This window comes from Sediminibacterium ginsengisoli, assembly GCF_900167075.1.
Classification (GTDB): Bacteria; Bacteroidota; Bacteroidia; order Chitinophagales; family Chitinophagaceae; genus Sediminibacterium; species Sediminibacterium ginsengisoli.
In genome coordinates this window covers 286,867-344,537 of the sequence record NZ_FUWH01000004.1, presented here as the reverse complement: position 1 = coordinate 344,537, position 57,671 = coordinate 286,867, and the positions used below count along the sequence as shown (strand labels likewise).

The window sequence follows — 57,671 nt, the reverse complement described above, 5'->3', positions numbered from 1 at the left end:
TCCGGTATTTTCCTTTACGCTGGAACAGCATTTCCGCAATGGCGATCATCAGCAGGCTGATACCGGTTGTGGCAGAAACCTTTCCGATAAAATACATGAAGTTGCCAAACTGCAGCCATTCGATCAGCACCAGGTAAAAATGGTGGATGAAAGTGAGCAGGCCTACATATAAACTGTAAGGTGCAGCACCCATGCTTTTGATACCCGGCTCGGAATAACTCTGCTCTGTTGTTTCCTGCGGGATGAGCAGATTGAGCAGGAATGGCCTGATAAATGCGATCAGCACACATGGCGCAGCATGAAGGCCCGGCGTACCGGTAAACAGATCGAGTGAAAGCCCGAACAGGAAACTTACAAAAAGCAGGAAGATCCTGTTGATATTAAAGGGCAGCCAGAGAATGAACAGGAAATAAATATAAGGAACCACGAACTGGTGCAATGGGGGCACTTCGTTCAGGATCACCACCTGGAACAGGATGAAAAGAATGAAACGGACAATATTTTTCAACAGGTCGCTCATGGTGTTTTGGCAGGAGTGTTTTCCAGTGCAACCTGTTCTGCAAAACGCACATTCTCTACCAGGTTCACGTAACGGATATTGAAAAAATTGGTGGCTGTTTTTACTTTAAGGGTATAATAGTTGCTGGACGGATCCGCTGCAATTTCGGTTACGGTACCGATCATCAGGCTGGGCGGGAAGTTGGCGGAGTAGTTGCTGGTAAGCACCGTATCTCCTTTTGCCACTTTTGCACTTTTGCTTACGTTCTTCAGCACCAGATAAGCGGGATCCGATCCATCCCATTCTATACTGCCGGCTGTATTGTCTTTCTTCAGCATAGCGCTCACTTTGCTGTTGCGGTGCAAGAGGCTCATAGCCCTGCTGATGTTTTCAGTAGTTTCTACCACCACACCTGCAATACCCTGCGGACTCACCACTGCCATTCCTTTCTTAACACCCTGCAGGCTGCCGCGTTCGATCGTAATGAAATTCGTTTGCAGTGTGAAAGTGTTACCGATCACTTCAGCAGGCAGGTAAGTGAACTTGCGGAAGCGGCCGAGTGAATCTCTGACCAGTGTATCGATAAAACTGAGCCTGTTGCTGTCCGGTGCTTTGAAATCAGTGATGAGCAGGTTGCGGAGCCTTGCATTTTCTGCAGCCAGCTGGCGGTTGGTTTCCTGCAGGCTGAAATAACTGCGCAGATGACTGTAACGTTTATCGATCCGGCCCGTGATCTCATTGGATACGGAAGAAAAGAAAACCTCGTGGGTCTTGCTCGATCTGCTCAATAATACGATCGCAGCTATCTGTAATACCAAAAAGCTGAAAAAGGTAAAGTAGCGCCGTATGAACAGGAAAATGTTTTTCAAAGGAAAAGCTTGAAGGCTGCTGTTTCTGTAAAACCGGCTGTTATCTCATAATGAACGGAAAACGCTGATAGTTCTTCAGTGCCAGACCTGTTCCGCGTACCACACTTTTCAGCGGATCATCGGCCACATGCACGGGAAGCTTGATCTTGGCGCTCAGGCGCTTGTCCAGTCCTCTTAACAATGCACCACCACCAGTGAGGTAAAGACCTCTGCGGTAGATATCTGCTGCAAGTTCGGGAGGCGTTGTTTCCAATGCTTTCAGGATCGCTTCTTCTATTTTGAAAATGCTTTTATCGAGTGCTTCCGCAATTTCCTGGTAGCTTACCATGATCTGTTTTGGGATACCTGTTACCAGGTCACGTCCGTTTACCGGCAGATCATCCGGCGGATTGTCGAGGTCTTTCATTGCCGCACCTACATGGATCTTGATCTGCTCTGCAGTACGCTCACCAATCAGCAGGCTGTGATAACGACGCAGTGCTTCCATGATATCTGCAGTAAATTCATCACCTGCAATACGGATACTCTGGTCGCAGACGATACCTGCCAGTGCGATCACCGTTATACCGGTGGTACCACCCCCGATATCGATGATCATATTACCTACAGGTTCTTCCACATCTATACCGATACCCAGGGCAGCTGCCATAGGCTCGTGGATCATGTATACTTCTTTCGCACCCGCCTGCTCGGCACTGTCGCGCACCGCACGTTTCTCTACTTCCGTAATGGAAGAAGGAATACAGATCACCATACGCCAGCTCGGCGGGAACAATGGTTTTTTCGGATAGATCATTTTGATCAGCTCCCGGATCATCAGCTCGGCAGCGTTGAAGTCGGCAATTACACCATCCTTCAGCGGACGTACCGTACGGATGCTTTCATGGGTCTTTTCGTGCATCATCAATGCCTTTTTACCCACGGCCAGCACTTCCTTCATATTATTGCGGTTTAACGCAACAATTGAGGGTTCATTCACTACCACTTCATCGTTATGTATGATCAGGGTATTGGCGGTACCGAGATCCATCGCAATTTCCTGCGTAAAAAAGTTAAACAATCCCATTGTATATAAAAAGTTCTTATCTGTTATCTAATGCTTGCAAAGGTGGTTGAAATTACCCGAATTAACAAAGTTGAAGATACGGATTTGTCTGTTCCTGCACGTTTTTAACCGTTTCCGGCCCGGATCGCCCTTTCCGGGGTCAGAAAATGGCTTTTTTGACCATTTTTCAGGCAAATTCATACCCGATATCCTTCCTGAAGTACATGCCTTCAAAACTGATACGATCAAGTATGCCCCGCGATATGCCCACAGCTTCCGGTATGGTGTTACCAAAAGAGGTCACAGCCAGTACCCGGCCGCCGTTTGTTACAACGCCAGACCCAGACTCAGTAGTTCCTGCATGGAACACAAAACTGTTCTTATTGTCTGCCGCATTTTCCAGTCCGCTGATAGGAATGTTTTTCCTGTACGCACCCGGGTAGCCGCCACTGACAGCCATTACCGTACAACAACTTCTTTCATCGAATGCGATATTGGCATCAATTAGTGTGCCATTATCCATGGCTGCGAATAATGCAACAAGATCTGTCTGCAGTCTCGGCATTACCACTTCCGTTTCCGGATCGCCCATGCGGCAGTTGTATTCGATCACATAAGGCGTTCCTTTTACATTCATCAGTCCGAAGAAAATAAAACCGTGATACACGAGTCCTTCTTTTTTCAAACCCGCTACTGTTGGTTTGATGATGCTTTCTTCCACCGTGTGCATAAATGCATCGTCCATGAACGGAACGGGGCTTACACAGCCCATCCCGCCTGTATTCAGGCCTGTATCTCCTTCGCCGATGCGTTTGTAATCCTTGGCATGCCCGATCACCTGGTAGCTGTCGCCATCGGTTAAAACAAATACACTTACTTCTATGCCTTCCAGGAATTCTTCTATCACTACTTTGCTGCTTGCATCACCGAACTGCCTGTTGATGATCATCTCTTCAAATACCTGCTGCGCCTCTTCATGCGTAGTTGCGATCACAACGCCTTTGCCGGCTGCAAGTCCATCGGCTTTCAGCACTACCGGAAGTGTATGCTGCGCGATATACTGTTTTCCTTCCTCAAAATTTTCCTGTGTAAATTCTGCATAAGCTGCAGTAGGAACATTATGCCGCTGCATGAATTTTTTACTGAATGCTTTACTGCCCTCAAGCTGCGCGCCAGCAGCTGATGGCGCTACTACGGTAATATGACGGAGCGATTCGTCTGCAGTAAAATAATCATAAATGCCCTTTACCAGCGGCTCTTCCGGACCTACTACCAGCATATCGATCCTGTGCTGCAGGCAGGCTTCCTTAACGGCGTCAAAATCTGTGATAGACAGCGGGAGATTGGTGCCCAGCGTGGCTGTTCCGGCATTCCCGGGTGCAATGAATAACTGGTCGCAATGATGGCTTTGTGTCATTTTCCAGGCCAACGCATGCTCGCGGCCGCCTGATCCGAGGAGTAAGATGTTCATGCTGCAAAGTAATTTCAAATTTGTGACTTAGGGACTATTGTTTTAAACAACAAACATTTATCCCTAAGTCACAACGCAGCATTATTCGCCTACATATTTCTTTTCCGGCAGTCTGCGGGAGATCAGCAGGAACAATAGGATGGTAACGGCGAGTATGCCGATGAAAAGCCAGTAATATTTTGCACCCGTAAACTGGCTGAAAAAACCTTTGTTTACAATATCTGTGTTGATCAGTCCTGTAATGAGGTTGCCCGCCGAAATGCCCAGCAGGTATAATGCACTCATGGTACTTTTCATCGATTTGGGAGAATGGGTATAAGCATATTCGAGGCAGGTAACAGAAACAAGTATTTCAGATGCGGCCAGTAAGATATAAGCCAGGATCTGCCACCATACTGATGGTTTTCCACCTGCGTCGATGCTCTGCTGCAGGAAAGCAATAATGACGAATGCCAGCCCGATGATCACAAAGCCCGCACCGATCTTGCGCAGTGGCGTTACGGCAATACCGCTTTTTTCCAGCTTCGGGAAAATAAAAGAGGTAAATACCGGGATCAAAAGCACGAGGAACAATGGATTGATGAAATTCACCTGTTCCGGTAATATGGAAAAGTTGCCGGCAATGGTCAGGTCCATTCTTGTAGCCTGCAATACCCATTCAGACAGGTTCTGGTCCCACAAGGCCCAGAATATGGGAGTAAATGCAAATACAGCCAGTACGCGATATACAGCACGGATGCCATCGATCGATTCCGCAGAATATTTTTCGCCAACGGCATCCCATACTTTTTGTCCGGGCTTACGGTTGAACAACTTAGCCAGTGCATATAATGTGATGCTGAAGAAATTCTCTTTCTTGATACCCGCAGGAGGTACCCGCTTGTATTTTTTCCGGCCCAGCCAGAACATGATCGTTGCCAGCGCCATCAGGATACCGGGAACACCGAAAGCGATATCCGGACCATAATATTTTTTCAGTAAAGGAATGAACAATGGTGCCAGCGTTCCGCCCAGGTTGATGCTCATATAAAACCAGCCATATACTTTGGAAAGCAGGTGTTCATTGGATTTGTCGAACTGATCGCCCACATTCGCCGATACACAGGATTTAATACCACCGGCACAACACGCAATTATAATTAAGCCCGCACTGAAGATCGTATAACTTTCTCCTGCCACCGACAACATAAAATGCCCGAACGTATATAATATCGAAACGAAAAGAATAACACGGTATTTACCGAAGAACCAGTCGGCCATGATCGCACCAACCAATGGCATAAAATAGGCAAGTGTAACAAACATGTGCGACATCTGGTTAGCTTTCGCATCCGCTTCTGCGGTAAGTGCGGGATTCAGCGTGGGATTGAAAAAAGCCACTGCCATATAAGTAACCATGATAGACCGTAAACCATAGAAGCTGAACCTTTCCGCAATCTCGTTACCGATGATGTAGGGGATCGATTTGGGCATGCCGGTTTTTGGGATATCGCTTTGTATTTGGGCCATAAGTTGTATTTTGGATTTTTAAAGATAAGGTGAGGGATGATTAAATTGGCAAAATAGTTAACGCTGACCGTGTGATCTGTAATGTACAGCGCCGGGTTTTACGGTACTCCCAACCTCATGTCTAACGATTAAAAAGTCTCTATGTCACAAGACAAAAAAAGCTTCAAGCCATTTGTTGCTCCTGAAACCAATATGAAGGAGCTCACCGTAAAATCGATCCTTGTAGGAAGCCTGTTCGGTGTCATTTTCGGTGCTGCAACAGTCTATCTTGCATTAAAAGCCGGGTTAACCGTATCTGCTTCCATTCCCATTGCCGTGATCGCGATCACACTCGGAAGAAAGTTTTTGAAGACAACGATACTCGAGAACAACATCATCCAGACAACAGGTTCTGCCGGTGAAAGTATTGCTGCCGGTGTTGCATTCACATTACCGGGATTCCTGTTTCTTTCATCACCCAGCAGTGCTGAATATTTCAATTACCTCACCATACTTATTCTCGCTATCGTAGGAGGTTTGCTGGGAACATTGCTGATGGTTCCGTTGCGTAAGGCACTCATCGTAAATGAACACGATAACCTGCCTTATCCCGAAGGAACTGCCTGCGGCGATGTACTGAAAGCAGGAGAGCGCGGAGGAGACTTTGCAAAAACGGCTTTCTGGGGTCTTGGTGTTGCATTTGTATATGCTATTTTCCAGAAGATCCTGCATGTGATTGCAGAAACACCTTATTATGCTACCAAACAGGTCAATAAATTTTTCCCTTCTGCCAAAGTAAGCGGAGAGATCACACCGGAGTACCTGGGTGTGGGTTATATCATCGGGCCGCGTATTGCGGGTGTACTCGTGGCTGGGGGTGTACTGAGCTGGCTGGTATTTATTCCTTTATTATCATCACTCGTGCCGCCCGATGCCATTGCAAGCCAGCTGGTGAAGCTGGGTTACCTGGCAGATATTACCAAAGCCGGCGGCAAAGGCGGCTGGGATCCGGTAGCACACAGCTTTGCAGATTATTCTTCAGCGGTTTATTATGCTTATATCCGCCAGATCGGCGCAGGTACGGTAGCTGCAGGTGGTATTATCACGCTGATCAAGACCATACCAACCATTATCAAATCCGTAAAAGGCAGTCTCGCATCACTGAAAGGCGGTGGCGAGGAAGGCGCAGCGAAAGTAGTGCGCACCGAAAAAGACCTGAGCCTTAAAATAGTAGGCCTGGGAAGTCTTGCACTGATCGTTCTCATTACCGTACTCCCGCAGGTGCCGGGCGACAGTATCCTGCAGAAGCTGCTCATCGGCGTGCTGGTGGTATTATTCGGTGCATTGTTTGTAACGGTATCATCACGTATTGTAGGTCTGATCGGCTCATCCAATAACCCGATCAGCGGTATGACCATCGCAACTGTAATGGGAACCAGCCTGATCTTTTTAAGCGTGGGCTGGACAGGTCAGGCATTTGAGCCGCTGGTACTGGTAGTGGGTGGAATGATCTGTATCGCTGCGGCTAATGCCGGAGCCACTTCGCAGGATCTGAAGAGTGGTTATATCGTGGGTGCTACACCGCGGAACCAGCAGATCGCATTGTTTGTAGGAGCAATTGTTTCATCCATTGTAATCGGTATCACGGTGAAATTCCTGGATAAGCCAACAACTGAAATGATGCAGCAGGGTGTGCAGCACGCGATCGGCAGTGAAAAATATCCTGCACCGCAGGCAACACTGATGGCAACACTGATCAAAGGGATCTTATCACAGAACCTCGACTGGCAGTATGTATTCGCAGGCGTGTTCCTTGCCATCACCATGGAACTTTGCGGAATCAAATCACTGAGCTTTGCAGTAGGAGCATACCTGCCACTGGCAACAACGCTGCCTATTTTTATCGGCGGAGCCATCAGGGGTATTGTAGAGAATAAACAGAAGAAAGCCAACGTGGCGCCGAATGCAGAAGAAGAAGAGCTGAGTAAGGGAAGTCTTTTTGCAACGGGGCTTGTGGCCGGAGGAGCTGTGGCCGGGGTGATCATTGCATTTATTGCGGGTTCAGACGGCGGGGAACGTTTCCTCAATGCAGTTAATTGTGAAGAATCTATTGTACATAATTTATCGCAGGATGGTTACTTCCTCCTGGGTACAGTCTTCTTCGCTATCATGGGCCTCATCCTTTACCGGACGGCTATGAAGAAAACAGCATAACATAATTATTATAAAGCCAGGCCTCCGTAACAACGGAGGCTTTTTTATGCAATCCGGTATAGCTGCTGTAATTTTAAAGGAATGAACTTCCGTCACATTTCAATCAGGCAAACATTGCAGCCAGGCGATATCGGCCGCGTTATTCAACTGCATGGCCGGATCTATGCCGCAGAATACGGTTATGGTATAGGATTTGAATCATATGTGGCAGCGGGTCTCCATGAATTCTGGCAGCAATATGACCCTTCGAAAGACAGGATCTGGCTATGTGAAAACGACGGGGAACTGGCAGGTTGCCTTTTCCTTATGCACAGAAGCGATGAAACAGCGCAGCTGCGGTTTTTCCTGCTTGATAAAGCACAACGCGGGATGGGTTTGGGGAGTTTACTTATACAGCAGTTCATGGAAAATTTACAGGAAATCGGCTACCAGGAAGCTTATTTATGGACGACCAGTGAGTTAAAAGAAGCGGCATCCCTGTACCTGAAAGCAGGTTTCAGACGCGGAGAAACCCATAAAAGCCACATTTTTGGCAAAACTGTAACAGAGCAATATTACGGGTGGCGCAAATAGTTAAGAAAAAGCGAAAGGCCCGGTTAAACTTTTACAGTCATTAGCTATCATACATAAAAAATATGCTATGAAAATAAGCCTGTTATATAAAAGTCTGGCGGTGGGATTGATCATCACACTGTTCTCGGCCTTTTCTGTTATGCAGGAGGATAATGGCGCGGCCAAAGATCCTAAGATCTCACTACCCTATAAAAAGATGGGACTCACAAAGAAACAGGCAGCAGCTCACCTGCTCAGCCGTTTCACTTTTGGTGCAAGGCCCGGCGAGATCGATAAGGTAGCGGATATGGGGCTTGAAAAATGGCTGGAGCAGCAGTTCGATGGCACACTCGATGATGCAGTACTGGCAGAAAAACTCAAAGGGTATGATGCCCTGCAGATCGATAACGACAGCATAGTAAATACTTATCTCAACAACGGGCAGGTAATACGGGTGGGTATAAGGAAAGGACTGATCAATAAAGATTCCGTTCAGGCTGCAGGAAGAAAAGAATACCAGGACAAACTCCTCGCTGTAATGAAGCAGGAAGGGTATAAGCCAATTGCAGAATTACAAAGGCAGCTCATCAACCAGAAAGTGATCAGGGCTGCATACAGCGAAAACCAGTTAAAGGAAATACTCACAGATTTCTGGTTCAACCACTTCAATGTTTCTCTCACCAAGAACCAGAGCGAGCAATTCATCATGACCTATGAGCGTGATGCGATCCGTCCTTATGTAACGGGTAATTTCCAGGATATGCTGGTAGCAACAGCCAAGCATCCGGCCATGCTCGAATACCTCGACAATGCAACAAGCATAAGTAATAATAACGATGCCGGCAAAAAGCAGGAAGCCAATGCCAAAGCGCAGCTGGAACGCAAACGCAGGCAGGCAGAAAAAGATACTTCTTCCAGAATTGCCAATGAGATGATGGCAATGGAACAGGCCATGAATAACCAGAAAAGACAAGGTCTTAACGAGAACTATGCACGTGAGATCATGGAGTTGCATACACTCGGTGTGGACGGCGGTTATACACAAAACGATGTAACCGAAGTTGCGCGTGCATTGACAGGCTGGGCACCAAGGCCAATGTTCAATGACGGTGTTGCCAAAAAACAACTCGATCGTTTGGGTGATGATAAAATGGCAAAACAGGGCATCATTACAGAAGGCGATTTTCTGTTCCGTGGTAATAAACATGATGAAGGTGAGAAGATGATCCTTGGTCATCGTTTTCCTGCCAACGGCGGTTATAAAGAAGGAATGCAGGTGTTGGAATTGCTTGCGAATTATCCCGCAACGGCAAAATTCATTTCTACCAAACTGGCTACCCGTTTTGTAAGTGATACACCATCTACCGCGCTTGTAAAAGAAATGGCAGAAACATTCCTGGCAACAAAAGGAAACCTGAAAGCGGTGATGATCACCATGGTCAACAGCAAAGAGTTCTGGGCTAAAAGCGCCTTACGCGAAAAAGTAAAATCACCTTTTGAATTTGCCATCAGTGCCGTACGTGCTACCAATGCAGATGTACAGCAACCTTTCCAGATCTATACCTGGTGCATGAAGATGGGACAGCGTTTCTACTATTACCAGGCGCCTACCGGTTTTCCGGACAGGGCAGCTTACTGGATCAATACGGGCTCACTCCTGAACAGAATGAACTTCGGGCTTGCTTTCGCAACGGAAAAGATCCCTGGTGTAAAGCTTAATCTGATTGCGCTGAACAACGGCCATGAACCGGAAAGTCCTGATGAAGCACTTGCCATCTATAGCCGAATCTTATTGCCTGAACGTAACCAGGAGGAAAACATAAAACGTCTTACCGCACTCGTGCGCGATGCCAATGTTGAAAAGAAGATCAATGATGCTGCGGCGAAAAATACAGCACCTGTTCCTGCGGGTGATATGCAAGGAAATGATATGATGGCGATGAATAATGATACCGGTACTGGGAAAGGTAAGAAGCAAAAGGCAAAAACAGCCTTGAATAAAAAAGCTACCGATCCGCGTATGACCTATGCGGCAGGCAATAATACTGCACTTTCGCAGGTTGCGGGTATCATCATCGGTTCACCGGAATTCCAGAGAAAATAAATTCAATCATTATACCCCACTTGTAAACGGGTATCCAAATACAATTGTTATGGTCAACAGAAGAGGATTTGTAAAATCAGGAGCGCTGGCATTGTTCGCAGCCGGCTTCGGAGGAGTACCTTCTTTTATTGCACGGGCTGCCGACAGTAAAAAGATCATCCCGCCGTACAAAAAAAATAAAGTACTGGTCTGCATATTCCAGCGCGGCGCGATGGATGGTCTGATGGCTGTGAGCCCTTATGCAGACCCCAACCTGAAAGCATTAAGACCGACGTTATACATGAGTCCTTCAGCAACGGAAGGCGGCCTGACAGATCTCGATGGAAAATTTGGGTTACACCCGGGATTGAAAAATCTCTACCCGTTTTTCACGGAAGGCAGAATGGCTATTGTGCATGGCGTGGGCAGTCCTAATAATACCCGGAGCCACTTCGATGCGCAGGACTTTATGGAAAGCGGAACTCCATTTAACAAAGGAACCGCCAGCGGCTGGCTGAACAGAGCTGTAGGCCTCACAGGTCATGATGGTTCTCCGTTCAGGGCCGTAAGTCTCACAAGCGCTTTGCCCAGGAGTTTTTATGGCGATAACGAGGCGCTCGCCATCAGTAACCTGCAGGATTTCGCGATCCAGATGCGCGGTAATCCGATGGCAACCAATATGGCAGCGAAATCATTCGAACAGTTATATGATGAAACCTCCAGCCAGATCCTGAACCGTACGGGTAAAGAAAGTTTTGATGCAATGAAAATGCTGAGTGCGGCAAATATCAAAAATTATCAGCCTGCAAATGGTGCAGTATATCCCAACTCTGCGCTGGGAAATTCACTGAAACAGATTGCAACACTGATCAAGATGGATGTAGGTATGGAAATCGGATTTGCAGAAAGCGGAGGCTGGGATACGCATTATAACCAGGGAACCGCTAACGGTATCCTGAGCCGTAACCTGCAGGACTTCGGCGATAGTATCGCTGCTTTCTGGAAAGATATGGCAGCATACCAGGATGATGTTACTGTAATGACCATGACGGAATTCGGCCGTACGGCACACCAGAACGGAACCGGCGGTACTGACCACGGACGTGCAAGCTGTCTCTTTGTACTTGGCAACGATGTGCAGGGGGGTAAAGTGTACAATAACATCAAATCACTCGCTAAAGCAGACCTGGAAGATGGTAGAGATCTGCCGGTTACCACTGATTTCAGATCTGTATTCAGTGCGGTTGCGAACGGGCACCTCAATATCAATAACAACAGCAAGCTTTTCCCGCAATGGGATGGCTCGAGTCTCAGTATGATGAAAAGCTAAGCGGAACAAAGCATAACAAAAAGGAGAAGCGATCAGCTTCTCCTTTTTTATTGAATAAGGTTCCTGTTATGCCACGCCAATCATAACCGGTGTTTTTCCTTGTCGGGGAAAAACGAACATCATGCTGCTGCGTTTATTTTTCAACCGCTTTTCGCGGAATTCCTGGTAATAAGCATTGGTCATGAGATTGAGCTGAACAGTATATGCATTGTTCTTCTGTGCAGTACCCGAAAGTTTGCTTCCTGCATAATGGGAAAAATCTGAAGGCGTATAATCAGAAAGTGTTTCATTACTCACTTTCTTTCCATCTATCCAGACTCCATACACAGCAGCGTCTTTCCATTTGTCGAGTTGATCAGCTGTAGGAATTATTTTCCCGGGCGGAACGAATGAAGCCAAAAACCGGACAGGAGCAGTGGCCTGTTCTGCGGGTGACAGCTGAAGAAAAATGGTTTCCAGTCTTTGCCTGTCGGCCGCAGTTACAGTATATAAACTTCTTACCGCGGGCGGTGCTGCCATGTAGCGGTTACGTATCAACAGCATTTCACCGATGAGGGATTGAGGTGTATTCCTTTCTGTAGCTACTGATATGCCAGTAAGCGAAGCAATATCTGCCGGGAATAATTTTGCCGGAGCTTCAGCAGTAATGCCTGTTATAACAATTGTAAGCGCAGGTAATAAAACTGCAAGTTTCAACACAAATTTTCGCAGTGAGGAACTGCGATTCATCATGATCAGTCTTTTCTTTGTAGCAGTATAATGGAAACTGCTGGTCATGTTTACGCTAGCATGGGCACCGGCTTTGGCAAGTACAAGGTACTGGTAGGAAAATGAATCGCTGCCATTGCCTTTTACAGCATCATCCGCAAGGAATTCATGGTTGAGCTGAATCCTTTTTTTATAGAGGATGAGTAATGGATTGAACCAGCAGCAAACCAGTAACAATTCGGTAAAAAGAATATCCCAGCTATGTTTCTGCTCCGCATGAATGATTTCGTGATCGATGATGCGCGATTCCTGTTCGCGGTTTTCATAATCGGAACGACTGATAAAAATATGATGCAGGAATGTATAATTGCCAGAACCATCAGGCAGCAGTAATACAGACCTGTTCCTGTAAGTTGCCTTTTCTAATCTGGCTACCTGTTTTAATAAACGTACCAGGTTATGGACGAAACGAATCAATAAAAGCGCAGAGATCAACAGGTAAAACATCTTCCATAACGGAAGAGAATACGAAGGAATATCTCCGGTTGCCAGTGCAACTGCCGCCTGCTCAGGAACTGATACATATTGCAGGGCAGGTAATACGGGAGCAGGAAGACTTTCACTCATATCGATCCTGATCATCGGTATAACCAGCATTGCGACCATACTGAACAGGAGGTAAAAGCGGTTGAACCGGTAACATTTTTCGCCCTGTAAAAGTCCTTTGTGCAAAAGCAGCAAAGCGAGCCCGCACAAAAAAGACCGGATGATATAAGCGATCATTTCTTCTTTTTTTTGATTTCCGAATCTATCAGTTTACGGAGTTCTTTCAGGTCATTTTCGCTCAGATGGGCAGAACGTGTAAAGAAGGATGCAAACTGCACGGCCGAATCATTAAAACTATTGCGGATCATACCATTTACCTGGCGTGCATAATAATCGTTCTTGTCAACCAACGGATAGTACCTGCGCGAGTTGCCGAAAAGCTGGTAACCGACAAAGCCCTTATCGCTCATTCTTTTGATCAGTGTGGCAACTGTGGTATTTGCGGGTTTAGGATCGGGGAATGCTTCTATCAGTTCTTTCAAAAATGCTTTGCCCTGTTGCCAGAGATATTCCATCAGTTGTTCTTCTGCTTTGGTCAGCTCCATATTCTACATGATGATTATGTGTTCTATAAATGTAGAATATTCTTTTTACAACCACAATATGTTTTGTGGAAGGAAATAAAAAAGGAGAAACAATTACGTTTCTCCTTTTCTTATCAGTTCTAACTCTCAGAGTTTACCGTTTTTAATTTCATCTACCACTGCAGGATCAAGCAGGGTTGAGGTATCGCCGAGATTTGAAAGTTCTCCTTCTGCAATCTTGCGCAGTATCCGGCGCATGATCTTACCGCTGCGGGTTTTGGGCAAACCGCTTACAAACTGGATTTTATCAGGTTTTGCAATCGGACCGATGATCCTTGTAACCGTTTGCAGGATATCTTTCCTGGTGAGTTCAGTGTCGCCGCCATGCATGCCCTGGTAGATCACGTATGCGTAAATGCCCTGTCCCTTGATGTCGTGCGGGTAACCTACAACTGCACTTTCAACCACACCTGCGTGCATGTTGATCGCATTCTCAACTTCGGCAGTGCCGATACGGTGTCCGCTTACATTCAGCACATCATCCACACGACCAGTGATCCTGTAAAAACCATCTGCGTCTTTCAGCGCACCGTCGCCGGTGAAATACAGACCCGGATAAGTGGCAAAATAATTGGTACGGCAGCGTTCATGATCGCCATAAGTAGTTCTCAGTATACCCGGCCATGGCGCTTTGATACAAAGATTGCCGCTGATGACGCCGTCTGTGGCTTCCGTTACTTCATCTCCTTTTTCATCTACCAGAACCGGTTGAACACCTGGCAGCGGGAGTGTTGCCCAGCTTGGTTTTGCAGGTGTTATGCCTGCGAGGTTGGAGATCAGCACACCGCCGGTCTCTGTCTGCCACCAGGTATCTACAATAGGACATTTTTTCTTGCCCACATGTTCATCATACCAATGCCATGCTTCTTCATTGATGGGTTCGCCAACGGTTCCCAGTACATTTAAGGAGGACAGGTCTTTACCCTGTAACGGATCCAGGCCAAAGCCCATCAGGCTGCGGATCGCAGTTGGTGCGGTATAGAGAATGTTTACTTTGTATTTGTCAACGATATCCCAGAACCGGCCTGCATCCGGCCAGGTAGGAACGCCTTCGAATAAAACGGTTGTGGCGCCGGCGCTGAGCGGGCCGTATACGATATAGCTGTGCCCCGTGATCCAGCCGATGTCCGCGGTACAGAAATGTATTTGCCCGGGCTTGTACTGGAACACATTGATGAATGAATAATTGGCATAGATCATATAGCCTGCGCAGGTATGCACCACGCCTTTAGGCTTTCCGGTTGAACCGGAAGTGTACAGGATGAACAGCGGATCTTCCGCATCCATTTCCTCGGCTTCAATAAAAGTGAGCCCTTTTTCTTCCACCTGCTTCATTTCCTCTTCCCACCATACATCTCTTCCTTTCAGCATCGATACCGGTGTGCGGGTACGTGTGCATACGATCACTTTTTTTACGGTCCTGTTACCGATCAGGGCATCGTCTATCACACTTTTCAGTGGTATATCCTTTGCGCCCCGGTAGGCACCGTCGCAGGTAACAATAAATTCAGCCTGCGCATCATATAACCTGTCTGCAATGCTTTGTGCCGAGAAACCACCAAACACAACCGAATGAATTGCACCGATCCTTGCACAGGCCAGCACAGAGATAGCCAGTTCGGGGATCATGCCCATATAGATACAGACACGGTCGCCTTTTTTCACGCCATTGTTCTTCAGCACATGTGCAAACTGGCAGACTTTTTCATGGAGCTTTTTGTAAGTAAGAACACGGTGATGTTCTTCAGGATCGTTCGGTTCCCAGATGATGGCGGGTTTGTTGCCATTGTATTCCAGGTGCCGGTCGAGGCAGTTCTCTGTAATATTCAGTTTGCCGCCTTTAAACCATTTAATATCGGGTTCGGTGAAATTCCATTCGGAAACCTCAGCCCATTTTTTGCGCCAGCTGAAATGCTCGGCAATTCCGCTCCAGAAACCGGCCGGGTCTGCAACACTCTTCTGGTATTCGCTCTTATACTCATCGAAACTTTTGATCTGGTAGGGGTAAGACATGTCACTCAGTTTTTTATTGGAGCCGTAAATATAAACATCCTCTTTTAATCACTTTTGAAATGATGGATAAGCAGCTGAATGCTAACGCCCGTTTGTATTTCATCGTTTGCCGCCGGTTGCATTTACTTGGTAAAATGAATGCTTTGGTGTAAGTTGAAGCAGATTGTAAAACATATGAAACAAAGCAAAGGTATCTGGAAGATCATCGGCGCATCATCGCTCGGCACATTAATTGAATGGTATGATTTCTACATTTTCGGCAGCCTTGCCACCGTGCTTGCGAACCAGTTTTTCCCGAAAGCCAATCCAACGGCGGCATTGCTGTCTACACTCGCCACATTTGCGGCTGGCTTTATCGTAAGGCCATTCGGAGCACTGGTATTCGGACGCCTCGGCGATCTGATCGGAAGAAAATATACATTCCTGCTCACCCTGGTACTGATGGGCGGCTCTACATTCGCTATCGGTCTTATTCCCGGTTACGATACCATCGGCTTTGCCGCGCCAGTGCTTGTGCTGTTGCTGCGGCTGGTACAGGGGCTCGCACTCGGCGGAGAATATGGCGGGGCAGCTACCTATGTGGCAGAACATGCACCCGAACACAGGCGCGGGTTCTTCACATCCTGGATCCAGACAACCGCTACACTCGGATTATTTGTATCGCTCGGTGTGATACTGATCACCAGACATGCGCTCGATGCAGACCAGGCAAAATCCATTGCCAAATTCAACGACTGGGGCTGGCGTATTCCATTCCTGGTTTCGATACTGCTGGTAGTTGTATCCATTTACATACGGTTAAAGATGAGTGAGTCGCCGCTGTTTTCAAAACTGAAGGCAGAGGGCAAGACTTCGGCAAATCCGCTGAAAGAAAGCTTTGGCAAAAAAGACAACCTGAAAATGGTATTGCTGGCTTTGTTCGCGGCAACCATGGGGCAGGGCGTTGTATGGTATACCGGTCAGTTCTATGCACAATCATTTATTGAGAATGTATGTAAGGTAGATTTCGATCAGTCGCGTACGATCCTGATCTGGGCTATTCTCTTTGCCACGCCCTTTTTTGTTGTATTCGGCAGCTGGAGTGATAAGATCGGCCGTAAATGGATCATGCTGGCAGGTATGCTGCTGGCTGTTGTTACCTATAAGCCTTTATTCAATAAACTGATCACACTTTCATCGGTAACGGAGAGAACACTGGAAAAGAAGAGTACAGATGTAGGGATGTATGCATCGGCAGGGATAACAGACACCTTCCGCGTATCAACTGTTAAACATATTTATACCGATGCCACCGTAATGACAACCATTACCAAGGACACTGTATATGCTTCCGGGAAAGCGACTGTTAAACCTGTAACTACGGTTGTTAAACAATTAAATACGCGTGATTACTGGACGATGGTGGGTATTGTCTTTATCATGATCCTGTATGTTACGATGGTCTACGGTCCTATTGCGGCATTCCTTGTAGAGCTGTTCCCGACGCGGATCAGGTACACGTCTATGTCGCTGCCTTATCATATCGGCAACGGCGTTTTCGGCGGACTGACGCCATTTATCGCCACACTCTTAACTACGATCCATACCACAGACCCGCTTGCAGGGCTGATCTACCCGATCGTGATTGCAGGCATCTGTTTCGTGATCGGGGTCTTGTACCTGAAAACAAAACCGGAACAATTATCAGAAGCAGTTTAATGAACCCGGTTGTTTCACCACAAATCAAACATGAACCATGAATCAGTTAAAACGAATAGCAGGAATTATCTGGATGGTACTCGGGCCGCTGGCCATTTATTTTATCGTGCAGGCGGCCGCAGGAGAGATCGCCAAAAAACCGGAAACCGATACGAAGATCCAGTGGGGTGTATTTGTTGCGGTCTTCATCCCCATTGCCATCGGAATGGTGATCTTCGGGTATTATGCCGTAAAAGGAGAATACGATGAACGCTGAAAGACTGATTTTCTCATAATCTTACAAAATCATTCAGTGAGGGATCGCTAATTTTGATGCCATGTCAATTGAAGTAAAAGGCCTTGCCAAGCAATACGGGGATCAGAAAGCGGTGGATCATATTTCCTTTACTGCCGCCAAAGGTGAGATCGTAGGATTTCTCGGACCCAATGGCGCCGGCAAAAGCACTACCATGAAAATGATCACCGGTTACCTGAAGCCGGATGCCGGAACGGCCGTGGTGAACGGTGTAGACGTAACTGCAGACCCTATCTCCGTTAAAAGAAAGATCGGCTACCTGCCCGAAGCAAACCCGCTTTATATGGATATGTATGTGCGGGAATACCTTGATTTCATTGCAGGTGTACACCAGATCGGTAACCGCATGGAACAGAGAGAAAAGATCATACAGCTGACAGGTCTGGATAAGGAAAGCCATAAAAAAATAGGACAACTCTCCAAAGGATATAAACAGCGTGTAGGCCTTGCTGCGGCGCTGATACATGACCCGGAAGTGCTGATCCTGGATGAGCCTACCAGCGGGCTGGATCCCAACCAGATCATCGAGATCAGGAACGTGATCAAAGAGCAGGGCAGAACAAGGACGATCCTTTTTTCGTCGCATATTTTACAGGAAGTGGAAGCCATCTGCGACCGGGTAATCATCATCAGCAAGGGACGAATTGTAGCAGATGACACAGTGGCCAACCTTCGCAGCAAACGCCGTGAACAACATATCGTACTGGTGAGTTTTAAGGAAGCAATACAGCCAGAATGGCTCACTGCGCTGGCAGATGCGGGGAAAGTGGAATACAGGGAACCTGTTTACCGGATCCTGGCTAAGAATCCCGATCAGCTCCGTAAACAGCTGCTGGAACTGGCAGTAACACAAAACCTGAATATATTGTCGCTCCAGGCAGAGACAGAAAGCCTGGAAGATGTATTCCGGAGCTTCACGAAGTAAGAGGAAGGAATGGTTAAAATTGCCACAGAACCGCCAATTCCGTAAATTGCGTGCGCAAGACAAGATTCTATACCAAACAATAAATACGCAACCGACCATGAGTTACATTATTGAAGTCCATGCAAGACAGATATTAGACAGTCGCGGTAATCCAACCGTAGAAGTAGATGTTTTAACCGATGACGGGGCCATGGGAAGGGCCGCTGTTCCGAGCGGAGCCAGCACTGGTATGCATGAAGCAGTGGAATTGCGTGATAACGATAAAAAGAAATATGCCGGAAAGGGAGTATTGAAAGCCGTGAAAAACGTGAATGACGTGATCGCTGATTCAATCATCGGTTTCGATGTAACGCAGCAGGCGGCGATAGACCAGGCGATGATCGAACTGGACGGTACACCGAATAAAGCAAAACTCGGCGCCAATGCGATCCTCGCTGTGAGCATGGCGGTAGCCAAAGCAGCTGCAGAAGAAGCAGCATTGCCTTTATACCGTTATATCGGCGGAACCAATGCGAAAACGCTGCCCATCCCGATGATGAATATCCTGAATGGCGGTGCACATGCGGATAACAAGATCGATTTCCAGGAGTTCATGGTAATGCCGGTAGGCGCAACTTCTTTCAGCGAAGGATTGCGCTGGGGGGTGGAAATATTCCATACCCTGAAAAACGTACTGAAGAAAAAAGGCTTCAGCACAAATGTGGGCGATGAAGGTGGCTTTGCACCGAATATCCAGAGCAATGAGGAAGCCATAGAAACCGTACTGGAAGCGATCAGCGCTGCAGGTTTCAAAACCGGATCGCAGATCGTGGTTGCGATGGATGCAGCCAACAGCGAACTGTGGGATGCCAAGAAGAAAAAATATGTATTCCATAAGAGCAGCGGCAAAGTAGTGAGCAGCGATGAGCTTGTTAAATTCTGGGAGAAATGGGTAAAACAATACCCGATCGTTTCTATTGAAGACGGTATGGCAGAAGACGACTGGAACGGCTGGAACGCGCTTACACAGGCGATCGGCAGCAAATGCCAGCTGGTAGGAGACGATCTGTTCGTAACGAATGTAGACCGTCTGCAGACCGGTATCGATAAAAGCATTGCCAATGGCCTGCTTGTGAAAGTGAACCAGATCGGAACCATCACAGAAACCATCAATGCAGTTACACTGGCACAGCATAATGGTTACAACACCATTATGAGCCACAGGAGCGGTGAAACAGAAGATACAACCATTGCCGACCTGGCAGTTGCATTGAACTGCGGCCAGATCAAAACCGGTTCGGCATCCCGTACAGACCGTATGGCGAAATACAACCAGCTGATCAGGATCGAGGAAGCACTGGGCGAAACAGCGATCTATCCTAAAGGGAAGATCCGTTTCGGTAAGAAATAAATCATAAAAAGCATGCATCCCTCCGGGTGCATGCTTTTTAACACCTGTTGATTAATAAAAAGCCCCGCAATACAGCTCTGTATTAATTTCACATCTCAGAATGAAAAAAACAGCCTCCATACTCACCAACAAATACCTCCTGGCTTCGGGATTCTTTGTGGTATGGATGTTATTTTTTGACCAGCGCGACTTTTTTGAACAAAGAGGGAAGAAGGCCGAGCTGCGAAAACTGGAACAACAGAAACAGTTCTACCTCCGCGAAATTGAAAAAGCCAACAAAGAACTCGTTGATCTTCAAAGCAATCCGGCCGCCCTGGAGAAATTCGCCCGGGAACGTTACCTTATGAAAAAAGACGGCGAAGACATATTCGTTATAGAAGATTCTGCAGCTGTTACAAAATAATCCCGTTCGTTTTGCGTTCACGCTCCTGTCTTACATTCTTTAAAGAACCTTTTGCCTGATTACAATATTTGCTGCATCGATGCCGTTTAAAGAAGGTGCTGTATCCTCTGATCAACCTTATCCCTGTGCGAACATTATGAAAAAATTCAAGGAAGAGGATTTGATATTGTACCTGTATAAAGAATGCTCACCATCGCTGGCCACAGCAATTGACCAGGCTTTAGAAGCGCATGATATTGAATTGGAACAACAACTTAAAATGCTGCAACGCAGTATCAGGCAGCTGAATAAATTAAAGCTGGCCTCGCCGGCTAAACAGTCGGTAGCCAGCGTATTGAAATACGCCGCAGAAGCCGCCCGGAAAAAACACTGAGCCTTCTTCTCACAGTATGCTGCGATCTGTTATTTTTGACTGATACTATGACAAAGAAAGACCGTTACGCAGCAGTGATCAGTTATTTCCAGCAACATATGCCTGTTGCGGAAACGGAGCTTACCTATGATAATCCTTTCGAATTGCTGGTTGCTGTGATCCTTTCAGCGCAATGCACCGATAAGCGTGTGAACATGACCACGCCTGATATTTTCCGCCGCTATCCCACTGCGCAGAAGATGGCTAAAGCAACTTTCGACGACCTCTTCCCGCTGATACGCAGTATTTCCTATCCGAACAATAAGACCAAACACCTGATAGGCATGGCCAACATGCTCATGGATGAATTTCATGGTGAAGTACCGATGACTGTAGATGAACTGGTAAAGCTGCCCGGTGTCGGAAGAAAAACCGCAAATGTGATCACCAGCGTGATCGATGCTCAGCCGAATATGGCTGTGGATACACATGTATTCCGTGTAAGCAAAAGACTGGCGCTGGTAAGCGAAAAAGCATCAACCCCGCTCGCAGTAGAAAAGGAACTGATCAAATATATCCCGCGCGAACTGGTACACAAAGCCCATCACTGGCTGATACTGCACGGTCGTTACATATGCCTGGCCAGAAATCCGAAATGTGAAGAATGTGGTTTACGTGATATCTGCCGCTATTATGCCAAAAAACTGAAAGGAACAGAACATACATCTCCCCGCTTATTTTAATTTGCTGACACGCTTTTCCTTTCCCTTCACTAGTGTATAAGAATCATCGATGAATTCTTTCAGCATTTTGTTGCTGAGCTGTCCGTTCACCACAATGGTATTCCAGTGCTTTTTGTTCATATGATAACCGGGCAGAACAGCATCGGGGTAATTTTCACGTAATTCAATGGCTTTATCAGGATCGCATTTCACATTGAACTGCAGGGGCGAATTATCCAGCCCCGCCAGCAGGAATACTTTTCCGTTGATCTTGAAAACAAGTGTGTCTGGCCCGAATGGTAGATCCTCCACTGCATCCGGTTTGCTTAATGCATAATTTCTTAACTGTTCAATGTCCACGATCTGAAATTTATGGGTGGGGTGATTCTTATTGCCATTTGTCTGTTACTGCCTGCTCGTAATCATGCCGGTAGCGTTCCGGTATATTGCCGTTGAGAAAACAGCCTGGTGTTACGGAAGGGAATATATCTTCAAACGTGCGTACTTCATTCAGGAAAACACGCCTGTAAATATGCGAACGCGTCAGCTCCGTATGATCAGCGATTCCGGCTGCACCCAGCAACTCAACGAAGGTTTTTACCGTGTTGGCGTGATAGTTGGCTACGCGGTGTTTTTTATCATCAACCACCAAACCTACTGCGAGTGACGGATCCTGTGTTGCTACACCTGTAGGACATTTATTGGTATTGCACAACAATGCCTGGATACAGCCGATGGCCATCATCATAGCCCTTGCGCTGTTACATACGTCCGCTCCCAATGCAAACGCACGCACAAGATGAAAGCCGGACAGGATCTTGCCTGATGCGATGAGTTTGATATGTTTCCTGATGCCGAAACCGTTCAGCATATTGTGTGCGAATGCAAGCCCGTCGAGCATCGGCGCGCCCACATAATTGGAAAATTCCTGCGGTGCCGCACCGGTACCGCCTTCCGCACCATCGATGGTAATGAAATCCGGATATACATCCATTTCTATCATGGCTTTGCAGATGCCGATGAACTCACTTTTTTTACCGATACATAATTTAAAACCCACAGGCTTGCCGTCGCTCAATTCGCGCAGCTGTTTAATAAAAGAGACCAGTCCGCGCGGGTTATCAAATGCACTGTGATAAGTTGGCGAGTAAATGGTGGTATAAGGCTCCACATGCCTGATAGCAGCGATCTCGGGCGTATTCTTCTTGCCGGGCAGGATCCCGCCATGACCTGGTTTGGCGCCCTGGGAGATCTTGATCTCGATCATTTTTACTTCGGGCTTCAATGCGTTTGACCGGAAGCCTTCTGCAGAGAAGCGACCTTCCTTATCGCGGCAGCCGAAATATCCTGTTCCGATCTGCCAGATAATATCCCCACCCTGTTTCAGGTGATAAGGACTGATGCCTCCTTCGCCCGTGTTGTGCGCAAACCCGCCGATCTTTGCGCCACCGTTGAGTGCCTCAATAGCCTGCGGGCTCAGTGAACCGAAGCTCATTGCTGAAACATTGAAGATGCTGCAGGAATAAGGCTGTTTACAATCCTTATTGCCGATCAGCACACGCGGACTCAGATCGAGCTTATGAAAATCTTTTGGGGCGATGGAGTGTGTCATCCATTCATATCCTTCCGCATATACATCCAGCTGGGTACCAAAAGGCATGGTATCGGTTTCGAGTTTTGCGCGCTGGTAAATGGTAGACCTGTCGATCCGGTTGATCGGCCTGCCGTCGATATCGGATTCGATGAAATACTGATAAAGTTTAGGCCGCAGTTCTTCCATCCAGTAACGCATCCGCCCGACAATAGGATAAGTCCGCATGATGGAGTGCCTGACCTGGATCATATCACAGATACCCATGATCACCAGAGGCAATACCACGATCAGTGCAAAAAGCCATGCGATATTCACCAGCCACGATAACAGGCCGATCGCCAGCAGGGCAATCACGGACCCATAAATAAAAATCTTCCGCATATCCTAAATTTAATGAACAAAATTAATAATACCTGCGCAGCTTTTGTGCTGTACGGCCTGATCTTTGCCGTATCGCTGTTATCCGGTCAGAATTACAGTTCATGCTTTTTTTAAGCGCGCTTTAAAAGGTACCTTTATCAAGAATGGATTATCTCAAAGAATACCGCAGTTTTATCAGCAGTCATTACCTGAGCGAAGGTGTCAGAATTACAGCAGGTGTGCTGTTGCCTGCACTCATAATGGGCTATTATGGGATGTTGCCGGTAGGGCTTACCATTGCGCTGGGTTCTTTGTGCGTAAGCATCACGGATAATCCCGGCCCCATCCAGCACCGGCGTAACGGTTTTATCGTCTGCAGCCTGCTGATCTTCCTGGTGGCATTGTTGTCCGGACTGGCTCAATTGTATCCCTGGGCTTTCTTCATCCTGTTACCGGTAAGCTGTTTTTTCTTTTCCATGATCGGTGTATATGGTGCAAGGGCTACTTCCATCGGCATGGCGGCATTGTTTGTAATGGTACTGCAGACCGAAGATCATTTCAAGGGCTGGGACATCCTCTACAATGCACTGTACCTGCTGGGCGGAGGATTATGGTATTTCCTGTTAAGCCAGGTGTTATACAGCCTCCGGCCATATAAACTGATACAACAGGCACTTGGCGAGTATGTGATGTGGACGGCTTCTTATCTCAAAGCCAAAGCCGCTTTTTACAATAAGGAACGAAGATCGGACAAGGATTACGAGAACCTGCTGCGTGTACAGATCACCGTGCAGGAAAAACAGAATCTTGTGGCGGAGCTCCTGTTCAAAACAAGAAGCGTGGTAAAGGAATCGACGCATACCAGCCGTGTGCTGATGATGGTTTTCCTGGACGTAGCGGATCTTTTCGAACGGGCGATGACATCACACCAGGATTACGATAAGCTGCACCGTTATTTTGATGAGACAGGTATCCTCGAAGAATACCGTATGCTGATCCTGCGCCTGTCGGATGAACTGGACGAGATCGGGATTGCACTGAAGAGCGGCATCTCATCCAGTTACAACAAACAGATCGATGATGAACTGCTGGAAGAGCGTGACCGGTTACAGAAGCTCAGGCTCTCGAGACTCGATCAGTCTAACCTCGATGGATTTATCAGCCTGCGTCACATTCTCGACAGTATCGATGATATTGCCGGACGGATCAGAACGTTACATCAGTATACCTCTTACGACAGGAAATTCCGCCGCAAAAAATTACAGACACCAGATCCGGAAGACTTTATCACGCACCAGGGTGTTGATCCGAAATTGTTGTGGGATAATCTTTCCTTCAGGTCTAATATCTTCAGGCATTCCATACGCATTACTGCAGCAGCGGTGTTTGCATTTTTCATCGGGCAGCTGCTGCCGATAGGGCATGCTTACTGGGTATTGCTTACAGTGATCGTGATCCTGAAGCCAGCATACAGCCTTACCCGTAAACGTAACTATCAGCGTATTGCAGGAACCATTGCAGGTGTGGTGCTGGCTGTTGCTTTTCTTTTTCTGGTACATGATAAAACTGCGATCCTGATCACATTGATTGTAAGTATGATCGGTGCATACAGTTTCATGCGCAAGCATTATCTCGTAAGTGTGATGCTGATGACCTTGTATCTGCTGCTCATGTTCCGCCTGCTCGATCCGAAAGATGTGAATACCATTCTGAGAGACAGGATCATTGATACGGCGATCGGCTCCGTGATCGCATTCCTGTTCAGTTACCTGCTGAAGCCGATCTGGGAACATGAACAGATCAATAATTTCATGTCGCAGGTGCTGCGCGACGCAATCCAGTACTACAAACTCATTGCAGGGGCATTTACAGGCGAGCCACTCGATAAAACCGTAAGCAATGTTGCACGTAAGAACAGCTGGGTTTCACTCGCCAATCTTTCGGATGCTTTCAACCGCATGCTTTCCGAACCTAAGAGCAGGCAGCGGAATATCCTCCATGTGCACCAGTTTGTGGTGGCTAATCACATGCTGGTATCCCATGTAGCTACTTTGTCTTATTATACGGATTCACTGGAGCAGGAATATATCATGCATGAATATCGCCCGCTGATAGAAGCGAGCGTGCTTTCACTGCAGCAGGCTTTGCGCGCTATAGATGAAACTGCGATGCCTGAAGCCATTACCGCGCGCGATCCGGCAGAGATCCGGCATCTCGAACATAAGATCAATGAAATGATGCAGAAACGGAAAGACGAGATCGGGCAGGGGCAGATCGAAACAAGCACCCGCAATGTATTTTCGGTTTTCAAATCCATTACCGATCAGTTCTATTTTATCTACAAAGTATCTGCAGACATACAAAAGATCAGTCAGGCACTGAAGCGGGATGATGCTTAAAACAAAAATGGTCCTATCTTAAAGACAGAACCATTTTCAGTATACTTGATTATTAAGCTATCAACGCTCTTCCAGCATCTGTTTAACAGCACTAACGAGTTCGCCTTTGGTAATAGGCACACCCATGATCTTGTTATAGCCTTTGGCATCTACAAAGAATTCATCCCGTATAATTTTGATCAGCTGACCATTGTTGATCTCGGGGATCAGTACCTTATCGAAGTTCCTGAGGATCTCCCCGAGGTTACGCGGGAACGGACGGAGATAGCGGATATGCGCATGACTTACTTCAAGTCCTTCTGCCTGGAGTTCCAGCGCAGCGCTTTTGATAGAACCATAAGTAGAACCCCAGCCCAGCAAAAGCACTTTTCCTTTTTCGGGTCCGCTGTCAAGCGTTTGTAAAGGAATGTAATCGGCTATCTTATCCACTTTCGCCTGCCTGGTCTTTACCATGTGCTGGTGGTTATCCTGGTCGTAGCTTACGTTTCCTGTCACGTCCTGCTTTTCCAGGCCGCCGATCCGGTGTTCCAGCCCGGGTGTGCCGGGTACTGCCCAGGGACGAACCAGTTTTTCGTCGCGTTTATACGGCATGAATTTCGGTTCATCTTCAGACAGTCCTTCCTTGAAAGTTACTTCAATAGGTTTGAGGTCTTCTGCTTTCGGGAACTTCCATGGTTCTGCGCCGTTGGCGATATAGCCATCGCTCAGCAGGATCACCGGTGTCATGTGCTGAACGGCGATACGTGCAGCTTCATAAGCCGCATCGAAACAATCGCTTGGTGTGGATGCGGAGATCACCGGCATGGGACATTCCCCGTTACGGCCATAGTATGCCTGCAGCAGGTCGCTTTGTTCTGTTTTTGTAGGAAGACCGGTAGATGGTCCGCCACGCTGTATGTTCACGATCAGCAGCGGGATCTCCAGCATTACAGCCAGTCCCATTGCTTCTGTTTTAAGTGCCATACCCGGTCCTGAAGTTGTGGTAACACCCAGGTGCCCGCCATAACTCGCACCTATTGCCGAGGAAATACCTGCGATCTCATCTTCCGCCTGGAAAGTGCGGATACCGAAAGATTTATGCCGGCTCAGTTCGTGCAGGATATCAGATGCCGGTGTGATGGGATAGGTACCCAGGAAAATTGGCAGTCCGCTTCTTTCCCCCGCCGCCACCAGACCCATTGCCAGCGCCTGGTTACCCATGATGCTGCGGTAAGTACCCGGCGCCATGCGTGCTTTTTCCACTTTATAGCGGGTGGTAAAAGCTTCGGTAGTATCTCCGTAGTTATAACCCGCCTGCAGTACTTTGATATTGCTGCGGAGGATGGTGTCTTTTTTGCCGAATTTCTCGGTAAGGAAATCGATGGTATTGTCGAGTTTACGATTATACATCCAGTAGATCAGGCCAAGTACGAACATGTTTTTGGCGCGGTCCCTTTCCTTGGTGCCGAGATCGGTGAATTCTTTGAGGGCTTCACGGGTGAGCTTGGTAACGTCTACTTTCGTTACTTCAAAGCCGTCCAGGCTGCCATCTTCCAGCGGATTCACACCGTCGGGGTAATTGGCAAGACGCAGGTTCTTATTATCGAAACCATCAATATTGGCGATGATCTTACCGCCGGGTTTAATGCTTTTCAGGTTTACCTTGAGGGCTGCAGCGTTCATTGCCACCAGGATATCGCAAAGGTCGCCGGGAGTAAAGACTCGGTCGCTGGAAAACCGGAGCTGGAAACCACTCACGCCCGGTACGGTACCGATAGGGGCGCGGATTTCGGCCGGGAAGTCGGGAAAAGTGGCCAGATCAATGCCCAGGAGAGCCGTATTATTCGTGAATTGCTGACCTGTCAGCTGCATTCCGTCGCCGCTGTCGCCCGCAAATTTGATCACCACATCCTGTAAAAGTTCCTCTTTTCTGCTCATTCAAAAAAATTGTGACCGCAAAGTTACTATACTCCGGCCGCCGGGAACCCTATTTTTTCGTATTTCGGAAGCTCTTTTTTAAGATTAACAAAGCTGATAGCAGCCGGTTGGAGCCAAATTGTATCTTTGTTTCACTAATAAAAGTGGAAATGTTATCTAAACCCGCCCGGGCCTGCCTGCGATTGCTGGCATTGGCGCCGGTATTTCTGACTGCTGCATGTAATTTTAGCTCTAACGCTTCACCCGGCCTGCCCGAAGATACGGCAGAAACGGCCGGCAAGCCCGATGTTGTAAAGCCGTCTCCGCTTGCCGACTGGCAGCCCATCACTTACGACAGCTCAAAAAAGTACATTTATCTCACATTCGACGACGGGCCGCAGCACGGTACCATGGATTGTTATAACGTCTGCAAAAAACTGGATGTGAAAGCCAGTTTCTTTATGGTAGGTCTGCACAGCGAGGCCAAGAGCGACGGGCGCCAGATCGTACATACGATCCGCGAAAGCTATCCTCAATTCCTGCTGGCGAACCACAGCTATACACATGCCTCTGGTAACTACAAAGCTTTTTACAAGAACAGTGAATCTACGATACTGGATTTCGATAAGGCCCAGCAGCAGATGAAAGTACCATACCTGATAGCAAGGTTGCCTGGTAACAGTGCCTGGGTAAGGAATGGTGAGCTCCGCTCATCGCCCATGGTGCGTAAAGTGACTGAGTTGCTGGACAGCGCCGGGTATAATGTATTCGGCTGGGAAGTAGAATGGAATTTCAATCATAAAAGTGCAAGACCCGTGCAAACGCCGCAGCAGCTGGCCAACCAGGTAGACAGTGCATTTGCCCGCAACCGTACGCATACACCGAACCATGTGGTGATACTTACACACGACCGGATGTTCCGCAGGCCGGAGGATACTGATTCGCTGGCGAAATTCATCAGCATACTCAAACAGAACCCGGCATATGTATTTGAAACGGTAGATCATTATCCCGGCATTAAAAGGCCTGTGTACAAGCCCTGATCGCTGCTGTGAATCGGAATGCGGCAGCACAGGATGAGAAAGACGTTAAAATTTGAGGCTGTATTTAGTGCAAAAGGCAGAATGATTACATTTGGATCAGTAAACAATTGATATTATGGCAATCTTCAGATCAGGGAACCCGACCCTAACGGAAAAAATGTTCAATAAAAGTCTTCATCTCGAAGCAAATGCCCAGGGCGTAATGAGCGTCAGGGGAGCGATCAATAAATTTGCATTCCTGATGCTGATGGTGATAGCCGGGGCAGCTTACAGCTGGCACCTGTTCGAGGAATTCAAGCAGGATACCATGAACACCCTCATGATCGCAGGAGCGATCGGTGGTCTGATCCTGGTACTGATCATTTCCTTCAAACCAACAACAGCCCCGTACCTGGCGCCGGCATATGGTATCCTGGAAGGGTTATTTATAGGCGGCATTTCAGCAATTCTGAATGCGGCATTCTCTGAGAAATACCCGGGCCTCATCATGCAGGCGATCGGGCTTACATTCGGTGTGGCCATTGCTATGTTCCTGCTGTATAATTTCCGTATCATCAACGCCACACAACGATTTAAATCAGTAGTATTTACCGCAACGCTGGGTATTGCGATCTTTTACCTGCTCACGCTGGTACTGCGTTTCTTCGGTTTGAATGTGAGCTTTATGTACGACAGCTCGCTGCTGAGTATCGGAATCAGCCTGTTCGTGGTAGCAATTGCAGCCCTTAACCTTATACTGGATTTTGATATGATCGAGAAGGGTGCAGAAATGGGCGCCCCAAAATATATGGAATGGTACGGTGCTTTCGGGCTGCTGGTTACCATCATATGGCTGTATGTTGAAATCCTGCGCCTGCTGGGCAAATTATCGAACAGGAACTGATCAATAAAAAAATTATGTATCGAACCATCGCAGATGCGGTGGTTTTTTTTGTGCTTTGTTTTATTAATACGAGTAACTTAGCCACGCTGAAAACTATTGAAAAAACAGGCAATTATAATAAACAGACTGCTATGGAATTTGTAAGAAGCGGGCAAACGAATGATGAACTTGTATTCATGTACAGGAGCTTACTGCTGCCAAGGATGATCGAAGAGAAGATGCTGGTGCTGCTTCGCCAGGGAAAGATCAGTAAATGGTTCAGCGGAATTGGCCAGGAAGCTATCTCTGTAGGCAGTACACTTGCACTGGAAAAAGATGAGTGGGTGATGCCATTACACCGTAACCTCGGTGTATTCACTACCCGGCAGATGGGTCTGCAGAAATTGTTCATGCAATGGCAGGGCAACAAGGATGGTTACAGTAAAGGAAGAGAGCGAAGCTTCCATTTCGGCAGCCGTGCACATCATATCTGCGGTATGATCTCACACCTTGGTCCGCAGCTGGCACTGGCAGATGGTGTTGCACTTGCATATAAACTAAGAAAAGACAATAAAGTATCACTCGCTTATTCGGGCGATGGCGGTACCAGCGAAGGCGATTTTCATGAAGCGCTGAATGTGGCTGCCGTATGGGGGCTGCCGGTAATATTCGTGATCGAGAATAACGGTTACGGACTCAGTACACCGGTGAACGAACAATACAAGTGCGAAAGCCTGGTAGATAAAGCCAAAGGCTATGGCATGGACGGCATACGCATCAATGGGAATAATATCCTCGAAGTATACGATACCATCAGGGGTGTACGTGATTACTGTATCAGAAACCAGAAACCCTATCTCGTGGAATGTATGACATTCAGGATGCGGGGACATGAAGAGGCCAGCGGTACCAAATACGTACCTGCGGAATTGTTCGACGAATGGGGTGCAAAAGACCCGGTTAAGAATTATGAAGCATTCCTGCTCGCAGAAGGTGTTCTCACCGCAGCTGCTGCAGAAGAGATCCGGAGCGAGCTTAAAACATATATTGAAGAAGAACTGAAACTGGCTTATGAAGCGGAAGAACTGATCCCTGATGCAAACGAGGAACTGCATGATGTATATGCGAAAAAATCGGTGAACGCCCGGCTCTGGTCGGATGCAAATACAATGGATGCGCCAAAAGCAGGTGCACCCGAAAAACGTTTCGTAGATGCTATACAGGAAGGATTGTCACAAAGCATGCAGCTGCATGATAACCTGGTACTGATGGGGCAGGATATTGCCGAATACGGCGGCGCTTTTAAAATAACGGAAGGTTTTGTAAAACAATTCGGAAAAGAAAGGGTGCGCAACACACCACTGTGCGAAAGCGCAATTGTAGGAACCGCACTCGGATTGAGTCTGGAAGGGTACAAGAGCATGATGGAAATGCAGTTCGCGGATTTTGTGACTGTGGGCTTCAACCAGATTGTCAATAACCTGGCTAAAATACATTACCGCTGGGGCCAGCAGGCTGATGTGGTGATCCGGATGCCGACGGGCGGTGGCGTAGGCGCAGGGCCGTTCCACTCACAAAGCAATGAAGCCTGGTTCACGCATGTGCCAGGGCTGAAAGTGGTTTATCCTTCCACACCACATGATGCAAAAGGACTTCTCATCGCAGCGATCAATGATCCTAACCCCGTACTGTTTTTTGAACATAAGGGTTTATACAGAAGCGTAAGCGGCCCGGTTCCGGAAGCAGCATATGAAGTAGAGATCGGGAAGGCAAGACTTGCAGCTGAAGGAACAGATATTACCGTGATCACATACGGCTCGGGCGTGCATTGGGCGCTTGAATACCAGCACCAGCATCCTGAAGTGTCGCTTCATATACTCGACCTGCGTACCTTACTGCCGCTCGATTACGAAGCTGTCAGAACAGCTGTGGCTAAAACAGGAAAAGTATTGCTGCTGCATGAAGACACATTGACCGGAGGCATCGGCGGAGAGATCAGTGCCTGGATCAGCGAACATTGTTTCGAACTGCTCGATGCACCTGTAATGCGTTGCGCATCGCTCGATACACCTGTTCCGTTTAATATCGACCTGGAAAAAACATTCATGGCTAAGAACAGGCTGCATGGTTATGTAGAAAAACTGCAGCGTTACTGATATTAACGTTCAATCCTAAAATCCAACCGAATGAAATACAGGAACCTTTTTCTGGCGTTGTTGCTATGCCAGTCTGTAATGATTATTCCTGCTGCTTACAGCCAGGACAGTTCGCCATACACACAGGGTTATGAGGCGCCTGCCTTTACAGACGCTATGCGTTACCAGCGATTACAGGCATTATTCCCGGCAGTTGAATCGATGTACAGATCCTTTGCAGACAAGAATCATTTTCCAGGTTATACATTCGGTATCATGCTCGATGGCAAACTTGTTTTCAGCGGAGCGGGCGGTTATACAGATATAGATAAAAAGATACCGGCAACTACAAAATCGATGTTCAGGATCGCATCCATGTCGAAAAGCTTTACCGCCATGGCCATTCTTCACCTGCGCGATGCGGGCAAGCTCGATCTTGATGATCCCGTATGGAAATATATTCCCGAAGTAAAAGGTTTGAAGCTGACCGCTGATGCACCTGAGATCACCATCAGGCATCTGCTCACACATTCGGCCGGTTTCCCGGAAGACAATCCCTGGGGCGACCGCCAGCTTGCTGCCACTGAAAAAGACCTGACAGACCTGATCCGCCGCGGCGTTAACCTTTCAAACGCTGCCGGCCTTACTTATGAATACAGTAATCTCGGATTTACCATGCTGGGTGTGATCATCAGGAAAGCATCAGGTATTGGTTACGGCGAATACATCAGGAAAAATATCTGGGAGCCATTGGGAATGAACCAGGCCGAATGGGAATTCGATCGCGTTCCGGCCGCGCAGCTGGCACACGGCTACCGCTGGATCGATAATGCCTGGAAAGAAGAACCTCTGTTGCATGATGGCATTTATGGTGCCATGGGCGGAATGATCACATCGCTTGAATCTTTCAGCAAATATGTGGCGTTGCACCAGGATGCCTGGCCGCCCAGGAGCGTTAATGATAACGGACCTGTCAGGAGAAGTTCGGTTCGTGAAATGCACCAGCCCTGGCGTTTTAATACCATCAGCCCCAATTATAAATATCCCGACGGACGCCTTTGTCCGCTTGCATCTGCTTATGGTTACGGGTTACGCTGGACAAGAGACTGCGAACAAAGAACCGTGGTAGGGCATTCCGGTGGTTTACCAGGCTTTGGCAGTAACTGGCAGATCGCAACGGATTATGGGATCGGTGTGATCTTTTTTGCGAATGTTACCTACGCATCAACAACAGGCATCAACCTCAGGGTACTCGATACACTGATCAGGACTGCAGGCTTGAGACCGGCGGCTCTGGAACCATCTGTTATACTCAAAGACAGGCAGGCGGCATTACTGAAGCTATTGCCCGACTGGAACAATGCAACGGCAAGCGGCCTGTTTGCAGAAAATTTCTTTAAGGACTACCAGCTTGAAAGCCTGAAAAAAGAATCGGCAGCGATATTCAAAAAAGCGGGGAGAACGGGTAAAGTGATTTCGTTCGTTGCAGAGAACCAGCTCCGGGGCAGTTTTGTTGTGGCCGGAGAATTTATGGATATCCGTATCAGCTTTACACTTACGCCCGAAAACCCTGCGCTGATACAGGAATACCATATTTACGAAGTTGCCAGATAAAATAAAGATCAGCTGCATCTGAAGTCATACGATACATTTGCAGACTTATACAAGAAGTGAGATGTCGTCTGAGAAAGTTGTATTGTTACTTACACCCGGAACCATACCGGATTTTAAACAGGTATTTGAGTCGCTGCATATAGAACGCACAACCAAGGGGATCAATTATGTAACGGAGAACCTGTCGGGTGCGGAGATCCGGAAATCATTTCCGCAACTTCCGAAAGAAGCACAGGAAGCATTGGAGCAATTCAGCAGGGCAAAAATGCTGGCTGCCAAGTCCGTCATAAAAGGAAACGGACAGGTTACCGGTGCCGTGCTTACGGAAACTTATGTATTTACTGCATTGATGCGTGTATTGCATAAGCAGTTCGACAAACTTAAACCGTTTACTTCATTACTGAAGCTATATCATAAGATCAGGAAAGAGGGCGAGGCTAATTTTAAAACGATGCCCGCAGCTTTCAGCCAGTTCAAACCGCAATTGTCTTTTGAAGTAACGGAAGAGAAGGGAAGTCCGGTATTGCTTTCGTACATACAGCTGAACGGCACATTATATCCCGCTGAAACATTTACACGAACAGCTTTCCTGCTGGAGAATAATAGTGAATATTTCCTGCTGGGCTTCAGGGATTACCAGACACTGGACTGGTTGTCGCATACAGACATGACTGCCTACCAGAACAATGTAGCAGGATTCTCACATGATATTTTATCAAGGCTCGACCAGGATTATACCGTCAAAAGAAAAACAGCGGTTTTGCAGCAGGTACTTGAAGTGTTACCACAAAACCGTGTATTGTTTACGGAATTGAATAATTCCTTCCTGATGCTGACCCCGCAGTGGGTCTATGAAGGATTTGTTGTTGATGGCGCCTGGACGGATACACATGAAGTGATGGCCAGCGGGGAAGCATGGCAGATCAAAAGAAATAAAACCGCGGAGACAGAATTCATTAAGCACCTGGAATCATTGCATGCTTCTTTCGCCAGGCAAAAGAACGGGTTCTTCTATCTTTCGTTTGCAGAAGCGCAGAAAAAGCAATGGTTCATGAAAGCCTATCACCAGTTGCTGGGATCGGATATAGAACTGGTTGGAATGGATCTGCTGCAGCATTTCAGGTATTCATCACACGCGGCAGAAACTGTTATCAATGTTGTGGAAACGGTGAACGGCAGAGCGAAACTGCAACTGAAAGTAAGTTTCGGAAAGGAGAAAGTGCCATTACATGAACTGCAGAAGATACTGATGGCCGGCCAGAGAGCTGTGATGCTGAAAGATGGTTCGCTGGGCATTTTGCCCGATGAATGGCTGGCACAATATGCCACGCTTATTAAGCATGGTAAGATCAGCAGCAGGCAGATAGAAGTGCCTGGATTTATGGCCATCAGCGAAAGACAGCATGCAGGTAATACCGTGCTTGAGCCGCTGATCAGGGAAGACTGGTGGACAAAATGGAAGCAATGGATGACCAGCGATACACCTGTTTATGCGCTTCCCGGTATTGTTCAGGCAGCACTGCGGCCATACCAGCAGAAGGGTTTCGAATGGCTGGCACTTTTATGTGAAGCAGGTGCAGGCGCTTGCCTAGCAGATGATATGGGACTTGGAAAAACCCTGCAGACGATCTGCTTTCTCGCCTGGTATTTGGAAAAGAATCCGGGTACAACCTGCCTGATCGTATGCCCGGCATCGCTCGTATATAACTGGCAGAGTGAATTACAGAAATTCACGCCGGTGCTTTCTGTTGCGGTATATCATGGGCAAACACGAGATATCAGCCAGATCCGCGAACAGCAGAATGATGTGATCATCACTACCTACGGTACATTGCGCTCAGACGAAAACCTGTTGCAGCAACAGTATGGTGTTTGTGTGGTGGATGAAAGTCATAATATCAAGAACCCCTCCGCACAGATCACACGTGCTGTAAATGCGGTAACGGCTGTGCACAGGGTTGCATTAAGTGGTACACCGGTGGTGAACAATACATTCGACCTCTATGCACAGTTGAATTTTGCATTGCCTGGCATGTTCGGCAGCAGGGAATTCTTCAAGAAGGAATATGCTGATCCGATCGATCATCGCCGCGATGAAGAAAAGATCAAAGCATTACAGAAGCTGACCAATCCATTTATTCTCCGGAGAACCAAAGAACAGGTAGCTGAAGATCTGCCGGAAAAAACGGAGACCATTCTCTGGTGCCGGATGGAGCAGCGGCAGCAGGATCTCTACAACGAATTCAGCAGCCAGGTCCGCAATGATCTCTTCCAGAACGTAAAAGAACAGGGACTGAATAAATCGAGGCTGGCTGTGTTACAGGCGATCACACGTTTGAGGCAGGTATGTAATTCACCATTATTGCTGAAAGAAGAAGACCGGATGGGTTGCCGCGATTCTGTTAAAACCAGCGTGCTCATGGAAGAGCTGACCAATATTGCAGGCAGACATAAAGCCCTTGTATTTTCACAATTCAGCAGTATGCTCGATCTGCTTGCGGAAGCATGTGATAAGCATGGATTGAAATATTACAAGTTCGACGGGCAGACGCCGCCTGCAAAACGCATGGAAATGGTGAATGCTTTTCAGCAGCCCGACGACCGGGTACCGGTATTCCTCATCAGTCTTAAAGCCGGTAACACAGGCCTTACGCTCACAGCGGCAGATTATGTTTTCCTGTTCGATCCCTGGTGGAATACAGCTGTTGAACAACAGGCCATCGACCGTACACACAGGATCGGTCAGCAGAAACAGGTATTTGCCTATAAAATGATCTGCCGCGATACGATTGAAGAAAAGATCATCCGTTTACAGGAACGTAAAAAGCAATTGTCGGATGACCTGGTGACTGCCGACGAAGGCTTTGTAAAAACACTTACCGAAGATGATCTCGCTTACCTGTTCAGCTGAGCGTAACAAAATCATTTACGTTCAACATAGTTTTGTTTGAACACGCGCACAAAATTCTCGCCGAGTATCTTACGAACATCTTTTTTGCTGTAGCCTCTTTCGAGCAGTGCCTTGGTGATCAGCGGATAGGACGTTACATCGTCCAGCTGTTGCGGTGCGGAACTGATGCCATCAAAATCAGAGCCCAGCCCAACATGATCAACACCGATCAGTTTCACGATATAATCGATATGATCGAGCAGCATGGAAAGCGGCGGCCTGATATCTTTCGCTTCATCGGCGTATTTTTCGGCGAGGTATTCTTCGGCAAAATTTTTATCAGGATTCAGTAGCATGATCGTATCCCTTTCAGCCTTATGCTTTGCATTAAAGGCCTTGATACGAGCATCATAAGCCGTATCTACAAAACCCGAGAAGAAGTTAAGGTGGATCACACCCCCGTTTTTACCGATCGCTTTGATCTGCTCATCGTTCAGGTTCCTGAAAACGGGAGCGATCTGGTGTACACAGCTATGCGAAGCGATCACTGGTTTGGTGCTGGTATTGATCGCATCCCAGAAGGTTTGTTCACCAACGTGAGAGAGATCTACGATCATCCCCAATTCATTCATACGTTTAACAACCTTTATCCCGAAATCGGAAAGCCCTTTCTTCGGGTTCTTGAAACTGTTCTTTGTTTCTTCCATGGCCGATGTAGCCCAGGAAGTGGAATTATTCCAGGTGAGCGTCATATAGCGTGCGCCTCTCGCAAACAGGCGGTCGAGATAAGAAAGATCATCTTCGATCATATGTCCGCCTTCCACGCCGATCATCGCGCCCAGCTTTTTTTGTTTCACGGCGAGCTGAAGTTCTTTCGGAGTTTTAACCAGCATCATTTCATTCGGATGTCTTGCGATATAGGCATTCAGTGTATCGATCTCCCTGTTCGCTCTTGCAAATGCCTTGTCTTTTCCGTAACTACCGTCGCACCAGATAGAAAATACCTGGATATCGATTCCGCCTTCGCTCATGCGTTTCAGATCGGAGTGGGTTCTGCCTTTGAGTGGCTCATCGAAACGAACATTTTTCTCGAGTGCCTGCGTGAGAAAATCATTATGCGTGTCTATCACGAGCGCGCTTTTATGAATGCTCTGGTAGCGTTGCGCGCAGAGACCTGTGGGAAGACAAAGCAGGAGAAATATTTTTTTCAGCATCGTAACAGGATTTTCTGGATAATGGATTTATAAAGCGGAAACGATCTTTTTAAGACTGGCTGTAATATCACCGAATTTTTCAGGTGCGTTATTGGTAAGGACAATAATAGTGCGGTCGAGGTCGATGAACCGGATGATCTCTGTTTTGTAACCGGGATTATCGCCATTGTGTTGTACCACTTTTCCCGCCACAGGGTTCCCTGCGATCACCCAGCCAAACCCGTAGTTCGAGATCTTGCCGTCGTTCAGTTTCATGGGCGTGAATGCCTGCTGCAGGGTTTCCTGCTTCACCAGCTTACGTGTGTATAAAGCACGGTCCCAGCGCAGCAGATCCTGTACGGTGGAACTGATCCTGCCCGGTCCTTTACGGTTGCCGAGCCAGATGGTATAATTGAATGCCGGGAAAGAATCCGCACTTACATAAGTTCCTTTTGCCGGCACATAGATATGTCCGTATGCAAGATTCGGCAACAATGCCTTTTCCGCAGCAGTACGGATGTCAGTAGATTTCATGCCCAGCTTTCTGAAAATCTTCTTTCTGCATTGCGTGATGAAATCTTCTTTACCTGCTTTTTCTGCAATGCTTGCGAGCAGTACATACCCCGTATTGCTGTATTGATATTTATCGCCGGGCTGGAAAAGAACCGGTGGTGCATAAGTGTTGAGGTAACTGATGATATCATCATTGCCTGCCACCTTTGATTTATCCCAATGCTGATCCATTACCTGCAAATAATCCGGAAGACCACTGGTATGTGTGAGCAGATGGCGGATCGTAATACCTTTATAAGGGAGGGTAAGGTATTTCTCAACCGGATCATCGAACTGCAATGCACCTTTTTCCTCCAGCATCATGATGATCATGGTGGTGAACTGTTTGGATACGGATGCGATCTCAAAAATATCTGTGGTCTGCAATGGCTGCTGCGTGGCAAAAGAACGATATCCGAACGCTTTCTCGTACCTGACTTTTCCTTTCTCTGCAATCAGCACCACACCGCTGAAACCGTTGTCGGCAGTCACGGATTGCATCAGCGAGTCCACAGCTTCATAGCCTTTTTTCTGGGCAGACGTTGCGAGCGAACAAACCAAAAGCAGGCTCAGTAAGTAAAACCGCATGTTATTTGTTTTTAAGGGTAATTCCGGCCCTTGTGCCATTATGCTTTGCTGCAACAACGGTTAATCTGCCGTTTACAAGCACATATTGAAAACCGGTTGAATATTGGTGAGGCTGATCGTAAGTAGACAGGTCCTGCACTTTCTGCTCGTCGAACACCACAATATCGGCTGCAAAACCTTCCCTGATCAGACCACGGTCTTTCAGCTGAAATTTCTGTGCCGGTAATGAAGTCATCCTGCGGATCGCTTCTTCCAGCGGGATCACTTTTTCTTCCCGTACATATTTGGCCAGCACTCTGGCATTGGTGCCATAACCACGCGGATGCGGGTTGCCCTGTTTATACACCCTGATACTGGCATCTGATGCAAACATGTTGAACGGATATTTCATGATGGCTTTTACATCTTCATCACCCATTCCATGAAATACCATGCCTGCGCCGCCCTGTTCCATCATTTCAATAATGGTTTCTGCTTCTGCCGCTGCCGTATGTTTTCTTCCTTTCAGCAGGTTTACCTGCTCTATGCTTTTGCCGTTATAGGTACTGTCTGCCCGGAACGATGCCACCACCGGGTAACTGAAATGACGCAGTTTTCTTTTCTTCAGTTTGGCCAGCATAAATGCGCTCACCTGTTTCCTGATAGCCGGGTTGGCAAGTCTTGCTTTGATGGAATCCTGACCGTCGGATAATACATGATCAGGAAGCAATGTGCTTAAAGATGTACTGCTGGCTGTATAAGGATACTGGTCGATCGTTACGTCCAGTCCTTCTTTTCTTGCATTGATGATCAGCGGAATCGTTTCTTTGCTTCTGCCCCAGTTCTGTTGTCCGCTGAGTTTGAAATGCGAGATTTCCACAGGCATTCTGGCCTCCCGGCCGATGTGCAGCGCTTCTTCAATGGCCTGCACTACGCTGTCGCCTTCATCGCGGATATGGCTGGCATAAACGCCGTTATAGCGTGAAGCTACGGCCGCAAGCCTTACCACTTCTTCTGTTTTTGAATAGGTCCCCGGGATATAGATCAGCCCCGTTGAAAAGCCAACAGCTCCGTCCTGCATGGCTTTGGCTACCAGTGCTTCCATTTTTTCCATTTCTGCTTCGGTAGGATTTCGGTTGGCGGTGCCCATTACAGCCTTTCTCACGTCGTTATGACCCACCAGCGATGCCACGTTCACTGATAAACGAAGGCTGTCGATCATGTTGAAATACCTGCCCAGGTCTACCCTGGAAGCACCGCAGTTGCCGGTAACCACAGTGGTAACGCCATCGTAAATAAAACTGGCGGCCTCCGGCGCTCTCTTTTCGTCGTCTTCGATATGCGTATGCACATCTATAAAACCCGGCGCTACGATCAGCCCGGTTGCATCGATGATCTTATCGGCTTTCCAGTTGCCCAGCTTGCCGGTGCGGATGATTTTGCCGTCTTTCACTGCGATATCACCATATACCCAGGAATTACCTGTGCCATCGATAATCTTACCGTTTTTAATGAGAATATCGGCCTGCTGGCCATTCGAAAAAAGAGAACCTGATACAAGGAACAGCAAAAGAAGAATCCGCATAACTGATTGATTGTGCTGAAAGATAATAAAACTTTAGCCTTTATACCCGTGAGGGTACACGGAACGGTAAAACATCGCGCTGTAAAGCCCGAATGAAACCCTTAATTTTGCAGTCCTAAAAACTGTAGCTATGCAGGATAAATTAGATGCCATCAAAGCCCGTTTCGAACAGGTGGGGGTGGCATTGACCAACCCGGAGATCATCAACGACCAGAAGCAATTCCAGGCATACAGCAAGGAATACCGCTCCCTGGAAAAGATCGTTGAGCCTTATAACCGTTATATTAAAATACTCGACGACTACGAATTTGCCAAAGAAAGCCTGGCGGGAAATGATGAGGATATGCGGGAACTGGCTAAAATGGAGATGCCGGCGCTGGAAGAGAAGAAAGAAATACTGGAGAAAGAGCTGACCAAGCTGCTGATACCCAAAGATCCGCAGGATGATAAAAACGCTATCCTCGAGATCCGGGCAGGTACCGGTGGCGATGAAGCGAGCCTTTTTGCCGGCGATCTGCTGGGCATGTATCTGCGTTATTGCTCCAAGAAAGGCTGGAAAACAAGCATTGTAAGTGAAAGCGAAGGCACAGTAGGCGGATATAAGGAAGTAGTTGTGGAAGTGACTGGAGAAGATGTATACGGTACGCTGAAATTTGAAAGTGGCGTACATCGTGTACAGCGTGTTCCCGATACGGAAACCCAGGGGCGTGTACATACCTCGGCAGCAACTGTTGCCGTAATGCCCGAAGCGGAGGAAGTGGATTTTGAACTGAAGGAAAGCGACGTGAAAATGGAAACCGCACGAAGCGGCGGAGCCGGTGGTCAGAACGTGAACAAGGTGGAAACGAAAGTATTCCTGACGCATATTCCTACAGGTGTGGTGGTGGTGTGCCAGACCGAACGTTCCCAGCTGGGTAACCGCGAAAAAGCAATGACCATGCTGCGGACCAAATTATATGAAGAGCAGGTGCGCAAACAGGAAGAAGAGATCGCAAGGCACAGGAAAACGCTGGTAAGTACCGGAGACCGCAGTGCCAAGATCAGAACGTATAACTGGCCGCAGGGAAGGGTTACCGATCACCGCATCGGGCTCACATCCTATAACCTGGATGCCGTAGTGGGAGGTGGTGAAATTGATGAGTTCATCGAAGCATTACAGGTAGCGGAGAATGCAGAGAAAATGCTGATCCAGTAAATAGTAGCAACAAAAATCAGAATAGCTGCATCCATCGGGTGCAGCTTTTTTTATGCGTGAACGGATAGGGAAGAAGCCGTTTTCATAAAAACAGGTTATATTTAATATTCATCGTAATGCATATGAAGAAAATCATCCTGCCCCTTTTCCTGGCGCTGGCCGCAGCAGGCTATGGCCAGAACACCAATATGTTCCTCATGGAAACCAATAAATTCTTCGAGGACGCAAACGGCCGGCCCCTGCTGAGAAAAACAGAAAATAAAGTGGAGGGAAGCCCTTATTTCAACGAGTCTTTTTGTCCGGGTAATGTAACGATGCTGCTGAACGGACGTACATACAAAGGCTTATCGCTGAAAGTGAATCTCGAAAGCAATGAATTGTTGTTCCAGAGTCCGCAGGGAGATCCGATGGTGGTAGTGCAACCGGTTAAAAGTTTTGAACTGCAGTGCGGGGAAGGCGGAAATGGTACTGCGAATGCACGCAAATTCGCTTCAGGCTTTCCGGCGCTTGAATGGCAGAATGAAAAAACCTTCTATGAAGTGCTGGATTCCGGTAAAGTAATGCTGCTGAAACATTACAGGGTCAGTTTCTCGGATGATAAAGCCTATGGTAGTCCGGAAACCATCCGCACTTATAAACGTAAAGCCCTTTATTATGCATGGTCGCCTTCAAAAGGCATACAACCACTTGCAAAAGAATCCGCACTCAGCGATTTCATGGCTGATAAAAAGAACCAGGTAGAGGCTTATATGAGTAAAGAGAAATTAAAGGGTAAAAAAGAAGAAGACCTGGTGAAACTGTTTGCGTTTTACAATGCGTTGTGAGGTGCGGGTTAATTGTTTTTAACCCTGTCTTCTGCTTCTTTTATTTTGAGTTCCCATTGCCAGGCAGTATGCATCATATCGCGCAGGTTAAACCTGATCTGCCAGCCGAGTTTTTCTACTGCAGCATTATTGTTGGCATAGATGGCTTCCACATCGCCGGGTCGGCGCGGACCGAGTTCGTAATTGAGTTTTATGCCGCTGACCTCTTCAAAAGTATGAATGGCTTCCAGAACCGTTACACCTGAACCCGTGCCCAGGTTAAAGATATCACAGGAACTTTGTTGTCTGCCGGCCATGAGATATTGAATAGCCAGCGTGTGCGCATGTGCGATATCGCAGACATGGATATAATCCCGTACGCAGCTGCCGTCCCTCGTGGTATAATCCGTACCATGCACTTTCATGCCCGGCAATTTGCCGATAGCGGTCTGTGTGATGGCCGGCACAAGGTTCTGGGGTTTTCCCACCGGCAATTCACCTAACAGCAGCGACGGGTGAGCGCCTACCGGATTGAAATACCTGAGCAGGATAGCGTTTGTGTGGTCATTGCGGGTAAAATCGCGAAGAATTTCTTCGCCCATTTGCTTGGTAGCGCCGTACGGTGATTCCGCTTTTTTAGTAGGCGTGGCTTCTGTAACAGGGATATGATCAGGTGTGCCGTAAACAGTGCAGGAAGAAGAGAATACAAAGTGCGGCACTTCAAATTCCTTTACACATTTGAGCAGGTTGATCAGAGAGAACATGTTATTCTCATAATACATCAGCGGCTGCTCTACGGATTCTCCAACAGCTTTGTAGGCAGCGAAGTGGATCACTCCGTCGAGGTCTGTATTTTCCTGGAAGACCGCACGGGTTTCATCGAAATTCTTCAGATCAACCTGATAGTTCTTGAACTTCTTACCGGTGATCTTTTCAATTCCGTTAATGGCATAGAGGGTAGAACGGGAGTTGTCATCGACAGAAATAACATCGAATCCGTTTTCAATAAGATCCGCGATGGTATGCGATCCGATATAACCGCAGCCGCCTGTTACAAGTATCTTGGCCATAACAAAGAATTATTACAGCAAGGTAACTTTATCCGGCAAAAGATCAGGCGAATATTTTCATGATATAAAAGAAAATAGCAGCCATGATCGCTGATACAGGAATGGTGAGTACCCAGGCCCATAACAGGTTAACGGTAACTCCCCAGCGAACGGCACTCAGCCTTTTGGTTGCACCTACGCCGATGATAGAACCGGTAATGGTATGTGTGGTACTTACCGGTATTTTGAAATGTTCTGTGAAGAATAAGGTGATGGCTCCCGCAGTTTCTGCAGCCACGCCTTCCAGCGGCGTTACTTTGGTGATACGCGTTCCCATCGTTTTAACGATTTTCCAGCCGCCACTCATGGTTCCGAGACCAATGGCAATAAAGCAGGAGAGCGGAACCCAGTCTGGAATAGATTTCAGGTCGGGAATATAATTGCTCGCTACCATGGCGGCACCGATCAGTCCCATTACTTTCTGGGCGTCATTACTGCCATGACCAAGACTGAACAATGCCGATGATACCAGCTGCAGCCTTTTGAACCATCTTTCCGCTTTGTAAGGATTGGCGCGCTTACATAGATTCACGATGATAATGGTTATGACAAAAGCCACGAACATACCAATGAGCGGAGCGAGTACAATGAAACCGATAATCGGCAATACTTTCTGCGCTACCACAACACCGAATGTCTGGTAATGCGCAACCGCCGCACCGATCATACCGCCGATCAGCGCGTGTGAAGAACTGGAAGGAATACCGAACCACCAGGTGATCAGGTTCCATACAATAGCTGAAAGCAACCCGGCAAGGATCACATATAAGGCCATGGTATCTCCTTTCTGCAGCACAACGCTTTTGGCAATGGTATCCGCAATACCAAATCCGCCAATGATGTATTTGGAAATAAAGAAAGCGCCGAAGTTGAAAAGTGCAGCCCAGACAACGGCCTGGAAGGGCGTTAATACTTTGGTGGAAACGATCGTTGCAATTGCGTTGGCAGCATCGTGAAAGCCGTTGATATAATCAAATACAAAAGCCAGCACAATAATAATGATCAATATGGTTAACATAAGCGGTAAGTGGAGTTTGTTAAGAACAGCCCGTCATTCATGCCGGTAAGGCTGTGATCCAGAATAGCCGGAACAAACCGGTTAAGCATATTTGATAATGATGGATTCGATAACATTGGCAGCGTCTTCGCATTTATCGGTAGCGATCTCCATTACCTGGTAGATCTCCCGCTTCTTGATCACTTCCTTGAAATCGTTCTCCTGCTGGAAGAGCATTTCAATGCTCATGTCGAACACATCATCTGCCTGGTTCTCAATGCTGTTTACTTTTACCATGGCTTCAGTCATCTCACGCAGGTTCTTCATGTCGCGAAGGCCCAGTACCGCTTTCTTGATCTCTACCGTTCCCTGCAGGATCAGGTCGGCCATTTTCTGGATGCCGGTATCCTTGGGGTTTACATTGTAAAAGCTGATTTTTTTAGCTGAAGCGAATATGTAATCCGCGATATCATCCAGAGATGACGCCAGGTAGTGGATGTCTTCCCTGTCGAACGGAGTGATGAAATTCCGCCCCAGTTCTGTGAAAATACGGTGGGTATTATCGTCGTTCTTATGTTCCAGGTCTTCAATCTGTGCTAACACGGCCGCTCTTTTGTTAACATCCGGCTCGTGAACCATCTCTTTGAGTTTCAGGCCCATTTCGTGACCTTTTTCTGCAACGTCTTCAAATAATTCATAGAAGACTTTATTCTTTGGCATAAACATGCGCCCGAAAGTATTAAGACCCATAACGATAAAAATTTACGCAAAAATAGGCTTAACCTATTCATGCCGAGGGTGATGCAAAAAGTTAATGATTAGGTAACATTGAGCTTTTCCGCTTTTTTCGTATTGAATGTTAATATACAAATATTTTACCGATAACACCGGGATAATGGTGCTTACCATATATCTAGCCTACAGTTAATCCCGCCTTGCATCAAGTGTAAACCCGATGGTGGTTCCCACATCCACCTTGCTGCGTACATGCATGGTCTGGCCATGGGCCTCAATAATGTGTTTGCAGATGGCCAGTCCAAGCCCTGTTCCGCCGCCGTCACGACTGCGCCCCCGGTCCGTTCTGTAAAATCTTTCGAAGATCCGGGGCAGGTGCTCTTCGGCGATTCCGATGCCGTCATCACTGAATTCTATCAGTACATGCTCGCCGTCGGTCTTGTAAATGCTGGCTACGATGCTGCCGTCCTGTTTGCCGTACTTGGCTGCGTTTTCGAGCAGGTTATTGATCACCTGCCTTATTTTTTCCTTATCGGCAAACACTGCAATCGGGTATTCACAGCCTTTTTTGATGGAACATCTGATATTACGTGCCGAAGTCTTGATGGAAAGCGTCTCATACACTTCCTTAATCAGCTCCTGTATGATGAAGTTCTGTTTGTACAAAGGCTGTTCGCCGCTTTCCAGCCGGGAGATCTCGTCGAGGTCTTCCGCCAGGTTTACCATCCGCACCACATTACGCGATGCATTTTCCAGGAAGCGTTTGGCCAGTTCGGGATTTTCCATGGCGCCATCCAGCAGCGAATCGATATAACCCTGTATGGCAAAAATGGGCGTTTTGAACTCATGTGCCAGGTTCTGCAGGAATTCCTTGCGGTAGGCCTCGTTCTTTTTCAGCGATTCTATCTCTGCGCTTCGCTGTTCTGCCCATTTCTCCACATCGGCCCGTACTTCATCGATTCCTTTCTGCGGCAGAATATACTTATAATAGGTCTCTTCCCTTTTAGACGCTTTCGTCTGGTAGATGAATTTATAGATCAGCTTTATTTTCCGGTAAATAAAAGATTCCAGTACAAAGCGGATCATCAGGTAGCTGCCGATGAACGTAACAATAAAAGATACCAGCGCAATGACCCATGACGGACGCAGCACCCAGATCCCGATCGAGATCGGCACCGATAAGATCAGCGCTGTAAATGCCGAAAGCTGCTGCGGAGATAGATTTTTTGTTTTGAACATGCCGGAGGCGGTTGATGCTGGGTCAAGATAAGCTAAAATGACCCGTTACAGCTCAAATTTATAGCCAACACCCTTTACGGTAGTAATACAGTCAACACCCAGTTTCTGTCTTACTTTACGGATGTGCACGTCGATGGTCCGGTCGCCCACGATCACATCATTGCCCCAGATCTGGGAAAGGATCTCGTTGCGCAGGAATACCCTGCCTGGACGCGATGCCAGCAGATGGATCAGTTCAAATTCCTTTTTGGCCAGTACCACTTCATGATTGTCGATCGTTACCAGGAATTTAACAGGATCGATGTCGATATTGCCTATGCGGATATTTTTGCCGTTTTCCTTGTTGTTCAGACGCCTGAACAATGCATTCACGCGGCTTACCAGCACTTTCGGACTTACCGGCTTGCTTACATAATCATCGGCACCGGTCTCCAGGCCTTTGATCTGCGAACCTTCGTCATTCAGTGCTGTAAGGAAAATGATGAGTGTGTCCTGGAAAAGCGGCTGGGTACGCAGGATCTCGCATACTTCCACCCCGGTCTTTTTCGGCATCATAATGTCCAGGATAATCAGGTCTGGATGTAGCTGGCGTGCCCTTTCAAGCGCTTCATTGCCGTCTTTTGCCGTATAAACCTCGTATCCTTCCTTACTCAGGTTATAACTGATGATCTCAAGGATATCCTGCTCGTCGTCTGCTATCAATATCTGCTTCGGCTTGCCTTCCATGTTAACACTAAATTTACACAAAATTAATTTTTAACCGGGGGAATATGCGGGTTTACGCTCATTATGTTATTGTTAACAAGCTAAAACCGGCCTGTTTGCGGGTATAACGGTTAATATCCTGATTGGCAGTATTTTTGCAGAAGGATATGAAAATGAAGAAATTTTACTTTTTAGCATGCTGTCTGTTACTGGTAAACCTGCTTCCTGCCCAGAAAGAAGTGACCATGCCGGCTATCCCGGCCATGCGGCAATTGCATCATGACAATATCCTGGCTTCCATGCAAACCATCGCCAGGCTGCACAGTCGTAAGGATACCATCCTCCCCATCACCGAAGACCCCAGGCTGAATGCGGCCATTAACCGCTCTGTCAGGATCTCCGTAAACAATATGCGTGCAGAGATCGAACTGAATGAATCGCTCGATGTTAATGCCAAATACAAATGGTTGCGCGGTGTGAATGAAATGCTGCAGGGATTTATCTCCCAATACCGGGCAAAGATCGTTAAAAGCGTTACGTTGCCTGCATTGGTAAAAGCCTACAGCGATGCCATGAAACTGGACATACAGGGCAAGTCGATCGCAACGGTAGTATCCGATTATGAACTGGAAGTGGGGAATATACTGCTCGACAATTTTGCCTTTAAAGACAACGTAGGCATGCGTGATGCGAAAGAAATGCTGGTACTTAAAACCTGCCAGCGAGATCCGGGTAATATCCTGCGAGTGCTGAGCAAATATCCCGAGATATCTTTTGCCGACAGCCTGATCGTCAGTGCTGCTTTCCACGATCAGGAGGAGTTTTACAATTACGCCGCAGCACCGGATGCGCTCGGAAAACGCATCCGCGCTGTTGATAATCCGCTCGTTAAAATGATCAGCCAGCTGGCCATGAATAAAACGGGCCGGATGTATTTTCCTTTCCTCGACGATCTTTATCGCGGAAAGATCACCATGGACTCGATCCGCCCTTATGTGCTGAACGATTCTTCCGATGGTTATTACAAACTCCTGGTGAAAACCCGTATTGGTTACGCTGAACGCATCAGGCAGGGCGATACGCCGATGGTGGCAGATGTACTTACTGAAAAATTAAGATTCAAGGCAGTTGAAAGATATATTACGGAGATCAATGCGCTGCACGATGTGGCGAATGAAAATATCCGTTTCAAAAGACTCGACCCGCTCAATTCCCAGGAATTGTATTACCTGGCAGTATTGGGCGAAGAAGAGATCTATACCTCCAGCTTTGTATCCGGTGTGTATCCGCGCATTTTTAAAAGGATGAAGCATCCCGGATCAGATACTTTGCTGCAGCTGGTGCACTATGATTTTTACAAGAAGTTCATCAAAATGTCGGCAGCTTACAACACGCTCGATGATTTCCTGAAACGAATGAACAAGGAAAGATCGGACAAGCTGATGCAACAGTTCGTGGACGGACTTGAGAGAACCAAAACCCTTGAAGATGCCGTGGATGTGGCCGATTCCTATGCCAGCATTTATAATAAACAGACACGTAAACTGATCCTGAATGAAGTGCAGAAAAATCTCCAGTCTTCACAGCAGGAAGGCAACAAGCGCGGCGAAGTGATCTATCATCTGCTCAATACCATTTTCCTTTCGATGGATTCGGTCAATCATATCGATGTGTCGGCCACGCTTGGAATAGACCCGGTTTATTACATGCCGGCATCACTGCTTAAAGACGACAAGGGCAGGATCATCATGCAGCAATTCTCATATGGCGATAAAGATGCCAAAAACTATTTCAGTGCTTTCATGGCCAGGTTCAGCAATGCCAACTGGCGCATTACCCGCACGCCGAACTGGGTAGAGATCAATTCTGTAAAAGGGACGCCGGTCACTATTTATGCCAACCTGCCGCTTGATGAAAAAGAAGAACTGGATACAAAAGCCCAGGACAGCCTGATCAGTTATATGTACGAAAGGGAGATCGAACCAACGGTTGTGATACACCGCGGCCACAGCTATTACTTACAGGAAACGATCGACCGCCTTCCGTCAAGCGCCAAAGTAGTACTGCTTGGAAGTTGCGGCGGCTACCAGAAACTGAATGATGTGCTTAAGATCTGTCCGCGTGCTCAGATCATTTCTTCCAAGCAAACAGGTACGGGCAGCGTGAACCAGGGACTGATCGATGCCATCAGCGACCGGTTAAGGCTGGGCAAGGATCTGAACTGGGATGAACTCTGGCGCGGCCTCAAAGCAAGATTCAGCGGCAGTGGCATGAAAGAAAAGTTCGACGACTATATTCCGCCGCATAAAAACCTGGGTGCCATTTTCATCATGGCTTACACCAAGGCCATGAAAAGCTCAGGTACCGAGTAAGAACGGGTTATTCCTTTTTTCATAGCCGATGGTAGTGCTGCGGCCATGACCGGGGTATACGACCGTATTGTCCGGCAGCGTGAACAACTGTTCACGGATACTACGCAGCAACGTTTCATGATCGCCCAGCGGCAGATCGGTGCGGCCGATGCTTTCGTAAAAGAGTACATCGCCACCGATCACAAATCCCTGTTCTTCAGAATAAAAGCAAATGCTGCCGGGAGAATGACCGGGCGTGAAAAGCACTTTCAGCGTACTGTTCCCAAGGGTAACGGTATCGCCGGCTTCCAGGAAATGGAGCGGACCTTCATAATTGTCGAACGGCAGCGACCACCGGATACCGGCGGTAGGGGCATAAGCCAGCACCTGCTCCTCTTCCGGATGTAAATAAAGCTCAAGTCCATATTGTTCGTGCACCCATTTGTTACCAAAAACATGGTCCAGGTGGCAGTGCGTATTCAGGAGTTGAACGGGGCTAAGCCCGTTCCGGGTAATGAAATTTTTTAACGTTTCATGTTCAACGCCGAAGTAACATCCGGGGTCAATTATAATAGCTTTGCCCTGATCGTCATAAAGCAGGTAAGTATTTTCCTGTATCGGACTGAATTCAAAAGACTTTATCGACAACATAAACGTTTTTTTGACGGGGTTTTGGTGGTAATTGACTAATTTTAAAACACTAAAGTTCGGATATGCAACGGAATCGAATTGCTAAATGGTTGAGTTTCGCCGTTTTTTTATTTCCCCTATTTTCAGAATCGCAGGTAAATGCTGTAGAATTCGGTAAAAACCGGGTTCAGCATAAGAAGTTCGCATGGAAATTTTACCAGTCGCCAAACTTTAATACCTATGTGGCCCAGGGTGGAGTAGAATTAGGCAAATTTGTGGCGCAGGTTGCTGAAGAAGAGCTTCCTTCGATAGAGAATTTTGTGGAATATTCGCTCCAGAGAAGGGCAAATGTGATCGTTTACAATAACTACAATGATTACAAAAGCAGCAATATCGGGCTGGGCAGCGACTGGCAGAGTGCAGGTGGTTTAACCAAACTCGTGAACAATAAGCTGGTTGTTTATTTCGATGGCGACCACGCACACCTGAAAAGACAGATCCGGGAAGGTCTTGCACGTGTGCTGACCGATAACCTGCTTTTCGGGGAAGATATCGGCGAATTTGCCAGTAACCAGGCATTGCTCGATCTGCCCAAGTGGATGATCGATGGTTATGTGTCTTATACCGCAGAGAACTGGAGTACGGAAAAAGATGACGAACTGAAAAGTGCCATGCTCGGCGGCAGCTATAATTCCTTTTACCAGTTTGCTTTTGAAAAACCGTTACTGGCGGGACATGCTTTCTGGTATTATATTGCGGACAAGTATAAAAAAGAGAATGTTTCCTACCTGCTTTACCTGGCCAGGATCTATAAGAACCTGAACAATGCCTGCGAGCGTGTATGCAAGAAAAAATTCAAGGAAGTACTGAGCGATTTCATGCAGTATGAGCAGGAGCGTTATTCAAAAGACCTGCGTCAGCGCCGTAATCAGCCCAAAGGACAACTCAACGTTTCAGAAGATATTTCAAAGAACGATTATTTCCGTTTCCAGGCAAATCCTAATCCGAGGAGTACAACCTATGGTGTGGTTGAATTCAAGAAAGGGATCTACAGTGTGAAACTGATGGAGAATTTCTACAATGCGAAAGTGCTGCTCAAAAGCGGTGTACGTACCAACCAGACCGATGTGAACCCGCGTTACCCGATCCTGGCATGGGATGGTAAGGGATCACGCCTGCTCGTAGTTTATTGGGAAAGCGGAAAGATCAAGATGTTTGTATACGATGTAATTGCGAGGTTCAAACGTTTCAAACAGGAGATCACAGGTTTCGACCAGATCCTTGATGCATCGTTCATGCTGGATGCAAATACACTGATCCTCAGCGCCGTTAAAAATGGCCATACCGATATCTTCACCTACAAGATCGATCAGAACAAAAGCGAACAGATCACCAACGATGTATATGATGATCTGAACCCGACATTTGTATCGTTCCCTAACCGTTCAGGTATCATCTTCGCTTCAAACAGGCCATCGCCAAATGCCCCTAACCAGGATACGGTATTGCCGAGTAAATACCACTATAACATTTTCATGGTGGATATCCTGAACAAGAGCAAGGAAAAACAGATCACACAGCTCACCAACGTGAAGAACGGAAACGCGAGCTACCCGATGCAGTATAATACCAATCACTTTACCTACGTATCTGATGAGAACGGTATTGCCAACCGCTGGGCAGGTTTCTTCTCCACACAGAGAGATGGCCTCGATACATTGTATCATATCGGTGATGAGTTGCTGCGTAACCCGTCACCCAAAGAATTCGATTCCACACTCCGCGCATGGCAGAAACAGGAACCGGATAGTGTAAGCTATTTCCAGGTATACAAAGACTCAACCTATAGCTTCCCGATCACGAATTACCAGAGCTCATTGCTTGAAACACGTATAGCCGGCGACAATGGCCTGGTGAGCGAAGTGCGCAGGGAAGGCGACTATAAGTTCCTTTACAAACTTAAAGTAGACGAACAGGCGCTGATGAAGCGTAATGTAAACGCCCGTCCTACAGAATATATGAAGCGCGTGATCGATGCACAGAAAGTATCTGATGGTAAAGCTACTGTTTACTCCAAACAACCGGCGGCAGATACAACCAAATCGAAGAACAACTTCTTCCAGAATGAATTTGCGGATGAAAAACCGGATACAACACAGGCTTTCTGGAACAGGCAGCAACCCGCTAAAGAAAAGATATCCGTGCTCACCAAATCGAAACTCTTCGATTACAGGCTGAAATTCTCAAGCGATTATGTATTGAGCGGTTTCAGTAATAAATTACTGATCAACAGGTTCCAGCCTTATGCAGGCGGTGCGGGTCCGATCCAGCTGAACAACGGCAACGACCTTAACTTCAATCTGCAGATGGGTGTGAGCGACCTGTTCGAAGACATTAAATTTGTAGGCGGCCTGCGTTTCGGAACCAACCTGGCAGATAAGGACCTGTTCTTTACCTTCCAGAACCTGCGCAGGAGACTGGATTGGGGTGTTACCTATTACCGCAGTAATGTGACCAACACCTCAGACGCGCTGATCACCACACCGGGTGGCCAGTTCCTTACTACTATTTCAAATAAGATCATCACCAGTCTTTATCAGGCAAACTTTACCTATCCGTTCAACGAAGTGAAGAGCCTGAGAGCAATTATCGGTTATCGTACAGACCGTGGTATCCTGAAATCTACCAACCAGTTTACCCTGCCGATACCGGATACCGTGATGAAGAATGTAACCACAAGGCTCGAATATGTTCATGATAATACCATCAACCCAACACAGAATATCTGGAATGGCCTGCGGTATAAAGTTTATATAGACATGAATATGCCTTTGCAGAAATCCACCGTTAACCAGAACGGAAAACCAACCTTCAACTTTGGTTTCGATGCAAGGCATTACTATAAAATCTACCGCAACTTTATCTGGGCAGCAAGGGCCGCGGCAGATTTCTCATGGGGCGGACAAAAATTCATTTACTACCTCGGTGGTGTAGACGGCTGGATCGCGCCTAAGTTCAACGACAAGAACACACCGGCTCAGGATCAGTCGTACAGCTTCCAGTCGCTCGCGGTTAATATGCGCGGCTACAAGCAGAACATTGCCAATGGTAACAATGCGTTTGTGATCAACAGTGAATTCCGTTTCCCTGTGTTTGCAACGCTGATCAACAGACCTATCAACAATGCATTCATCCGCAACTTCCAGCTGGTACAGTTCGTAGACCTGGGTACAGCATGGAATGGTAAATACAACGGCATTAAACGTCCGGGTGAAGTAGTGGGCGATCCGGGTTCACCGATCATCGTGAAAATAGATGCAGGCGGCCTCGGACCATTTGCAGGTGGTTATGGTTTTGGTGCAAGAACCACGCTGCTGGGCTACTTTATGAAAGTGGATGCTGGATGGCCGATGAAAGGCATTTTCAAAGGTCAGCCGGTATGGTATTTCTCTTTAGGATTTGACTTTTAATCTATCCAGATATCATGATATCACTGCCCTGCCTGTAAAAGGCGGGGCAGTTTTTTTACGGTAAAATAGACAACACATAACAGCACGGTGAACAGGAATGTAAATGCCCATAAAGAGATGTAATGATGCGGCAGCAGGAAATGGTGTGCCGAAGATGAAATGATCATTTTAGGGCTTGTGAAAACATCCCAGCTGTTGAAACGGAGATAACGACCGATGAAAATACCGTAACTGCACAGCAGCAGTCCTGTAAACATGCCAACCTTAACCCAGAACGGTTTTACCAGTTTTGCAAGGAATGTTTCGAACTGCATCAGTGAGATCACTCCGAGAATCAATCCGTTCCAGGAACCGGATGAAACCATGATCATGTCGAACCAGACCGGGAATCCGGGCCTTTCTTCAAAATGAAAAATATCGGTCAGCAGGTAAGGCGCGTTGGGCAGAAATAAAAGCCAGATCACTGCAGTTGCAAAAGCACCCGGACCGAGTTTGTTGTATTGCTGAAGCCGGCAGCCCATGATGTATGGAATAGCGGCAAGGAAGGTATTCCATGGATAAAAACCATAATCAGGCTGACCTGTCCAGATTATCCTGATGAATAAAAGAACCATTGTGAACATGCAGGACAGCAACAGCATTTTGCTTAATCCTGAAATATGCAGTTTCATAACAATGAAATGAATTTGGGTAAAAAAATGATAAGACCAGTTATTGCACTGATCAGCGATGCGAACAAAACGGCAGCCGCAGCAACATCCTTCGCCTGTTTGATCAGCGGATGTTTTTCCGGGTGTACGGCATCACATAATTTTTCAAGCGCATGATTGAGCATTTCCGTGCAGCATACAAGTCCGCAACAGAAAAGTACCAGGCACCATTCCACAGCGGAGATGGAAAAGAAGAAGCCGCCTGCAACAGCAAGCAAGGCGGCTCCAATATGTATCCGGCCGTTCCTATCGGTTCTGATAAAGGCAGACAGGCCTTGAAAAGCGTAGCGGAACGCGGATAAAAGCGATTGTTTATTCATAATAATATTAATGAGCATACCAGTTGATCTTCCGGCTGGCGCGCATGGCCAGGGCCAGGATCAGAAAAAGGCCGATACTTCCTACGAGCAGCGCAGTATCTTCCAGTCTGATCAGTACAAAGATAAAACCATACAACGCAGCGAGCAGCGAGGCAAAAATTACACCCGTCTTCCAGTTTTTGAAATGTGATGCAGCATAGACAGCGATCAGCAGAATAGTGGCAGCTGCGGATATGATATAAGCCAGGTCGAATGCGATGAATTCACTGAAAGAAAGCAGGAGCGTATAGAAGATCACGAGCGCCAGTCCAACCAGTACATACTGCACCGGGTGCATAGGTTTTTGCTGCATCAGCTCAATAATGAAGAAGAAGGAAAACGTAAGGCCGATGAATAGCAGCGCATATTTAACGCTCTTGCTTGTTTTCACGTACTGATCCGATGTCTGCAGGATATTCACCCCGAATTTCAGTTGCTCTTTGGGCAGCCCTGCATCGGTAAGAACAGTGGAGAATGGAAGATTTGCTTTATTGAAATTCCAGCGTGCCGTAAATCCTTTTTCCGTTACCGACCTTGTTGCCGGAAGTGAATTACCATCGAAGGAAGGATTAGGATAGGCAGATGCGAGCGTAAAGGAACTGTTACCAGCCAGGGGAACAAAATGCAACTGGCCGCTGCCTTTGAGGTGCAGTGCTGTTTTAAAATCCAGCGGTTGCTGAAAACCGGCGAGGCCATTGAGTAAAGGTGCGGATAAACCTGTTTTATCGATGTCGTCTGTTGGCAGGCCCGGCGAGAGCGTGTAAGGCGCGCCATTTATCGTTACATCTATCTTTTGCTCAATGCCCTTGAAATCGGAAATGCCAACGCAGATCCTGGCTTCATTGAGCAGCAACTGATCTGCAGATACACCGGTTGGTAATGCAGGAATAAATCGGCCGGTTGTTTTAAGCGCCGACTGGTAAAGCAACACTTTGTAAATAGAGCGCTGCCTTTCCTGTGTTTCAAGAGAACCTGATACGTCCAGCTCATCCGGTAATAAAATGAAGTGTTTCTTTCTCGTAATGATCTTTCCAGCCTCAGTTTTATCTGTAACGGTATAAGGGATGAAAACATACGGACCAGTGATGGTCTGCGCACCGGCCCATTTGCTGCTGACGTCCTGTACAACTGCTTTCTGGCGCTGTTCTCTTTCTGTAACAAGATTGGCAATAAATGCGGTAGGGATGAGCAGAAGCAGGATCAGTATGCCGGTGATAAGACCTTTGATCATAGGGCTGCTGCCTTTTTTGATGGTGTTGATGGCATTGCTCACCGGGGTTTCGTCTTGTGTCATTTGTATATGGTTTTGGGTTTGAATGATAGTAAATGCTGAAGTGATGAAATAGTTGTTATAAAGAATCCTTGTATTGAATAAAAGCGTAAACTGGCTGCAGAGGAACAGGGGAATAAATACCCATCTCAACGTATTGATGATGTCATAGAATAAACCGAAGCCAACAAATAGAAGGGAAAGCATTGTATAACCTGTAACAATCACCGTATTCAGGAGAAAAAGCTTCAGCCACCTGTTTCTGTAAGAATGTTCATCCCTGTTGATAAACGGAAAAGCGAGGATATAGATGAATAAAGCCGGTAAACTTCCTATTGATGCGGCAATGGGAACAAGCATAAGCAGAAACAGAGAAAAATCAGCTGAATCTGTATTATTGCCGGTCAGTGCCCAGATGCAGATGCCGGCTGAAAGCAGAAGAAAGCTATGACACCAGAGTCTTACAGCCATCGAAGTGTTACTGTACTTTTTCATTTTAAAAGTGCTTTGTATTTCAAAGTGTTTAAGCAAAAAAAATTATCCCAGCTTACGGATCATTTGTTCCAGTGCTTCCAGGTGCGTTCTGAAAGCTTTCTCACCGGTTTTGGTGATGGAATAAGTGGTATTGGTTTTACGGCCTATAAATCCCTTTTTCACTTTGATGAATTCATTTTCCTCAAGGGTTTTGAGATGGCTGGCAAGGTTACCGTCGGTGACTTCGATCAGTTCCTTAAGCTCGTTGAAATTCAAGCCTTCGTTCACCATCACGGCACTCATAATCCCCAGCCGGATCCGGCTGTCGAATATCTTATTGAGGTTTTCTATCGGGTTCTTCATGAAGTAAAGCTTGTTCAACCGGCTGCAAGATAAACCTGCAGCGCCGGCGGCTGACTAGTTATTATTGTTGCGTTCATATTTCAACCACATGGCAATTCCGTATACAATATGCAGAACGCCAAAGCCAATGGCCCACAAAATGAGTCCGTGACCGATCATCCACAGGTTGATCACGCCGAGAACCAGCTGGCAGTAGCCCAGCCATTTAATTTCTCCCACAGTATATTTACTTCCGTTGATCAGGGCCAGTCCATAAAACAAAAGACAACAGGGTGCAACCAGGCCTCCCAGTCCCAGGTCAAGTAACCTGTATACTACAATACCACCGATGGCAAGTGGTACCGAGGTATTCCACAAAAGACGGCGGGCAGTTGTTCCCCAGATGGCTACGCCTGTTTTTTTACTGCGCAGGTAGGTAAAGAAGACCGCTACACAGAGCGCAGCGATAAAAGTACAGGCACCAGCTGCCAGCAGTTGTTTCTGCAGATCGCTGCCTGTGGCGAAGGCAAGTGAACGATAATCAATTCCCGCTTCCTCCAGACCGTTCTTTAGCTGCCAGGCATAAGCTGCACCTAACAAAGCGCAGATGCCGGCACCAATGCCACTGAGGCCGCTCAGGCTGATGAACCTGCTGCTGCGCTCCATCATCTGGCGGATGTTGTGGATCGATGCGATAGGGGATTGTTCTGTCTCCATAAAAGTACTTTGTAATTCAAAGTAAATGCATTTATTGCAAACCTCAAAGAAAACAGGTGATTTTGCTTTTTTTTAGGATTTGAGCTTAGCGTCTTCGTCGTCAAGCCTTGGCTCACGCAATTCAACGGGAGGCTGACCGCTCATTTTCTTACGCAGGCGCATATTCAGCAATTCCACGCTGAAAGAGAAGGCCATGGCAAAATAAACGTAGTTCTTCAGATGCAGGTCGTGCGTTCTTTCACTGTCCCAGCCTTCTACCAGTAATACGAACCCGATCATCACGAGAAAGGAAAGGGCCAGCATTTTTAAGGTAGGATGTTTATGGATAAAGGATGCTATGCCCGGACTGAACAGGAACATCAGTACCATGGCCAGCACTACCGCCGCGATCATGATCTCAATATGTTTGGCTGTACCTCCTGCTGTAATGATGCTGTCGAAGCTGAACACCATATCGATCAGGATGATCTCTGCAATGGCTTTGCCGAAGCTGATGGTCTTTACATTTGCGCCTGTTGCAGCATGTGTATGTTCATCGCCCTCGAGTTTGTGGTGGATTTCCATTACAGTCTTGTAGATCAGGAACAGACCGCCGGCGAGCATGACCAGGCTGGCAATATCAAAGTTT

At 47.2% G+C, this 57,671-nt stretch carries 47 protein-coding genes (2 of these 47 only partly in view); 21 read left to right on the top strand and 26 right to left on the bottom strand.

The features are described 5' to 3' along the window. From B5D42_RS09720 to B5D42_RS09700, 5 genes are all read right to left on the bottom strand, one after another. Nucleotides 1-520, bottom strand: the 5' portion of a protein-coding gene (locus tag B5D42_RS09720; protein WP_078831282.1) for a rod shape-determining protein MreD. Its footprint begins 14 nt before the window's first position; the window shows 520 of its 534 coding nt (coding positions 1-520); the start codon lies at nt 518-520; its stop codon lies off the left edge, out of view. Continuing rightward, nucleotides 517-1,368 (bottom strand): rod shape-determining protein MreC, encoded by an 852-nt coding sequence (mreC, locus tag B5D42_RS09715; RefSeq protein WP_078831281.1) that lies wholly within the window; start codon nt 1,366-1,368, stop codon nt 517-519. The genes B5D42_RS09720 and mreC overlap by 4 nt, the downstream gene beginning before the upstream one ends. 40 nt (nt 1,369-1,408) lie before the next feature. After that, on the bottom strand, nt 1,409-2,434 hold the full coding sequence (locus B5D42_RS09710) for a rod shape-determining protein (RefSeq protein ID WP_078831280.1): 1,026 nt from the start codon (nt 2,432-2,434) through the stop codon (nt 1,409-1,411). A gap of 166 nt (nt 2,435-2,600) precedes the next feature. Continuing rightward, nucleotides 2,601-3,884 (bottom strand): phosphoribosylamine--glycine ligase, encoded by a 1,284-nt coding sequence (gene purD, locus B5D42_RS09705; protein ID WP_078831279.1) that lies wholly within the window; start codon nt 3,882-3,884, stop codon nt 2,601-2,603. Nucleotides 3,885-3,965: 81 nt separating this feature from the next. After that, on the bottom strand, nt 3,966-5,393 hold the full coding sequence (locus tag B5D42_RS09700) for a POT-type proton-dependent oligopeptide transporter (protein ID WP_078831278.1): 1,428 nt from the start codon (nt 5,391-5,393) through the stop codon (nt 3,966-3,968). 141 nt (nt 5,394-5,534) lie between these two features. On the opposite strand from B5D42_RS09700, the gene B5D42_RS09695 reads away from it, so the two are divergent. From B5D42_RS09695 to B5D42_RS09680, 4 genes are all read left to right on the top strand, one after another. After that, nucleotides 5,535-7,586, top strand: a complete 2,052-nt coding sequence (locus tag B5D42_RS09695) for an OPT family oligopeptide transporter (protein ID WP_078831277.1) — start codon at nt 5,535-5,537, stop codon at nt 7,584-7,586. Nucleotides 7,587-7,667: 81 nt separating this feature from the next. After that, nucleotides 7,668-8,159, top strand: coding sequence for a GNAT family N-acetyltransferase (locus B5D42_RS09690; protein ID WP_078831276.1), 492 nt, complete (start codon nt 7,668-7,670; stop codon nt 8,157-8,159). Nucleotides 8,160-8,226: 67 nt separating this feature from the next. Continuing rightward, nucleotides 8,227-10,242, top strand: a complete 2,016-nt coding sequence (locus B5D42_RS09685) for a DUF1800 domain-containing protein (RefSeq protein ID WP_078831275.1) — start codon at nt 8,227-8,229, stop codon at nt 10,240-10,242. 49 nt (nt 10,243-10,291) lie between these two features. Further along, nucleotides 10,292-11,551: a DUF1501 domain-containing protein gene (locus B5D42_RS09680; protein WP_078831274.1), complete on the top strand. Its 1,260-nt coding sequence runs from the start codon at nt 10,292-10,294 to the stop codon at nt 11,549-11,551. 66 nt (nt 11,552-11,617) lie between these two features. Here B5D42_RS09680 and B5D42_RS09675 read toward each other — a convergent pair whose 3' ends face one another. The 3 genes from B5D42_RS09675 to acs all read right to left on the bottom strand — a co-directional run bounded on the left by B5D42_RS09675 (nt 11,618) and on the right by acs (nt 15,462). Continuing rightward, nucleotides 11,618-13,042: a M56 family metallopeptidase gene (locus tag B5D42_RS09675; RefSeq protein ID WP_078831273.1), complete on the bottom strand. Its 1,425-nt coding sequence runs from the start codon at nt 13,040-13,042 to the stop codon at nt 11,618-11,620. Next, entirely contained in the window at nt 13,039-13,410 is a 372-nt protein-coding gene (locus B5D42_RS09670) for a BlaI/MecI/CopY family transcriptional regulator (protein ID WP_078831272.1), read from the bottom strand. The genes B5D42_RS09675 and B5D42_RS09670 overlap by 4 nt, the downstream gene beginning before the upstream one ends. A gap of 126 nt (nt 13,411-13,536) precedes the next feature. Beyond that, complete coding sequence (gene acs, locus B5D42_RS09665) at nt 13,537-15,462, bottom strand: acetate--CoA ligase (RefSeq protein ID WP_078831271.1); 1,926 nt, start codon at nt 15,460-15,462, stop codon at nt 13,537-13,539. Nucleotides 15,463-15,636: 174 nt separating this feature from the next. Here acs and B5D42_RS09660 point away from each other — a divergent pair, with 174 nt between their 5' ends. The 7 genes from B5D42_RS09660 (at nt 15,637) to nth (ending at nt 21,268) form a co-directional block, all read left to right on the top strand. Then, nucleotides 15,637-17,160, top strand: coding sequence for an MFS transporter (locus B5D42_RS09660; RefSeq protein ID WP_176112961.1), 1,524 nt, complete (start codon nt 15,637-15,639; stop codon nt 17,158-17,160). Nucleotides 17,161-17,197: 37 nt separating this feature from the next. Then, on the top strand, nt 17,198-17,416 hold the full coding sequence (locus B5D42_RS09655; protein WP_078831269.1) for a DUF6814 family protein: 219 nt from the start codon (nt 17,198-17,200) through the stop codon (nt 17,414-17,416). Between the two features lie 61 nt (nt 17,417-17,477). Further along, the gene (gene gldA, locus B5D42_RS09650) at nt 17,478-18,380 is read left to right on the top strand and encodes a gliding motility-associated ABC transporter ATP-binding subunit GldA (RefSeq protein WP_078831268.1); all 903 of its coding nucleotides are present in this window, start codon (nt 17,478-17,480) and stop codon (nt 18,378-18,380) included. A gap of 97 nt (nt 18,381-18,477) precedes the next feature. Next, entirely contained in the window at nt 18,478-19,770 is a 1,293-nt protein-coding gene (eno, locus tag B5D42_RS09645; RefSeq protein WP_078831267.1) for a phosphopyruvate hydratase, read from the top strand. Between the two features lie 100 nt (nt 19,771-19,870). Next, a complete protein-coding gene (locus B5D42_RS09640) occupies nt 19,871-20,173 on the top strand; it encodes an FtsB family cell division protein (protein WP_078831266.1) in 303 nt (100 codons plus the stop codon). A 136-nt stretch (nt 20,174-20,309) separates the two neighbouring features. Continuing rightward, nucleotides 20,310-20,546: a hypothetical protein gene (locus B5D42_RS09635; RefSeq protein WP_139367082.1), complete on the top strand. Its 237-nt coding sequence runs from the start codon at nt 20,310-20,312 to the stop codon at nt 20,544-20,546. A 47-nt stretch (nt 20,547-20,593) separates the two neighbouring features. Then, the gene (gene nth, locus B5D42_RS09630) at nt 20,594-21,268 is read left to right on the top strand and encodes an endonuclease III (RefSeq protein WP_078831264.1); all 675 of its coding nucleotides are present in this window, start codon (nt 20,594-20,596) and stop codon (nt 21,266-21,268) included. On the opposite strand, the gene B5D42_RS09625 is transcribed toward nth, so the two are convergent. Further along, the gene (locus B5D42_RS09625) at nt 21,260-21,607 is read right to left on the bottom strand and encodes an MmcQ/YjbR family DNA-binding protein (RefSeq protein WP_078831263.1); all 348 of its coding nucleotides are present in this window, start codon (nt 21,605-21,607) and stop codon (nt 21,260-21,262) included. The two genes, nth and B5D42_RS09625, sit on opposite strands and share 9 nt — an antisense overlap. A 28-nt stretch (nt 21,608-21,635) precedes the next feature. Further along, a complete protein-coding gene (locus tag B5D42_RS09620) occupies nt 21,636-23,222 on the bottom strand; it encodes an FMN-binding glutamate synthase family protein (RefSeq protein WP_078831262.1) in 1,587 nt (528 codons plus the stop codon). 143 nt (nt 23,223-23,365) lie between these two features. On the opposite strand from B5D42_RS09620, the gene B5D42_RS09615 reads away from it, so the two are divergent. Continuing rightward, a complete protein-coding gene (locus B5D42_RS09615; protein ID WP_078831261.1) occupies nt 23,366-25,600 on the top strand; it encodes an FUSC family protein in 2,235 nt (744 codons plus the stop codon). Between the two features lie 60 nt (nt 25,601-25,660). Here the strand turns inward: B5D42_RS09615 and B5D42_RS09610 are convergent, their stop codons facing one another. After that, nucleotides 25,661-27,517, bottom strand: coding sequence for a 2-oxoacid:acceptor oxidoreductase subunit alpha (locus B5D42_RS09610; protein WP_078831260.1), 1,857 nt, complete (start codon nt 27,515-27,517; stop codon nt 25,661-25,663). Nucleotides 27,518-27,666: 149 nt separating this feature from the next. Here B5D42_RS09610 and B5D42_RS09605 point away from each other — a divergent pair, with 149 nt between their 5' ends. From B5D42_RS09605 to B5D42_RS09585, 5 genes are all read left to right on the top strand, one after another. Next, nucleotides 27,667-28,539: a polysaccharide deacetylase family protein gene (locus tag B5D42_RS09605; protein WP_078831259.1), complete on the top strand. Its 873-nt coding sequence runs from the start codon at nt 27,667-27,669 to the stop codon at nt 28,537-28,539. Nucleotides 28,540-28,654: 115 nt separating this feature from the next. Continuing rightward, nucleotides 28,655-29,422, top strand: coding sequence for a Bax inhibitor-1/YccA family protein (locus B5D42_RS09600; protein ID WP_078831258.1), 768 nt, complete (start codon nt 28,655-28,657; stop codon nt 29,420-29,422). A 14-nt stretch (nt 29,423-29,436) separates the two neighbouring features. After that, nucleotides 29,437-31,557, top strand: a complete 2,121-nt coding sequence (locus B5D42_RS18255; RefSeq protein ID WP_317042003.1) for an alpha-ketoacid dehydrogenase subunit alpha/beta — start codon at nt 29,437-29,439, stop codon at nt 31,555-31,557. Between the two features lie 30 nt (nt 31,558-31,587). Further along, nucleotides 31,588-33,150 (top strand): serine hydrolase domain-containing protein, encoded by a 1,563-nt coding sequence (locus B5D42_RS09590; RefSeq protein WP_078831257.1) that lies wholly within the window; start codon nt 31,588-31,590, stop codon nt 33,148-33,150. Between the two features lie 61 nt (nt 33,151-33,211). Next, on the top strand, nt 33,212-36,061 hold the full coding sequence (locus tag B5D42_RS09585; RefSeq protein ID WP_078831256.1) for a DEAD/DEAH box helicase: 2,850 nt from the start codon (nt 33,212-33,214) through the stop codon (nt 36,059-36,061). Between the two features lie 11 nt (nt 36,062-36,072). Here the strand turns inward: B5D42_RS09585 and B5D42_RS09580 are convergent, their stop codons facing one another. The 3 genes from B5D42_RS09580 to B5D42_RS09570 are packed head-to-tail and all read right to left on the bottom strand — an operon-like array spanning nt 36,073 to nt 39,937. Further along, entirely contained in the window at nt 36,073-37,254 is a 1,182-nt protein-coding gene (locus B5D42_RS09580) for a dipeptidase (RefSeq protein WP_078831255.1), read from the bottom strand. 27 nt (nt 37,255-37,281) lie between these two features. Then, nucleotides 37,282-38,373 carry a serine hydrolase domain-containing protein gene (locus B5D42_RS09575; protein WP_139367081.1) on the bottom strand — a complete coding sequence of 364 codons (1,092 nt, stop codon included), beginning with the start codon at nt 38,371-38,373 and terminating at the stop codon, nt 37,282-37,284. Nucleotide 38,374: 1 nt separating this feature from the next. After that, nucleotides 38,375-39,937, bottom strand: a complete 1,563-nt coding sequence (locus tag B5D42_RS09570) for an N-acyl-D-amino-acid deacylase family protein (RefSeq protein ID WP_078831253.1) — start codon at nt 39,935-39,937, stop codon at nt 38,375-38,377. A 130-nt stretch (nt 39,938-40,067) separates the two neighbouring features. Here B5D42_RS09570 and prfA point away from each other — a divergent pair, with 130 nt between their 5' ends. Both prfA and B5D42_RS09560 read left to right on the top strand, forming a co-directional pair. Next, complete coding sequence (prfA, locus tag B5D42_RS09565; protein ID WP_078831252.1) at nt 40,068-41,132, top strand: peptide chain release factor 1; 1,065 nt, start codon at nt 40,068-40,070, stop codon at nt 41,130-41,132. 122 nt (nt 41,133-41,254) lie between these two features. Next, entirely contained in the window at nt 41,255-41,956 is a 702-nt protein-coding gene (locus tag B5D42_RS09560) for a hypothetical protein (protein ID WP_139367080.1), read from the top strand. A gap of 8 nt (nt 41,957-41,964) precedes the next feature. Here the strand turns inward: B5D42_RS09560 and galE are convergent, their stop codons facing one another. From galE to B5D42_RS09535, 5 genes are all read right to left on the bottom strand, one after another. Next, nucleotides 41,965-43,005: a UDP-glucose 4-epimerase GalE gene (galE, locus tag B5D42_RS09555; protein ID WP_078831250.1), complete on the bottom strand. Its 1,041-nt coding sequence runs from the start codon at nt 43,003-43,005 to the stop codon at nt 41,965-41,967. A gap of 43 nt (nt 43,006-43,048) precedes the next feature. Further along, nucleotides 43,049-44,062 (bottom strand): inorganic phosphate transporter, encoded by a 1,014-nt coding sequence (locus B5D42_RS09550; RefSeq protein ID WP_078831249.1) that lies wholly within the window; start codon nt 44,060-44,062, stop codon nt 43,049-43,051. Nucleotides 44,063-44,143: 81 nt separating this feature from the next. Next, the gene (locus B5D42_RS09545; RefSeq protein WP_078831248.1) at nt 44,144-44,791 is read right to left on the bottom strand and encodes a DUF47 domain-containing protein; all 648 of its coding nucleotides are present in this window, start codon (nt 44,789-44,791) and stop codon (nt 44,144-44,146) included. Between the two features lie 174 nt (nt 44,792-44,965). Next, nucleotides 44,966-46,015 (bottom strand): sensor histidine kinase, encoded by a 1,050-nt coding sequence (locus B5D42_RS09540; protein WP_078831247.1) that lies wholly within the window; start codon nt 46,013-46,015, stop codon nt 44,966-44,968. Nucleotides 46,016-46,060: 45 nt separating this feature from the next. Beyond that, nucleotides 46,061-46,741: a response regulator transcription factor gene (locus B5D42_RS09535; protein ID WP_078831246.1), complete on the bottom strand. Its 681-nt coding sequence runs from the start codon at nt 46,739-46,741 to the stop codon at nt 46,061-46,063. A 146-nt stretch (nt 46,742-46,887) separates the two neighbouring features. Here B5D42_RS09535 and B5D42_RS09530 point away from each other — a divergent pair, with 146 nt between their 5' ends. Continuing rightward, nucleotides 46,888-49,092 carry a hypothetical protein gene (locus tag B5D42_RS09530; RefSeq protein ID WP_176112960.1) on the top strand — a complete coding sequence of 735 codons (2,205 nt, stop codon included), beginning with the start codon at nt 46,888-46,890 and terminating at the stop codon, nt 49,090-49,092. Here the strand turns inward: B5D42_RS09530 and B5D42_RS09525 are convergent. Continuing rightward, nucleotides 49,078-49,722: an MBL fold metallo-hydrolase gene (locus tag B5D42_RS09525; RefSeq protein ID WP_078831244.1), complete on the bottom strand. Its 645-nt coding sequence runs from the start codon at nt 49,720-49,722 to the stop codon at nt 49,078-49,080. The genes B5D42_RS09530 and B5D42_RS09525 overlap by 15 nt on opposite strands. Nucleotides 49,723-49,784: 62 nt before the next feature. Between B5D42_RS09525 and B5D42_RS09520 the strand changes: the two genes are divergently transcribed. Further along, entirely contained in the window at nt 49,785-53,171 is a 3,387-nt protein-coding gene (locus tag B5D42_RS09520) for a hypothetical protein (protein ID WP_078831243.1), read from the top strand. A 20-nt stretch (nt 53,172-53,191) separates the two neighbouring features. Here B5D42_RS09520 and B5D42_RS09515 read toward each other — a convergent pair whose 3' ends face one another. From B5D42_RS09515 to B5D42_RS09490, 6 genes are all read right to left on the bottom strand, one after another. Then, entirely contained in the window at nt 53,192-53,842 is a 651-nt protein-coding gene (locus B5D42_RS09515; protein WP_078831242.1) for a DUF1361 domain-containing protein, read from the bottom strand. Next, on the bottom strand, nt 53,839-54,201 hold the full coding sequence (locus B5D42_RS09510; RefSeq protein WP_078831331.1) for a diacylglycerol kinase family protein: 363 nt from the start codon (nt 54,199-54,201) through the stop codon (nt 53,839-53,841). Before B5D42_RS09510 ends, B5D42_RS09515 begins: the two co-directional genes overlap by 4 nt. A gap of 7 nt (nt 54,202-54,208) precedes the next feature. Beyond that, complete coding sequence (gene creD / locus B5D42_RS09505) at nt 54,209-56,005, bottom strand: cell envelope integrity protein CreD (RefSeq protein ID WP_078831241.1); 1,797 nt, start codon at nt 56,003-56,005, stop codon at nt 54,209-54,211. Between the two features lie 42 nt (nt 56,006-56,047). Continuing rightward, entirely contained in the window at nt 56,048-56,347 is a 300-nt protein-coding gene (locus B5D42_RS09500) for a winged helix-turn-helix domain-containing protein (RefSeq protein ID WP_078831240.1), read from the bottom strand. Between the two features lie 54 nt (nt 56,348-56,401). Beyond that, nucleotides 56,402-57,043 carry a hypothetical protein gene (locus tag B5D42_RS09495; RefSeq protein ID WP_078831239.1) on the bottom strand — a complete coding sequence of 214 codons (642 nt, stop codon included), beginning with the start codon at nt 57,041-57,043 and terminating at the stop codon, nt 56,402-56,404. A 72-nt stretch (nt 57,044-57,115) separates the two neighbouring features. Further along, nucleotides 57,116-57,671, bottom strand: partial view of a TerC family protein gene (locus B5D42_RS09490; RefSeq protein WP_078831238.1) — the 3' portion only. 245 nt of this gene lie beyond the right edge of the window; 556 of the gene's 801 nt are visible here — the last part of the coding sequence; the start codon falls outside the window, past its right edge — the gene reads right to left on this strand; its stop codon occupies nt 57,116-57,118.

What these genes read in the sequence shown, in the direction of transcription:
- B5D42_RS09710 (WP_078831280.1), bottom strand. Translation starts at nt 2,434, where the DNA reads ATGGGATTGTTTAACTTTTTTACGCAGGAAATTGCGATGGATCTCGGT.
- purD (WP_078831279.1), bottom strand. Translation starts at nt 3,884, where the DNA reads ATGAACATCTTACTCCTCGGATCAGGCGGCCGCGAGCATGCGTTGGCC.
- B5D42_RS09700 (WP_078831278.1), bottom strand. Translation starts at nt 5,393, where the DNA reads ATGGCCCAAATACAAAGCGATATCCCAAAAACCGGCATGCCCAAATCG.
- B5D42_RS09695 (WP_078831277.1), top strand. Translation starts at nt 5,535, where the DNA reads ATGTCACAAGACAAAAAAAGCTTCAAGCCATTTGTTGCTCCTGAAACC.
- B5D42_RS09690 (WP_078831276.1), top strand. Translation starts at nt 7,668, where the DNA reads ATGAACTTCCGTCACATTTCAATCAGGCAAACATTGCAGCCAGGCGAT.
- B5D42_RS09685 (WP_078831275.1), top strand. Translation starts at nt 8,227, where the DNA reads ATGAAAATAAGCCTGTTATATAAAAGTCTGGCGGTGGGATTGATCATC.
- B5D42_RS09680 (WP_078831274.1), top strand. Translation starts at nt 10,292, where the DNA reads ATGGTCAACAGAAGAGGATTTGTAAAATCAGGAGCGCTGGCATTGTTC.
- B5D42_RS09675 (WP_078831273.1), bottom strand. Translation starts at nt 13,042, where the DNA reads ATGATCGCTTATATCATCCGGTCTTTTTTGTGCGGGCTCGCTTTGCTG.
- B5D42_RS09670 (WP_078831272.1), bottom strand. Translation starts at nt 13,410, where the DNA reads ATGGAGCTGACCAAAGCAGAAGAACAACTGATGGAATATCTCTGGCAA.
- acs (WP_078831271.1), bottom strand. Translation starts at nt 15,462, where the DNA reads ATGTCTTACCCCTACCAGATCAAAAGTTTCGATGAGTATAAGAGCGAA.
- B5D42_RS09660 (WP_176112961.1), top strand. Translation starts at nt 15,637, where the DNA reads ATGAAACAAAGCAAAGGTATCTGGAAGATCATCGGCGCATCATCGCTC.
- B5D42_RS09655 (WP_078831269.1), top strand. Translation starts at nt 17,198, where the DNA reads ATGAATCAGTTAAAACGAATAGCAGGAATTATCTGGATGGTACTCGGG.
- gldA (WP_078831268.1), top strand. Translation starts at nt 17,478, where the DNA reads ATGTCAATTGAAGTAAAAGGCCTTGCCAAGCAATACGGGGATCAGAAA.
- eno (WP_078831267.1), top strand. Translation starts at nt 18,478, where the DNA reads ATGAGTTACATTATTGAAGTCCATGCAAGACAGATATTAGACAGTCGC.
- B5D42_RS09640 (WP_078831266.1), top strand. Translation starts at nt 19,871, where the DNA reads ATGAAAAAAACAGCCTCCATACTCACCAACAAATACCTCCTGGCTTCG.
- B5D42_RS09635 (WP_139367082.1), top strand. Translation starts at nt 20,310, where the DNA reads ATGAAAAAATTCAAGGAAGAGGATTTGATATTGTACCTGTATAAAGAA.
- nth (WP_078831264.1), top strand. Translation starts at nt 20,594, where the DNA reads ATGACAAAGAAAGACCGTTACGCAGCAGTGATCAGTTATTTCCAGCAA.
- B5D42_RS09620 (WP_078831262.1), bottom strand. Translation starts at nt 23,222, where the DNA reads ATGCGGAAGATTTTTATTTATGGGTCCGTGATTGCCCTGCTGGCGATC.
- B5D42_RS09615 (WP_078831261.1), top strand. Translation starts at nt 23,366, where the DNA reads ATGGATTATCTCAAAGAATACCGCAGTTTTATCAGCAGTCATTACCTG.
- B5D42_RS09610 (WP_078831260.1), bottom strand. Translation starts at nt 27,517, where the DNA reads ATGAGCAGAAAAGAGGAACTTTTACAGGATGTGGTGATCAAATTTGCG.
- B5D42_RS09605 (WP_078831259.1), top strand. Translation starts at nt 27,667, where the DNA reads ATGTTATCTAAACCCGCCCGGGCCTGCCTGCGATTGCTGGCATTGGCG.
- B5D42_RS09600 (WP_078831258.1), top strand. Translation starts at nt 28,655, where the DNA reads ATGGCAATCTTCAGATCAGGGAACCCGACCCTAACGGAAAAAATGTTC.
- B5D42_RS18255 (WP_317042003.1), top strand. Translation starts at nt 29,437, where the DNA reads ATGTATCGAACCATCGCAGATGCGGTGGTTTTTTTTGTGCTTTGTTTT.
- B5D42_RS09590 (WP_078831257.1), top strand. Translation starts at nt 31,588, where the DNA reads ATGAAATACAGGAACCTTTTTCTGGCGTTGTTGCTATGCCAGTCTGTA.
- B5D42_RS09585 (WP_078831256.1), top strand. Translation starts at nt 33,212, where the DNA reads ATGTCGTCTGAGAAAGTTGTATTGTTACTTACACCCGGAACCATACCG.
- B5D42_RS09580 (WP_078831255.1), bottom strand. Translation starts at nt 37,254, where the DNA reads ATGCTGAAAAAAATATTTCTCCTGCTTTGTCTTCCCACAGGTCTCTGC.
- B5D42_RS09575 (WP_139367081.1), bottom strand. Translation starts at nt 38,373, where the DNA reads ATGCGGTTTTACTTACTGAGCCTGCTTTTGGTTTGTTCGCTCGCAACG.
- B5D42_RS09570 (WP_078831253.1), bottom strand. Translation starts at nt 39,937, where the DNA reads ATGCGGATTCTTCTTTTGCTGTTCCTTGTATCAGGTTCTCTTTTTTCG.
- prfA (WP_078831252.1), top strand. Translation starts at nt 40,068, where the DNA reads ATGCAGGATAAATTAGATGCCATCAAAGCCCGTTTCGAACAGGTGGGG.
- B5D42_RS09560 (WP_139367080.1), top strand. Translation starts at nt 41,255, where the DNA reads ATGAAGAAAATCATCCTGCCCCTTTTCCTGGCGCTGGCCGCAGCAGGC.
- galE (WP_078831250.1), bottom strand. Translation starts at nt 43,005, where the DNA reads ATGGCCAAGATACTTGTAACAGGCGGCTGCGGTTATATCGGATCGCAT.
- B5D42_RS09550 (WP_078831249.1), bottom strand. Translation starts at nt 44,062, where the DNA reads ATGTTAACCATATTGATCATTATTATTGTGCTGGCTTTTGTATTTGAT.
- B5D42_RS09545 (WP_078831248.1), bottom strand. Translation starts at nt 44,791, where the DNA reads ATGGGTCTTAATACTTTCGGGCGCATGTTTATGCCAAAGAATAAAGTC.
- B5D42_RS09540 (WP_078831247.1), bottom strand. Translation starts at nt 46,015, where the DNA reads ATGTTCAAAACAAAAAATCTATCTCCGCAGCAGCTTTCGGCATTTACA.
- B5D42_RS09535 (WP_078831246.1), bottom strand. Translation starts at nt 46,741, where the DNA reads ATGGAAGGCAAGCCGAAGCAGATATTGATAGCAGACGACGAGCAGGAT.
- B5D42_RS09530 (WP_176112960.1), top strand. Translation starts at nt 46,888, where the DNA reads ATGAAAATGAAGAAATTTTACTTTTTAGCATGCTGTCTGTTACTGGTA.
- B5D42_RS09525 (WP_078831244.1), bottom strand. Translation starts at nt 49,722, where the DNA reads ATGTTGTCGATAAAGTCTTTTGAATTCAGTCCGATACAGGAAAATACT.
- B5D42_RS09520 (WP_078831243.1), top strand. Translation starts at nt 49,785, where the DNA reads ATGCAACGGAATCGAATTGCTAAATGGTTGAGTTTCGCCGTTTTTTTA.
- B5D42_RS09515 (WP_078831242.1), bottom strand. Translation starts at nt 53,842, where the DNA reads ATGAAACTGCATATTTCAGGATTAAGCAAAATGCTGTTGCTGTCCTGC.
- B5D42_RS09510 (WP_078831331.1), bottom strand. Translation starts at nt 54,201, where the DNA reads ATGAATAAACAATCGCTTTTATCCGCGTTCCGCTACGCTTTTCAAGGC.
- creD (WP_078831241.1), bottom strand. Translation starts at nt 56,005, where the DNA reads ATGAAAAAGTACAGTAACACTTCGATGGCTGTAAGACTCTGGTGTCAT.
- B5D42_RS09500 (WP_078831240.1), bottom strand. Translation starts at nt 56,347, where the DNA reads ATGAAGAACCCGATAGAAAACCTCAATAAGATATTCGACAGCCGGATC.
- B5D42_RS09495 (WP_078831239.1), bottom strand. Translation starts at nt 57,043, where the DNA reads ATGGAGACAGAACAATCCCCTATCGCATCGATCCACAACATCCGCCAG.